48 protein-coding genes, 1 tRNA gene and 1 pseudogene are annotated in these 53,662 nt (G+C 61.6%); 27 read left to right on the top strand and 23 right to left on the bottom strand.

Going from position 1 to position 53,662, the window contains the following annotated elements:
• From CQ14_RS19555 to CQ14_RS19540, 4 genes are all read left to right on the top strand, one after another.
• Positions 1 to 277 (top strand): CHAT domain-containing protein (locus tag CQ14_RS19555; RefSeq protein WP_156435170.1); only part of this gene is annotated, 277 nt, incomplete at its 5' end.
• A 376-nt stretch (positions 278 to 653) separates the two neighbouring features.
• Positions 654 to 1,673, top strand: coding sequence for a TRAP transporter substrate-binding protein (locus CQ14_RS19550; protein ID WP_057859480.1), 1,020 nt, complete (start codon positions 654 to 656; stop codon positions 1,671 to 1,673).
• A gap of 16 nt (positions 1,674 to 1,689) precedes the next feature.
• Entirely contained in the window at positions 1,690 to 3,588 is a 1,899-nt protein-coding gene (locus CQ14_RS19545; protein WP_057859479.1) for a TRAP transporter large permease, read from the top strand.
• Between the two features lie 29 nt (positions 3,589 to 3,617).
• Positions 3,618 to 5,267: an acyl-CoA synthetase gene (locus CQ14_RS19540; protein WP_057859478.1), complete on the top strand. Its 1,650-nt coding sequence runs from the start codon at positions 3,618 to 3,620 to the stop codon at positions 5,265 to 5,267.
• A 96-nt stretch (positions 5,268 to 5,363) separates the two neighbouring features.
• Here CQ14_RS19540 and CQ14_RS19535 read toward each other — a convergent pair whose 3' ends face one another.
• The 7 genes from CQ14_RS19535 to CQ14_RS19505 are packed head-to-tail and all read right to left on the bottom strand — an operon-like array spanning position 5,364 to position 12,630.
• Complete coding sequence (locus CQ14_RS19535) at positions 5,364 to 5,996, bottom strand: antibiotic biosynthesis monooxygenase family protein (RefSeq protein ID WP_057859477.1); 633 nt, start codon at positions 5,994 to 5,996, stop codon at positions 5,364 to 5,366.
• Between the two features lie 39 nt (positions 5,997 to 6,035).
• A complete protein-coding gene (locus tag CQ14_RS19530; protein ID WP_057859476.1) occupies positions 6,036 to 6,842 on the bottom strand; it encodes an MBL fold metallo-hydrolase in 807 nt (268 codons plus the stop codon).
• A complete protein-coding gene (locus CQ14_RS19525) occupies positions 6,839 to 7,630 on the bottom strand; it encodes a TatD family hydrolase (RefSeq protein ID WP_057859475.1) in 792 nt (263 codons plus the stop codon). The genes CQ14_RS19530 and CQ14_RS19525 overlap by 4 nt, the downstream gene beginning before the upstream one ends.
• A 14-nt stretch (positions 7,631 to 7,644) precedes the next feature.
• Positions 7,645 to 9,588, bottom strand: a complete 1,944-nt coding sequence (metG, locus tag CQ14_RS19520; protein WP_082649947.1) for a methionine--tRNA ligase — start codon at positions 9,586 to 9,588, stop codon at positions 7,645 to 7,647.
• 53 nt (positions 9,589 to 9,641) lie between these two features.
• Positions 9,642 to 10,682, bottom strand: coding sequence for a DNA polymerase III subunit delta' (locus tag CQ14_RS19515; RefSeq protein ID WP_057859474.1), 1,041 nt, complete (start codon positions 10,680 to 10,682; stop codon positions 9,642 to 9,644).
• Entirely contained in the window at positions 10,679 to 11,365 is a 687-nt protein-coding gene (gene tmk, locus CQ14_RS19510; protein ID WP_057859473.1) for a dTMP kinase, read from the bottom strand. The genes CQ14_RS19515 and tmk overlap by 4 nt, the downstream gene beginning before the upstream one ends.
• 2 nt (positions 11,366 to 11,367) lie before the next feature.
• A complete protein-coding gene (locus tag CQ14_RS19505) occupies positions 11,368 to 12,630 on the bottom strand; it encodes a D-alanyl-D-alanine carboxypeptidase family protein (RefSeq protein WP_057859472.1) in 1,263 nt (420 codons plus the stop codon).
• A 164-nt stretch (positions 12,631 to 12,794) separates the two neighbouring features.
• Here CQ14_RS19505 and CQ14_RS19500 point away from each other — a divergent pair, with 164 nt between their 5' ends.
• Complete coding sequence (locus CQ14_RS19500; protein WP_057859471.1) at positions 12,795 to 13,739, top strand: alpha/beta fold hydrolase; 945 nt, start codon at positions 12,795 to 12,797, stop codon at positions 13,737 to 13,739.
• Between the two features lie 83 nt (positions 13,740 to 13,822).
• Here CQ14_RS19500 and CQ14_RS19495 read toward each other — a convergent pair whose 3' ends face one another.
• Positions 13,823 to 14,749 (bottom strand): septal ring lytic transglycosylase RlpA family protein, encoded by a 927-nt coding sequence (locus tag CQ14_RS19495; protein WP_057859470.1) that lies wholly within the window; start codon positions 14,747 to 14,749, stop codon positions 13,823 to 13,825.
• Between the two features lie 871 nt (positions 14,750 to 15,620).
• On the opposite strand from CQ14_RS19495, the pseudogene CQ14_RS46480 reads away from it, so the two are divergent.
• Positions 15,621 to 15,715: pseudogene (locus CQ14_RS46480) on the top strand (SOS response-associated peptidase); the annotation flags it as partial.
• Positions 15,716 to 15,742: 27 nt separating this feature from the next.
• Here the strand turns inward: CQ14_RS46480 and CQ14_RS42380 are convergent.
• From CQ14_RS42380 to CQ14_RS19450, 9 genes are all read right to left on the bottom strand, one after another.
• Positions 15,743 to 17,716, bottom strand: a complete 1,974-nt coding sequence (locus tag CQ14_RS42380; protein WP_199805567.1) for an ABC transporter ATP-binding protein/permease — start codon at positions 17,714 to 17,716, stop codon at positions 15,743 to 15,745.
• Positions 17,713 to 19,449: a peptidoglycan-binding protein gene (locus CQ14_RS19485; RefSeq protein WP_057859469.1), complete on the bottom strand. Its 1,737-nt coding sequence runs from the start codon at positions 19,447 to 19,449 to the stop codon at positions 17,713 to 17,715. The genes CQ14_RS42380 and CQ14_RS19485 overlap by 4 nt, the downstream gene beginning before the upstream one ends.
• 147 nt (positions 19,450 to 19,596) lie before the next feature.
• Positions 19,597 to 20,454, bottom strand: a complete 858-nt coding sequence (locus tag CQ14_RS19480) for a hypothetical protein (RefSeq protein ID WP_245320417.1) — start codon at positions 20,452 to 20,454, stop codon at positions 19,597 to 19,599.
• A 64-nt stretch (positions 20,455 to 20,518) separates the two neighbouring features.
• A complete protein-coding gene (locus tag CQ14_RS19475) occupies positions 20,519 to 20,818 on the bottom strand; it encodes a PepSY domain-containing protein (protein ID WP_057859468.1) in 300 nt (99 codons plus the stop codon).
• A 138-nt stretch (positions 20,819 to 20,956) separates the two neighbouring features.
• Positions 20,957 to 22,165: a PepSY domain-containing protein gene (locus CQ14_RS19470; RefSeq protein ID WP_245320416.1), complete on the bottom strand. Its 1,209-nt coding sequence runs from the start codon at positions 22,163 to 22,165 to the stop codon at positions 20,957 to 20,959.
• Entirely contained in the window at positions 22,162 to 22,857 is a 696-nt protein-coding gene (locus CQ14_RS19465) for a hypothetical protein (RefSeq protein ID WP_057859466.1), read from the bottom strand. Before CQ14_RS19465 ends, CQ14_RS19470 begins: the two co-directional genes overlap by 4 nt.
• A gap of 1 nt (position 22,858) precedes the next feature.
• The gene (locus CQ14_RS19460) at positions 22,859 to 26,011 is read right to left on the bottom strand and encodes an efflux RND transporter permease subunit (RefSeq protein WP_245320418.1); all 3,153 of its coding nucleotides are present in this window, start codon (positions 26,009 to 26,011) and stop codon (positions 22,859 to 22,861) included.
• A gap of 61 nt (positions 26,012 to 26,072) precedes the next feature.
• Entirely contained in the window at positions 26,073 to 26,558 is a 486-nt protein-coding gene (locus tag CQ14_RS19455) for a hypothetical protein (protein ID WP_156435168.1), read from the bottom strand.
• Complete coding sequence (locus CQ14_RS19450) at positions 26,555 to 29,791, bottom strand: efflux RND transporter permease subunit (RefSeq protein ID WP_082649946.1); 3,237 nt, start codon at positions 29,789 to 29,791, stop codon at positions 26,555 to 26,557. The genes CQ14_RS19455 and CQ14_RS19450 overlap by 4 nt, the downstream gene beginning before the upstream one ends.
• A gap of 524 nt (positions 29,792 to 30,315) precedes the next feature.
• On the opposite strand from CQ14_RS19450, the gene CQ14_RS19445 reads away from it, so the two are divergent.
• The gene (locus tag CQ14_RS19445) at positions 30,316 to 32,184 is read left to right on the top strand and encodes a hypothetical protein (RefSeq protein WP_156435166.1); all 1,869 of its coding nucleotides are present in this window, start codon (positions 30,316 to 30,318) and stop codon (positions 32,182 to 32,184) included.
• Between the two features lie 948 nt (positions 32,185 to 33,132).
• Here the strand turns inward: CQ14_RS19445 and CQ14_RS19435 are convergent.
• The gene (locus tag CQ14_RS19435) at positions 33,133 to 33,375 is read right to left on the bottom strand and encodes a DUF2934 domain-containing protein (RefSeq protein WP_057859461.1); all 243 of its coding nucleotides are present in this window, start codon (positions 33,373 to 33,375) and stop codon (positions 33,133 to 33,135) included.
• Positions 33,376 to 35,174: 1,799 nt separating this feature from the next.
• Here CQ14_RS19435 and CQ14_RS43710 point away from each other — a divergent pair.
• From CQ14_RS43710 to CQ14_RS19350, 17 genes are all read left to right on the top strand, one after another.
• Complete coding sequence (locus tag CQ14_RS43710; protein WP_156435164.1) at positions 35,175 to 35,438, top strand: hypothetical protein; 264 nt, start codon at positions 35,175 to 35,177, stop codon at positions 35,436 to 35,438.
• 601 nt (positions 35,439 to 36,039) lie between these two features.
• Positions 36,040 to 36,129 (top strand) — tRNA-Ser (locus CQ14_RS19425).
• Between the two features lie 166 nt (positions 36,130 to 36,295).
• Positions 36,296 to 37,552 carry a tyrosine-type recombinase/integrase gene (locus CQ14_RS19420; protein ID WP_057859459.1) on the top strand — a complete coding sequence of 419 codons (1,257 nt, stop codon included), beginning with the start codon at positions 36,296 to 36,298 and terminating at the stop codon, positions 37,550 to 37,552.
• Positions 37,539 to 38,009 (top strand): hypothetical protein, encoded by a 471-nt coding sequence (locus CQ14_RS19415; protein ID WP_057859458.1) that lies wholly within the window; start codon positions 37,539 to 37,541, stop codon positions 38,007 to 38,009. The genes CQ14_RS19420 and CQ14_RS19415 overlap by 14 nt, the downstream gene beginning before the upstream one ends.
• An 84-nt stretch (positions 38,010 to 38,093) precedes the next feature.
• On the top strand, positions 38,094 to 38,324 hold the full coding sequence (locus CQ14_RS19410; protein ID WP_057859457.1) for a helix-turn-helix domain-containing protein: 231 nt from the start codon (positions 38,094 to 38,096) through the stop codon (positions 38,322 to 38,324).
• 235 nt (positions 38,325 to 38,559) lie between these two features.
• Complete coding sequence (locus CQ14_RS19405; protein WP_057859456.1) at positions 38,560 to 38,841, top strand: PC4/YdbC family ssDNA-binding protein; 282 nt, start codon at positions 38,560 to 38,562, stop codon at positions 38,839 to 38,841.
• On the top strand, positions 38,838 to 39,314 hold the full coding sequence (locus tag CQ14_RS19400; RefSeq protein ID WP_057859455.1) for a hypothetical protein: 477 nt from the start codon (positions 38,838 to 38,840) through the stop codon (positions 39,312 to 39,314). The genes CQ14_RS19405 and CQ14_RS19400 overlap by 4 nt, the downstream gene beginning before the upstream one ends.
• Positions 39,308 to 40,630 (top strand): AAA family ATPase, encoded by a 1,323-nt coding sequence (locus tag CQ14_RS19395; protein WP_057859454.1) that lies wholly within the window; start codon positions 39,308 to 39,310, stop codon positions 40,628 to 40,630. The genes CQ14_RS19400 and CQ14_RS19395 overlap by 7 nt, the downstream gene beginning before the upstream one ends.
• Positions 40,631 to 41,528: 898 nt before the next feature.
• Positions 41,529 to 41,966 carry a hypothetical protein gene (locus CQ14_RS19390; protein WP_057859453.1) on the top strand — a complete coding sequence of 146 codons (438 nt, stop codon included), beginning with the start codon at positions 41,529 to 41,531 and terminating at the stop codon, positions 41,964 to 41,966.
• Between the two features lie 99 nt (positions 41,967 to 42,065).
• Positions 42,066 to 42,599: a hypothetical protein gene (locus CQ14_RS19385; RefSeq protein ID WP_057859452.1), complete on the top strand. Its 534-nt coding sequence runs from the start codon at positions 42,066 to 42,068 to the stop codon at positions 42,597 to 42,599.
• A complete protein-coding gene (locus tag CQ14_RS19380; RefSeq protein ID WP_057859451.1) occupies positions 42,596 to 43,096 on the top strand; it encodes a hypothetical protein in 501 nt (166 codons plus the stop codon). The genes CQ14_RS19385 and CQ14_RS19380 overlap by 4 nt, the downstream gene beginning before the upstream one ends.
• On the top strand, positions 43,093 to 43,311 hold the full coding sequence (locus CQ14_RS19375) for a hypothetical protein (RefSeq protein WP_156435158.1): 219 nt from the start codon (positions 43,093 to 43,095) through the stop codon (positions 43,309 to 43,311). The genes CQ14_RS19380 and CQ14_RS19375 overlap by 4 nt, the downstream gene beginning before the upstream one ends.
• An 85-nt stretch (positions 43,312 to 43,396) precedes the next feature.
• On the top strand, positions 43,397 to 43,876 hold the full coding sequence (locus CQ14_RS19370; protein WP_063800387.1) for a hypothetical protein: 480 nt from the start codon (positions 43,397 to 43,399) through the stop codon (positions 43,874 to 43,876).
• A complete protein-coding gene (locus CQ14_RS19365; protein WP_156435156.1) occupies positions 43,873 to 44,313 on the top strand; it encodes a hypothetical protein in 441 nt (146 codons plus the stop codon). The genes CQ14_RS19370 and CQ14_RS19365 overlap by 4 nt, the downstream gene beginning before the upstream one ends.
• 57 nt (positions 44,314 to 44,370) lie before the next feature.
• On the top strand, positions 44,371 to 46,194 hold the full coding sequence (locus CQ14_RS19360) for a hypothetical protein (RefSeq protein ID WP_156435154.1): 1,824 nt from the start codon (positions 44,371 to 44,373) through the stop codon (positions 46,192 to 46,194).
• Positions 46,195 to 46,209: 15 nt separating this feature from the next.
• Positions 46,210 to 46,497 carry a hypothetical protein gene (locus CQ14_RS19355; protein WP_057859446.1) on the top strand — a complete coding sequence of 96 codons (288 nt, stop codon included), beginning with the start codon at positions 46,210 to 46,212 and terminating at the stop codon, positions 46,495 to 46,497.
• A gap of 3 nt (positions 46,498 to 46,500) precedes the next feature.
• Positions 46,501 to 47,946, top strand: coding sequence for an SGNH/GDSL hydrolase family protein (locus CQ14_RS19350; RefSeq protein WP_156435152.1), 1,446 nt, complete (start codon positions 46,501 to 46,503; stop codon positions 47,944 to 47,946).
• On the opposite strand, the gene CQ14_RS42370 is transcribed toward CQ14_RS19350, so the two are convergent.
• The 4 genes from CQ14_RS42370 to CQ14_RS19335 all read right to left on the bottom strand — a co-directional run bounded on the left by CQ14_RS42370 (position 47,922) and on the right by CQ14_RS19335 (position 50,446).
• Entirely contained in the window at positions 47,922 to 48,506 is a 585-nt protein-coding gene (locus tag CQ14_RS42370) for a PEP-CTERM sorting domain-containing protein (protein WP_082649945.1), read from the bottom strand. The two genes, CQ14_RS19350 and CQ14_RS42370, sit on opposite strands and share 25 nt — an antisense overlap.
• Before the next feature lie 69 nt (positions 48,507 to 48,575).
• Positions 48,576 to 49,358, bottom strand: coding sequence for a hypothetical protein (locus CQ14_RS19345; protein WP_057859444.1), 783 nt, complete (start codon positions 49,356 to 49,358; stop codon positions 48,576 to 48,578).
• A 132-nt stretch (positions 49,359 to 49,490) separates the two neighbouring features.
• The gene (locus tag CQ14_RS19340; protein WP_057859443.1) at positions 49,491 to 50,198 is read right to left on the bottom strand and encodes a hypothetical protein; all 708 of its coding nucleotides are present in this window, start codon (positions 50,196 to 50,198) and stop codon (positions 49,491 to 49,493) included.
• Complete coding sequence (locus tag CQ14_RS19335; protein WP_057859442.1) at positions 50,195 to 50,446, bottom strand: hypothetical protein; 252 nt, start codon at positions 50,444 to 50,446, stop codon at positions 50,195 to 50,197. The genes CQ14_RS19340 and CQ14_RS19335 overlap by 4 nt, the downstream gene beginning before the upstream one ends.
• Positions 50,447 to 51,223: 777 nt before the next feature.
• Between CQ14_RS19335 and CQ14_RS19330 the strand changes: the two genes are divergently transcribed.
• Positions 51,224 to 51,628, top strand: a complete 405-nt coding sequence (locus CQ14_RS19330) for a hypothetical protein (RefSeq protein ID WP_057859441.1) — start codon at positions 51,224 to 51,226, stop codon at positions 51,626 to 51,628.
• A 5-nt stretch (positions 51,629 to 51,633) separates the two neighbouring features.
• Complete coding sequence (locus CQ14_RS19325) at positions 51,634 to 51,924, top strand: hypothetical protein (protein ID WP_156435150.1); 291 nt, start codon at positions 51,634 to 51,636, stop codon at positions 51,922 to 51,924.
• 57 nt (positions 51,925 to 51,981) lie between these two features.
• Here the strand turns inward: CQ14_RS19325 and CQ14_RS19320 are convergent, their stop codons facing one another.
• Positions 51,982 to 52,236: a hypothetical protein gene (locus CQ14_RS19320; RefSeq protein ID WP_156435148.1), complete on the bottom strand. Its 255-nt coding sequence runs from the start codon at positions 52,234 to 52,236 to the stop codon at positions 51,982 to 51,984.
• A 1,194-nt stretch (positions 52,237 to 53,430) separates the two neighbouring features.
• Here CQ14_RS19320 and CQ14_RS44685 point away from each other — a divergent pair.
• Positions 53,431 to 53,577, top strand: coding sequence for a hypothetical protein (locus CQ14_RS44685; protein WP_199805565.1), 147 nt, complete (start codon positions 53,431 to 53,433; stop codon positions 53,575 to 53,577).
• Positions 53,578 to 53,662 lie beyond the last annotated feature (85 nt).

Raw genomic sequence — 53,662 nt, 5'->3', positions numbered from 1 at the left:
CAGGCGGCCGGTGGCGGCGGGCGGCGTGCGGCTGCTGGGCGATGACGTGGTGGGGCTACCGGCCGGCTTTCTCGAAGCGGGGGCGGCCGCAGCGCTGGTCAGCGTGACGGAGGCGGGCGACCGCGAGACGGCAACCTTCTTCAACGCCTACCATGCGGCACGCCTCGATGGCTGCACGCCGCTGAAGGCCTTCGCAGCGACGCAGCGGAGAATGCTTGCGGACGAGCGCTGGCCAATCCGGCGCTGGGCGGGCTTCACCCTCTACGGATGCACCTGAAGAAGCGATCGGGCCTGAGCACAGGCGGGGGTGTGCTGCGATGCCGCCTCGCCAAGCTGTGCGGGCATCCGCGGCGCGTTGCGGGAATCGCCCGAACCGAATGCAGACCCCACGACCAAATACCCATAATTCGCATAAGGTATATTATGGAATATTTATATCTACAATTAGATCAGATATTTAGCCGGATATGCTGGCAAACCAAGCCAGCCTGACGGCCATACGAGCTTTCGTTTGGCGCAAGCAATCCTGCTCCGCCAAAGCCTGTGTTGCCGTGGCTTGCGGACGCTGCAATAAGCGCCTCGAGCGCGAGATCGCCGATGACTTCCGAGCATTTGGTCGTCTCAAGAACAACAATCCCAAGGGAGAAACTAGGATGAGTTTTTCACGACGCACGCTTCTCAAGGCATCCGCTGCGTCAGCGGTTTTGGGTGGCATTGGCGCGCCGCTGGTGGCGCGGGCCCAGACTGCCGAATTTACCTACAAGTACGCCAATAATCTTCCTGACGGCCATCCCATGAACGCCCGGGCCAAGGAAATGGCGGCCGCGATCAAGGCTGAGACCAATGGGCGGTTCGACCTGCAGATCTTCCCGAACAACCAGCTCGGTTCCGATACCGATATGCTGAGCCAGATCCGCTCGGGCGGCGTCGAGTTTTTCACGCTGTCTGGCCTGATTCTGGCGACGCTGGTGCCGGCGGCGTCCATCAGCGGCATCGGCTTTGCGTTTCCGGACTACGACACGGTCTGGAAGGCCATGGACGGGGGCCTGGGCGCCCATATCCGCGGCGAGATCGCCAAGGCGAACCTCGTGGTGATGGAGAAGATCTGGGATAACGGCTTCCGCCAGACCACGTCGTCGACCAAGCCGATCAACGGTCCGGAAGACTTCAAGGGCTTCAAGATCCGCGTGCCGGTGTCGCCGCTCTGGACCTCGATGTTCAAGGCGTTCGATGCGGCGCCCGCTTCGATCAATTTTAGTGAAGTTTACTCTGCATTGCAGACCAAGATCGTCGAGGGTCAGGAAAACCCGTTGGCGATCATCTCGACCGCAAAACTGTACGAAGTGCAGAAGTTCTGCTCGCTGACGAACCATATGTGGGACGGCTTCTGGTTCTTGGCGAACCGCCGCGCCTGGGAAAAGTTGCCCGAGGATGTCAGGACGATCGTTGCCAAGAACATCAATGCGGCGGCCGTCAAGGAGCGCGAGGACGTTGCCAAGCTGAATGCCGGGCTGCAGCAGGAACTGGCCGGCAAGGGCCTGACCTTCAACCAGCCCAACGTCGCGCCGTTCCGCGACAAGCTGCGCTCCGCCGGCTTCTACGCGGAATGGAAAGGTAAATATGGCGACCAGGCCTGGGAGCTGCTCGAAAAGTCCGTCGGCAAGCTCTCGTAGCGCCTGAGAGGCCGTCATGGCTCATGCCGGAATGAGCGAAGCCGTTGGCGGCGAGGCGGGGCAGTCCCCTCCTCGCCGCCATGTGCTGGCGTCGATCGAACATGCCCTGGGAATGCTGGTCGAGCTTCCGGCCGCGCTTCTGGTCATCGCCGAGATCGTGATCCTGTTTGCGGGGGTGGTGGCGCGCTATGCGTTGCACCAGCCGTTGATCTGGTCGGACGAACTGGCCTCGATCCTGTTCCTGTGGCTCGCCATGCTCGGCGCCGCGGTCGCATTCCGCCGTGCCGAGCACATGCGAATGACGGCCATTGTCGCCAATGCGAAGCCTGCGATGCGGGCTTATCTCGATCTGGTGGCGACGTCGGCGGCGCTGGCGTTCCTGATCCTGATCGCCTGGCCGGCCTACGAATACGCCTACGAGGAAAGCTACATCACCACGCCGGCGCTGCAGATCAGCAATATCTGGCGCGCCGCGGCGCTGCCGGTCGGCATCGCGCTGATGGCGATGTTTGCGCTGCTGCGGCTGGCCCGCGCCAGCAACGTTCGCACGGTGCTGGGCGCGATCCTGTCGGTCGCGCTGGTCATCGGGGTCTTCTGGCTGCTCAGGGGCTCGCTCAAGCCGCTCGGCAACCTCAATCTGATCATTTTCTTCGTCGGCGTGGCCGGCTTCTGCGTGTTCGCCGGGGTGCCGATTGCATTCGGTTTTGGCCTGGCGACCTATGGCTATCTGGCGCTGACCACCGGCACGCCGCTGATGGTGCTGGTAGGCCGCATGGACGAGGGCATGAGCCACCTCATCCTGTTGTCGGTGCCCCTCTTTGTCTTCCTCGGCCTCCTGATCGAGATGACCGGCATGGCGCGCGCCATGGTGGCGTTCCTGGCAAGTCTCTTGGGCCATGTCCGCGGCGGCCTGCATTACGTGCTGGTCGGCGCGATGTATCTGGTGTCCGGCATCTCAGGCGCGAAGGCCGCCGATATGGCAGCCGTGGCGCCGGTGCTGTTTCCGGAGATGAAGGCGCGGGGCGCCAAGCCGGGCGATCTGGTCGCCCTGCTCTCCGCCACTGGCGCGCAGACAGAGACCATTCCGCCGAGCCTCGTGTTGATCACGATCGGCTCAGTGACCGGCGTGTCGATCGCGGCGCTGTTCACCGGTGGCCTGCTGCCGAGCCTGGTGCTGGCGATCACGCTGTCGGCGCTGGTGTGGTGGCGCTATCGGAACGAGGACCTGCGGCACGTCACGCGGGCGAACGCTACCGAGATCGCCCGGGCCTTCGCCATCGCCCTGCCCGCCATCGCCCTGCCATTCGTGATCCGCTATGCCGTGGTCGAGGGCATCGCAACCGCGACCGAGGTTTCCACTATCGGCATCGTATATGCCTTCATCGTCGGCTTCTTTGTCTACGGCCTTCTGATCTACCGCAATTTCGACTGGCGGCGGATCGTGCCGATGCTGGTCGAGACCGCGTCGCTGTCGGGTGCGATCCTGCTGATCATCGGCTGTGCCACCGGCATGGCCTGGGGCCTCACGCAATCCGGCTTCTCGCGGACGCTGGCGGCTGCCATGACCGGCCTGCCCGGCGGCTCGGCGACGTTCATCGCAGTCTCGATCGTGGCCTTCGTGATCCTGGGCAGCGTGCTGGAGGGCATTCCGGCGATCGTGCTGTTCGGGCCGTTGCTGTTTCCGATCGCCCGCACGGTCGGCGTGCACGAGGTGCACTATGCGATGATCGTGATCCTCGCGATGGGTATCGGGCTATTCGCGCCGCCCTTCGGAGTAGGCTATTATGCGGCCTGCGCCATCGGACGCGTCGATCCGGCCGAGGGTATCCGGCCGATCTGGGGTTACCTGTTGGCGCTGATGGTCGGCCTGATTATCGTGGCCATCTTCCCGTGGATTTCCATCGGGTTCTTGTAAGGTCTAATTTTGTAAATGGGACAAAGCCGATGAGCGCAGCCCAGAACCAGTATTCCACCGGATTGGACAAGACACCGGCGAATTATGTGCCGCTGACGCCGTTGAGTTTCCTGGCTCGCAGCGCCGCCGTTTTTCCCGATCACGTCAGCACGGTCTATGAGGGCCGCAGCTTCACGTGGGCCGAGACCTACGCGCGCTGCCGGCGCTTTGCGTCCTGGCTCGCCGGCCGCGGCATCGGCAATGGCGATACGGTCGCGGCGATGCTGCCGAACGTCCCGGCCATGAACGAGGTGCATTTCGCGGTCCCGATGGCAGGTGCGGTGCTGAACGCGCTGAACATCCGGCTCGACGCGCCGTCGATCGCCTTCCAGCTCGATCATGGCGGCGCGAAAATCATTCTGGTCGATCCGGAATTCTCCGACGTGATCGCGGAAGCGCTGACGCTGATGAAGGGGCAGAAGCCTTTCGTGGTCGATGTCGACGACGCGGCGTTTGCAGGCGGCAAGCGGATCGGTGAGATCGAGTACGAGGCGGCGGTTGCGGCGGGCGATCCCGGCTTCGTCGCGCGGCTGCCCGCCGATGAATGGGATGCGATTGCGCTGAGCTACACCTCGGGCACCACGGGCAATCCGAAGGGCGTCGTCACCCATCACCGCGGCGCCTATCTCAATGCCGTCAGCAATATCCTGGCCGGCAATCTCGGCCAGCATCCGGTCTATCTCTGGACGCTGCCGATGTTCCACTGCAACGGTTGGTGCTTCCCGTGGACGGTCGCGGCCTCGGCCGGCATCAATGTCTGCCTGCGCAAGGTCGATCCGGCAAAAATCTTCGAGTTGATTCCCAAACACGGCGTCACCCACATGTGCGGTGCGCCGATCGTCTACAACACGCTGATCAACACGCCCGGCGCGCCCAAGGGCGACAAGGCGCGCCGCGTCGTCGGATTGATCGCGGGCGCAGCACCGCCGGTCGCCGTGCTCGAAGGCGCCGAAAGCATCGGCATCAAGCTGACCCACGTCTACGGCCTGACCGAGGTCTATGGCCCGGCCTCCGTCTGCGCCGAGCAGCCGGGCTGGGATGAACTCCCTGCCGACCAGCGCGCCCAGATGAAGCGCCGGCAGGGCGTGCCCTACCCGCTGGAAGAAGCCGTCACCGTGCTCGACCCCGAGACCATGCAGGAGGTGCCGCGCGACGGCGAAACCATCGGCGAGGTGATGTTCCGCGGCAATATCGTGATGAAGGGCTATCTGAAGAACGAGAAGGCGACGCAAGAGGCCTTCGCCGGTGGCTGGTTCCACACCGGCGATCTCGGCGTGCTCGACGAGCACGGCTACGTCATCATCAAGGACCGCTCCAAGGACATCATCATATCAGGCGGCGAGAACATCTCCTCCGTCGAGGTCGAGGACATCCTCTACAAGCACCCGGCCGTGCTGTTCGCGGCCGTGGTCGCAAAACCCGACTCCAAATGGGGCGAGGTGCCTTGCGCCTTCGTCGAGTTGAAGGACGGCGCCAAGGCGACGGAAGCCGAGATCATCGCCTTCTGCCGCAGCCACATGTCCGGCTTCAAGACGCCGAAGGCCGTCGTGTTCGGCGTCATCCCGAAGACGTCAACCGGCAAGATCCAAAAATTTATGCTGCGCAACCAGGTGGACTCGGCGAAAGCGATATCGGCTTAGATTCGTAGGGTGGGCAAAGCGTGGCGTGCCCACCATCTTGGGCGCGTAGACAATGGTGGGCACGGCGCTTGCGCGCCTTTGCGCCCACCCTACGGTCTAGGCCCGCTCTCGCTTGACCGGCGGATAGTATTGCGGCGCCTCTGTCCGTTCGAACATGCCGTAGTCGCGCATGACTTCGAACACGCGAAAATACTGGATTGCCGGATCGGCAAATAGCCGTGAGCCGAATTCGACGCCAGCTTGTTCATCCGGCAGATCGATCAGGTGCGCGAAGTGTCCGTCACGGTAGACGCTCGCGAAAGCGTCACGGCGCCAGTCGGTTGCGACCGGCAGCCTGCCGCTCGTCGATTCCGCCGCCAGCACATATGTCGGTTTGCGCCTCGCAGGATCGTTGTAGGGCGTGCGACGCGCGGGCTGCCAGACCGGCTGTCCCGGCCTCGCCTCGTGAGTGACCTGGGCGACGCGGATGCGATAGTCCGAGAAGACTTTGGCGCGGCCGATGGTCTGGACATCGTGATGGTGCGCATGGGCGCGCCATGCTGTCAGGGCTCCCTCGTCCTGCCATATCTGATAGGACAGCAGCAGGTCTTCCCGCGTCAGGCTCCTGAACCGATCGATGAAGAGGCAGCCACCCATCGCCTCAAGTTCGGGCTTCAGCGAAGCAGCGAGATCGAGATATTGATCCCGGTGTCCAGGCTTCGTCTGGACTTCAAAGAACAGACCAATCATCGACATTCCTCCGCGTCCGGCGGCCGGAGTTGCGACGGCTCAGCCTTTGCCGTCGAGCGTCAGCCGCATCCCATCATAGGCCGGAATGACGCCATCCGGCAGGCTCTGGCGCAGCACCTCATAATCGAGGTCCGAATGCATATTCGTAATCACAGCCTGCTTCGGTTTGAAGCGCTCGATCCAAGAAAGTGCGTCGTTGACGCTGAAATGACTGGAATGACCGGCATAGCGCAACCCATCGACGATCCAGAGATCGAGGTTTTGCAGCGCCGGCCAGCTCTCTTCGGGAATGTCGTGGAGATCGGGCGTGTAGGCGGCGGCGCCGACGCGGAATCCCAGCGCGGGAATCCTGCCGTGATGAACCAGGAAGGCCGACAGTTTGACCGGGCCGCCCTTCCCTTCGGTCAAGTGGCTCTCGCCGGCTTCGATCGAGTGGCGCGTCAGGATCGGCGGATAATCGCTGCCCTCGGGCGAGATGAAGCAATAGGAGAACCGCGCCATGATGTCTTTGGCGGTCGATTGGTTGAAATAGACCGGAATACGCCGGCGCTGGTGCAGCACGACCGAACGCAGATCGTCGATGCCGTGGGTCTGGTCGGCATGTTCATGCGTCAGGTACACAGCGTCGATGTGATCGACATTGGCGTCGATCAATTGCTCGCGGAGGTCGGGCGAGGTGTCGATCACGATCCGCGTGGTGCCGTGCGCGCCGGTACGCTCGACCAGCAGCGAGCAGCGGCGGCGGCGGTTTTTCGGATTGTTGGGATCGCAGGCGCCCCAACCGAGCGCCGGGCGCGGCACGCCGGCGGAGGATCCGCAGCCAAGAATCGTCAGCGTCACCGTCATGCAGTCGCCTTTGGCGCTGGCACCTTGGAAAACAGACGGAAGAAGTTTTCGGTCGTTTGCCGCGAGATTTCCTCCAGCGAGACGCCGCGTGTCTCCGCCAGCACCTTTGCGACCTCAACCACGTAAGACGGCTCGTTGCGTTTGCCGCGAAACTTGCCGGGCGCCAGATACGGCGCGTCGGTTTCGACCATGATGCGGTCAGCCGGCAGTTCGGCCGCGAGCTCGCGCAACGCTTCGGACTTCTTAAAGGTCAGGATGCCCGTGAAAGAGATCGAAAGGCCCAGACCAATCGCCTTCATCGCCAACTCGCGCCCGCCGGTGTAGCAATGCAGCACCGCGCGGAACGGTCCCTTGGCAATCTCGTCTTCGAGAATGCGGCCGCAATCCTCGTCGGCTTCGCGGGTATGGATCACCAGCGGCAATCCCGTCGCCCGTGCCGCCGCGATATGGGCGCGAAAGCCACGCTCCTGTGCTTCGCGGGAGCCGTGCTCATAGAAGTAGTCGAGCCCCGCCTCCCCCAGCGCCACGACCTTCGGATGCTTCGTCAGTTCAATCAGCTCGCTCGCAGGGATGCCGTCTTCCTCATCGGCATTGTGCGGATGGGTGCCGACCGAGCAATAGACGCTCGGAAACCGCTCGGCGATGGCAAGCAGCCCGCCGAGCCGCTTCACCCGCGTCGAGATGGTGACCATGCGGCCGATCCCCGCCGTCTCGGCACGCGCGACGATGCCGTCGAGATCTTCGGCAAAATCCGGGAAGTCGAGATGGCAATGGCTATCGACGAGCATGGCTTGCAAACGGCTCAATCCGCCTTTGGTTCGACATAGCGCGGAAACACGCCGACCGGCGGCGGCAAATTCGTGCCGGCCGCGATCCGCGTCCCGATCGCCGCAAAGTCCCGCGCGTCGTGTTGAATGCCAAGGCTGTCGAGCAGCTTGCCCGAGGCCTCCGGCATCACCGGCTGCGTCAGGATCGCGATCTGCCGCACCACTTCCGTGGTCACATAGAGCACGGTTTTCTGCCGCGCCGGATCGGTCTTGGCCAGCGCCCATGGCGCCTCGCCCGCGAAATAGCGGTCGGCCTCCGCGACCACGGACCACACCACGTTCAGCCATTGATGGATCTGCTGGCTCGCCATCGCCGTCCGCGACGCCTCCAGCATGGCGTCCGCTTCCGCCAGCATCTCCTTGTCGTTGTCGGTGAACTCACCCGGCTCCGGCAGCACGCCGCCCAGTTGCTTGGCGATCATCGACAGCGAGCGCTGCGCCAGATTGCCGAGACCGTTGGCAAGATCTGCGTTGATGCGCGCGACAATGGCTTCATGGTTGTAGTTGCCGTCCTGTCCGAACGGCACCTCGCGCAGGAAGAAATAGCGCATCTGATCGACGCCGTACTGGTCGGCCAGGTTGAAGGGGTCGACGACGTTGCCGACCGACTTCGACATCTTCTCACCCCTGTTGAACAGGAAGCCGTGCGCATAGACCCGCTTCTGCACGGGGATGCCGGCCGACATCAGGAACGCCGGCCAGTACACCGCATGGAAGCGGATGATGTCCTTGCCGATGATGTGCACGTCCGCCGGCCAGTAGCGCCAGTTCGCATCGCTTTCATCGGGGAAACCGACGCCGGTGATGTAGTTGGTGAGCGCATCGACCCAGACATACATCACGTGCTCGGGATCATCAGGCACCTTGACGCCCCAGTCGAACGTCGTGCGCGAAATCGACAGATCTTTCAGGCCGCCCTTCACGAAGCTGACGACCTCGTTACGGCGCGAATCCGGGCCGATGAAATCCGGCTGACTCTCGTAGAGCTGCAGCAGGCGGTCCTGATAGGCGGACAATTTGAAGAAGTAGCTCTTCTCCTCGACCCATTCGACCGGCGAGCCCTGGGGGCCACGGCGCACATTGTCCTCGCCGAGGACGGTTTCCTCTTCGGCGTAATAGGCTTCGTCGCGCACCGAGTACCAGCCGGCATAGGTGTCGAGATAGATGTCGCCGTTCTGCTGCATCCGGTTCCAGACCACCTGGACCGAACGATGATGGTCAGGCTCCGTGGTGCGGATGAAGCGATCGAACGACACGTTCAGGCGTTCGTCCATCTCCTTGAACCGGCCGGCATTGCGCGCGGCGAGATCGGCGACGCTCATGCCCTCGCTCTCGGCGGTCTGCACCATCTTCAGGCCGTGCTCGTCGGTGCCGGTGAGGAAAAATACATCCTTGCCGTTGAGCCGCTGAAAGCGCGCCAGCGCGTCGGTCGCGATCGCCTCGTAGGCGTGGCCGATATGGGGAATGCCGTTCGGATAGGCGATCGCGGTCGTGATGAAGTACGTGTCGCGTTCGGCAGCCGCAGCCGGCTTGGCAGCGGGCGCCGGCTTCGCGCGTGGCGCAACGGGCTTCGGCTTCTCTGCCGCGGGCGCCGCCTGAATGGCAGGGCCTGCTTCTTGCGGCGTTACCGCGCGCTTCTTCGGCGAGGTTTTCGCTGCGGACTTCCTGGGTGATTTGTTGACGGCTCTCTTCGCGATCTTCTTGGCCGACTTCTTCGCGGCCTTCGGAGCCTTCTTTGCAGCCTTCTTCGAAGCCTTGCCGACCTTCTTCACGCCGCGCGTGCTCTTGGCCGTCTTCTTGGCTGCAGTTTTCTTGGCCGCACGCTTTTTCGCCGCTGCCTTCTTGCTGGCGTTGGCGGACGGCGATTTGCGAGCCTTCTTCGCCTTCTTTTTCGAAGCTTTCTTTCCAGCCGTCGCCACTACGAATTCCTTTATGACTCAAAGATTGTCTTGGATTGAGATCAGGCGGAGCGTTACCGCGTCGCGTCCGCGAGCATCCCGAACACCGAGAAAACCAGCGGTTTTCGCTCCAAATTATAGGATTCGGTGTCGCGCGCGGCGCGGACGATCTTTTCCCATACCTCCGCCAGCCGTGCAAGGCGGGGCAGATTGGCATTGGCGTCGCCAACGCGCAGCTTTTCGCCGATCCAGCGATCGATGCCGTCGATGAAGGCTGCCAGCGCCACCCGGTCGCTGGTGCCGAGCGCCTCGCCAAGGGCGTGCAATTCGCGCGGATCGACCTGCGGCAGCGTCGCCAGCAGCGCCGCGGTCCGCTGCTGCAGCTTCAGCGCGTCGCCGCCGAGCAGCGTCAGCGCGCGGGACACGCTCCCCTCCGCGGCATCGGCAGCCTCGAAAAGCGCCGGATCATCGGGCGCGATGTCGGCGGCCCGCGACGCTGCGCGCACGACGTCGTCAGCCGTAAGCGGCCGCAGCGGCAGCTTGCGGCAGCGGGACAGAATTGTCGGCAAGGCCCGTGCCGGCGAATGGCTGACGAGCAGAAACAGCGATCGGTGCGGCGGCTCCTCAAGAATCTTGAGCAGCGCATTGGCGGCGTTCGGATTGAGTTCGTCTACGGTGTCGACGATGCAGACGCGCCAGCCGTCGACGGCGGCGGTCGAGCCGAAGAACGAAATCGTTTCCCGCGTCTCGTCGACGGTGATCACCGTCCTCATCACGCCGCGATCGTTGAGGCCGCGCTCCAGCACCAATAGCCCGCCATGGGCGCCTGCCGTGACCTGACGCGCGACGGGATCGTCCGGGTCGAGCGCCAGCGTCTCGGCTCGCTGCACCGAAGGCAGGGCCGGGTTTGGATTGGCCAGCACGAAGCGCGCCATGCGATAGGCCAGTGTCGCCTTGCCGATGCCTTGCGGTCCACCGATCAGCCATGCATGGGGAATGCGCCCGCTGCGGTAGGCCGTCAGCAAGGCCGTCTCCGCCTCGCGGTGGCCGAACAGATCGGCCATTTCGCGGGGATGCCTGACCGCCGTCTCCTGCTCGGCCTTGCGCGCGCTCATGGCGTGTCCGCCGGGCTCGGGACCGCGAACAGGTGGTCGCGCAGCGCAGACCAGACGCGGCCGGCAACCGTGTCGGCGTCGGCATTCGCATCGATCAGCACGCAGCGCTGCGGCTCTTCCGCAGCGATCTGCTTGTAGGCATCGCGCAGCCCCTGATGGAATTGCAGATCTTCCGCCTCGAACCGATCGGGCACGCCGCTGCCGCGGCGAGCCGCGGCGCGCTGGTGGCCGACTTCCACGGGAATATCCAGAATGATGGTCAGGTCCGGCTTGAGATCGCCTATCGTGACCCGCTGCATGGCGTTGAGAACGCCGGGCGAGACCTGCCCCAGTCGGCCCTGATAGGCTCGGGTCGAGTCCGAGAAGCGGTCGCACAGCACCCACGTTCCCTGGCTGAGCGCGGGCTGGATCACGGTACGGACATGGTCGTCGCGCGCGGCCGCGAACAGCAACGTCTCCGCTTCCGGTCCCAGCAGCTTGCCCATTCCCGACAGCACGAGATGCCGCATGATTTCGGCGCCTGGCGATCCCCCGGGCTCGCGGGTGACGATCGCGCGCAGCTTGGCTGCCGTCAGACGCTCGGCGAGCTTCTTGATCTGCGTGGACTTGCCGGAGCCCTCGCCGCCTTCAAAGGTGATGAACTTCCCGCGTCCGGATGGCCGCTGCAGCGTTGCCTGGTTCATGCTCAGAGCTTCTCTGCACTCGCGCGGAACATACCAATGACGAGCTCGCTGGCCCCGTCGAGCGCGCGGCGCATGGTCGAGCCGGTGCCGACCGCTTCCGCGGCATAGACCGGCGCCTCCACGGCGATATTGGGGCCGCGCCACACCTTGACGACGCCGACCGGTTGGCCGGCCTCCACCGGAGCCCGCACCGGACCATTGTAGACGATGCGCGCGATCAGTTTCTCGCTCCCGTTCTTCGGCACCATCACCTTGATCGGCTGGGGGCTGGCAAGCTTCACCGAACGGCTTGCGCCGCCGAATACCTTGGCGTAGCCGACCTGCTGGTTGGCCGCGAACAGCGTGCGGGTCTCGAAGTTGCGAAAGCCCCATTCCAGCATCTTCTTGGCCTCGGAGGCGCGATCATCGGGATCCTCAAGCCCGTTGATGACGACGATCAGCCGCGTGTCGTTCTGCACCGCGGAACCGACCATGCCATAGCCGCCCTCCTTGGTGTAACCGGTCTTCAGACCGTCGGCGCCATTGAGCGTGTTCAGAAGCGGATTGCGGTTCTGCTGGCGGATCTTGTTCCAGGTGAATTCCCGCTCGCCGAACAATTTGTACATGTCGGGATAGGTCAGGATCAGGTGGCGGGCGAGCTTTGCCAGTTCCCGCACCGTCATCTTGTTGGCAGGATCCGGCAGCCCATTGGAATTGCCGAAGGTCGACTTCGTCAGGCCGAGTTCGCGGGCCCGCTTGGTCAGGAAGTCGGCGGCGAAGATCCGCTCGTTGCCGGCCATGCCTTCGGCCAGCGCAATGCAGGAATCATTGCCGCTCTGGATGATCGCGCCCTTCAACAGGTCGTCTACCGAGACCTTGCTGTTGAGAATGGCGAACATGGTCGAGCCGCCGGCCGGTGCACCGCCCTTGCGCCAGGCGTTCTCGCTGATCCGGTATTCGTCCGTCAGCTTGACCTTGCCTTCCTTGATGGCGTTGAACACCACCTCGACCGTCATCAGCTTCATCATGCTGGATGGCGCCCGCAATTCATCGGCGTTCTTCTCGAACAACACGCTGCCGCTGGAGGCCTCGACCAGGATCGCGGTCGGCGCGTCGCCATCAAAGCCGCCGTCTTCCTTCTTCGGCGCGCCCTGCACGCTGTTGTTGGCGGCGTAGACCATCCCGCCCCAGACGACCGAAAGCGCGACGGCAACCGCCATCAGGCTCCGCCACGGGAGCCCGGCCGCGGCGTCGGATTTGCGGGGAACGGAAGTCTCTGCTGCCATCGGCGATGTCCTGAATCCGCGCGTTCTAACAGTTGGAAGTATCGCAAACAACACAGGTTTTGGACGTGCAGCCGTGTCGATCCGATTGCGGCAGCGGACGAAGGAACATATCGTGGCGAAGCTGCAATCTCCCGACAGAATACGAAAAACGGGGCGGAAACGCGATGCCATCTTCACGCACTATTTCCGCCAACGGGCTGGATTTCTTTGTCGTCGAGGAGGGACAGGGTCCGCTGGTGCTGCTCTGCCATGGCTGGCCCGAATTGTCCTACTCCTGGCGGCACCAGGTCCCCGCTATCGCGGAAGCCGGTTTCCACGTCGTCGCCCCCGACATGCGCGGCTTCGGCCGGACCAGCGCGCCGGCCGATGTCGGCGCCTACACCATCTTCCACAATGTCGGCGACATGGTCGCGCTGGTGGCGGCGCTCGGCGAAAAGCAGGCGGTCATTGTCGGCCATGACTGGGGCGCGCCGGTCGCCTGGCACGCGGCGATGTTCCGGCCCGATATTTTCACCGGGGTCGCTGGCTTAAGCGTTCCGCCGCCCTCCCGCGGCCGCGGCCTGCCGCTCGAGACGCTCAAGCAGAACGGCATCACCAATTTCTACTGGCAGTATTTTCAGCCTCCCGGCGTGGCCGAAGCCGAGTTCGAACGTGACGTCGCGGCGACCATGCGAATCGTGCTCGCCGGGCGCGGGCTCTCCGACCCGGCGGCCCATCAGTTCGTTCAGGAGGGCAAGGGCTTCCTCGGCGATACCGATCCGAATCGGCCGTTGCCGAATTGGCTGACCGAGGCCGACCTCGCCTATTTCGCGGCCGTTTATCAGGCCTCCGGCTTTCGTGGCGGGCTCAACTGGTATCGCAACATCGACCGCAACTGGGAACTGACGGCCCCCTGGCAGGGCGCACAAATCCGCCAGCCCTCGCTGTTCATCGCGGGATCGAAGGACGGCGTCATCACCGGGCTGATCGGCGCCAAGCAGGTCAAGGAGATGGAGCGTGTGCTGCCGAATTTGCGGCAGAAGCTCATTCTCGATGGGGCCGGCCACTGGATCCAGCAGGAGCGGCCTGACGAGGTCAACGCCGCCCTGATCGCCTTCCTGAAGGGGTAAAGTTTTTTGTTTGACGCGTTTTCTTGACGCGAACCGGGGCCACCCCGGATCAAGTCCGGGGCAGGCTTTCGCTTGAAAACGCTCTAGTAAAGTCCGCGGCCGCTGAGGACTTCGCTCGGCCCCCGCGAATCGACCGGCAGGTAGGCCTGGCTCGGGGCCGCATAGTTGGCCTCGTTCTCGTAGGACACGGCACGCGGATTTTCCGCGGCACGGCCACGCGACCGGCTGGAGGCCGACATTTCCGAGGTCGCATTGACTGAGGCGTAATCGGCCGAGGTGTTGCCGAGGTTGTAGGGCCTCCCCTCCGGCATCGGCACCTCGCCCCGGATCCGGCCCGCGGTGGACGACAGAATCTCGGGAACAAACGGACGGGCCGAAGCAACCCGGACCGTCGACGGAGACGGCGCGGGCTCACCAGTCCGCAGCGTCGCCAGCAGCTGGCGGTCGTCGGAACCCTCGAGCGGGGCCCGGCCGACATATTCAACGCGGACCCTGGCGACACCATTGGCTTTGAATTCAAGCAGTTCCGCGGCCTTGTTCGAGACGTCGATGAGCCGGTTGCCGTGATAGGGGCCGCGGTCATTGACGCGGACGATCAGCGACTTGCCGTTCCGGACATTGGTGACGCGGGCGTAGCTCGGGATCGGGAGCGTCGGGTGGGCCGCCGTCAGCGAGGTCATATCGAAGACCTCGCCATTGGCGGTCAGCCGGCCGTGGAAGTCGTCGCCATACCAGGACGCCATTCCCTCGGCGCGATAGTTCGGATCCTCCTCCGGCACGTAGACGCGGCCCGCGACCGTATAGGGCTTGCCGACGCGGTAGGTTCCCCCGCCCTTCGGCACGGGGTCGCCGAACGCCACGACGCGGGGGCTCGAGGAGACGCCGTATTTGGGATCGATGCGGCTGGCGAATTTGTCCGACGAGGCGCAATTGGCGAGGACAAGGCATGTTGCCACGGCAACAGTAGCGCGAACCACCCGAACGATCGTTGTTGGCCGTCGAATCCCCATCACCCCAATTACCATTTTCAGCGGCCGGCTGCCTACGTTGAAGCGCTACGGCCTGATCCCCACGATGCGGCCCACCTCCGCATCACGTGGTGAAGATATCGCAACCCGAACACGGCGGAAATGGGGTGCGGTCGCGCGTGATGAATGATCTGGTCGCGCGTGGTGAATGAATGGTTGCCTGCTTTATCCGTTGATTTACGGGCACAGCGCCACGATTCACGGTGTATGCATCCTTCGTTGTAGCCCTTCCTGTACCGCTTTCAGACAATCTGTTGCAGCAAATCATCACTCACGACCGATCTACGATTCCGCCCAGTGAATCTTTTTGACTGTGCAACGGTGGAGTCGTTCTGTGGATCTCAGGGGCGCAAAGGATTTGTGCGATGATCGAGACGGTTACAGCGGTGATGGGCCTGGTGAGCGCAGGCATTTTTCTAGCCCATGCATTTGAAGGCTATCGTTACAGAGCTTGAGTTTTGACGGCCGGGGTTCGGGTATTCCGCCCGGACTTCAGACAGAGAAATGGCGATAGGCTCCGGTTAGGAATTCGGAAAGTTTTAATAGATTCGGACGAGAATCTGGTGTGGTAGGTGTCTCATGCGCAACCACGACATTGTCTCCAACGGATTCCTTGCTCTGACGACGGCCAGCCTCGTGCTCCTCTGCTCGAGCCTGCTGGCAGCAGCGTTCGGCTAGCGACGGCCGAACCAATCGGGGCAGCAATGCCGGGAACGATCCGACCCCGGCGAGAACTGGCAAGTGCCGCCAGGCGTCAGCGAGGCGACCAATGGTCGATAGCCATCGCTCCCCCTTCCCGGTGCGTGCAAAGCGGCTTCTCCAGCCCAACCTGCGAAACTGATTCTTGGTGCCCTCGTCGTCGCCGCGCTGGCGCGGCTGGCTGAAGCCGGAGAGCCGACGTCTGGTGCCGTTAACAGCTTCGCCGAGTACGCACTAGAGCCCAACCCGGGGGATCCGCAATTTGAGGACTTGCCTCTAATGTCGGAACGCTTCGGCCGGTTCGAGCGCGGCAGCACGCGAGGCAGGATAAACCCCCGACAGCAGACCGATCACCCCGCCGACGGCCGGCGCGAGCAAGGGAGCGAGCGGGTCGAGCACCGGGGTCCAGACCTGATACGCCGAAACGCCAACCACGATCAGGACGCCGACGCTGGATCCGAGCAGTCCCCCCACGACGCCCATGGACGCACTCTCAATAAGAAATTGTGTTGCGATGTGGCGGCGAGTGGCGCCGATGGCACGGCGCAGTCCGATCTCCGCCGTACGCTCCATCACGCCCACCAGGGTGATATTTGCGATCCCGAGCGCGCCGACAACGAGCGACAGGCCACCCAGCAGCAGGAACATCATATTGAGATCGGTTTGCACGTCGTCGCGCACGCGCCGCGGCTCCTGCGGCAGTTGCACGCGCAGGGTGCGCGGGTCGTCCGGCCGCAGCGCCGCCCGCGCCTGCAGCGCGATCAGGGAAGCGGCGCCGATCTTCGTCTCCACGACCACCATGCCAGGCCCGAACAGGCTGAAATGCCGTCGCGCCGTGCCCTCGGGAATGATAACCGAGCCAAGCAGTTCAGGCTTTCGCACCACATCGCGAAGGATACCGATCACGAGGTAGAGGTGATCGCCGACATAGATCGCGGGTAGCCGCTCGACTCCCGCGATGCCCAGGCGGCGCGCCGCATCGGGGCCGAGGACGGCGACGCGCTCGGCGCGCGCAGAATGCCCGCCGTCGATAAATCGTCCTGAGGCAAGGTCGGCGCGCACCGCGCGGAACAAATCCGGCGAGGCGGCGCGCACCGCCAGTTTGAATGCGGTCTGATTGGACGGATCCACCACCGGCGAGGCGCTGACGAGCATATCGTGGACATTGACGTCGCTTAGCAGGCCCGCGGCCACGACACCGTTCAGCCGCGTGAGCCGTTCCGTCGCGTCCCATGGAATGGCACGCGGATCAATCGTGCCAGTCGCCATCCCCGGCCGCGCCGTGATGAACAGCTCCGTGGCCGCGAGTTGATCGAACTGACTGATGATGCGGTTACCAGCGGTTCGGGTGAGACCGATGGTGGCTACCAGCGCCGACATGCCGATCACGATGCCGAGCACCGTTAGCGCCATACGGGCCGGCCGCGCGATCACCCCGGCGATTGCCTCGGCGAAAAGGTCGCGCGCTGTAATCCCTGAAGCTGCAATGCGGGCTTTGGAAGCAGCTGGCAATGCGGCCTCGCTTCCACCAAACAGCCGGCCATCCTTCATGTTGACCCGGCGCGAGCCCCGGCGCGCCACGTTTTCGTCGTGCGTAACGACGGCAAGCGTCATGCCCTCCTTGTTGAGTTCGGTGAAGAAATCCAGGATCGACTCGGTGTTTTTGGAATCGAGATTGCCGGTCGGTTCGTCGCACAAGAGCAGGCTCGGTGAACCCATCAGGGCGCGGGCAATCGCCACCCGCTGACATTCGCCACCGGACAATTTGGAAGGCAAAAAATTCGCGCGATGCGCTAGACCGACGCGGCGAATTTCCTCCATCGCCCGTTCGCGCCGTCCGCGGCCGGTTTGCCGACGATATACTTCCGCCAGCATGACGTTCTCGAGGACAGTACGATACGGTAGCAGGTGGAATGACTGAAAGATGAATCCAACACGGCGGCTGCGCAACCCGGCCCGCTCATTCTCGCTCAGCTTTGTCGTTTCGATACCATCAAAAACGTACTGTCCGCCGGTCGGCCGGTCGAGGCAACCGAGGATATTCAACAGCGTGGATTTCCCCGAGCCGGACGGACCGGTTATCGACAGCCATTCGCCGCGTCGCAACACGAGGTCGACATCGATCAATGCGTCGACAGCGGGATCGGTCCCGAATTGCTTGCACACTTTACGCAGGTCGAGGACATGGTCGGCATCGACAGAGGCCGTCTTGATCGGCACCTCTGACCGCATGTCCTCCATGAGCTTCATTTGATCGCCGCTGGCTCGGCTGTTTTATAGCCCACTACCACGAGCTGACCGGGTGCCAGCCGCCCATCGGAAGTGCCGACCTCGACATAGCCGCCCGTCGAAAGCCCAGGCTGCACGGTGACGTACTCCTGCTTGCCGCCGCGTTCGACCAGCACACGCGATGTTCCGTCGGCGGCAAGCGACACCGCACTGGTCGGGACCGCAGTGACTGCGCCCTTCGACGTTTCGATCGGGATTGTCAGTCGGACGGAAAACCCCGCCAGGAGCACCGGCGTGGTCTCCACCTTGACCTCGAGATAGAAGTGGTAGCCGTCCACGCCGCGCGTGCCAGGTGTGGTCGCCACCGTCTCAACGACGCCGGTCGCCTTGATCCCAAGCGCCTGCTCGTCGATCGCAACTTTCATCCCGGACTTCACCAACGGCGCGGCTTCAAGTGGCAGTTGCGAGTCGATACTGAGCTGGTTGTCCGTTACACTCATCACCGGCCCGGAAGCATTGGCGGCGACCGAGGCGGTCACCTCGTGGACGCGGATTGGGAGCGACGGGATGAACACAACTTCGTCCGCCGGAACCTGCACGCCAAGCTTGGCGCGCGCGGCCGTGAGTTCGGCGTTCAGCCGCTGTGCTCGTTCGCTTGCGACCTTGACGTCAAATTCAGCGAGCTCTTGCTGTTCCAGCGCCGCACGAACGCTGCGCTCCCCCTCCAGGCGGGCCGCCTTCACGGCTCCCTCGGCGACGCGGATCCGTTCCTCGGCCAGCGCGGCTTCGCGCGCCGCGGTCTGAATCGCCAGATCGGCTTCCATCTTCGCCTTGCGCTGCGCGGCCCGCGCCACTTTGAGCTTGGCCTCGGCTGCAGCACGCGCCGTTTCGGTCTGGCGCGGATCAAGAACGATCAGGGCACGATCGGCGACTTGCGTAGCGACATCGGCACTGGCCGCGGTCGCGGAATGTGCGGCCCGCGCACGTTCGGTTTCAAGCGCCAGCGACTTGCCGGATCTCGCGTCCGCCAGCTGGCGGCTGTTGCCAACGCGTGCCGCGCTGTCGAGGGCAGCCTGGCGCGTGTTCTGCTCCGCGATGGCCCGGGCTGCGGCGACCGCTTTCACCGCTGTTTCGCGCGTGGCCTCGGCCGCAAGCTGGGCGCGCGCGGCATCTGACCACTCCCGCTCGAGAGCGGCGACGGCTGCGCGCTGTTCGCGCGTCGGCGCGTAGGGATCCCATCCGGCCTTCTTATACATGCGCTCGACCGCGGCGGATGTCTTCTGATCGTAATTGCCATCGACGGTGCCCGGATCGAAGCCAAGACGAGCGAGGGCTTCTTCGAGCTGGCGGACGTCGCCGCCGCTGGTCCCGGGCGCCATGTCGCGAAAAGCCGGCGCGGCGCCGCTGAGAACAAATACCGGACGGCCGGATGCGGATAGAATCACCTCGCCTTCCCCAAAGTTCGTATTGGGTCGGGGCAGCGACGAGATCAGCCCGGGGCCGCCCTTGACAGTCGAAGGCGCGATCGAAACCGGCTGCGGCAGTCCGAAGCGGACCGTGCCGCGGGTGACCACATCGGAACTCAGTACACGCGACTCCACAGGCACAAGGATCGCGGATGGCTCGGGCGCTGCGGTGCGGGCCGCCATTTCCGCCGGCGACTGGATCCTGGAGCCCATGTACCAGGCGCCAAGCGCCATCCCCCCAACCGCGCCCAAGATAGCCCAGAGAACGTTTACGCGCTTTGCGGCCATGCGGTAGTCCCTCCCGCCATCGACAGCGTGCGGGCCATCTTCACAGGAAGCGTAGCGTCCGCCTTCGTCATGCGACGCGCTGCCAGGGAAGGAGATTACTCATAGCCGCCGATCCGGGGAAGTATGGGGGTGTACATCCTAATTGGTCTATTGCACTTTCCGGGAGAACAGCTCCTCCTGGATCTTTTCCTCGACTGGCGTCAGCACCTCCTCCTGCATTTTGTGGCTCTTGGCCGCAACCAGACGCTCATAATCCTGCAGTTTCCGCAGAGCGGCTTTCTGGTCCTGCGACATCTTGGAAACGAATAGCTTGCCGCCCTCGGTCAGCGTGCTGAGCCGGTTTCGCAAATCGGGTTCGATTTCGTCCGGGTGGCCGTATTCGAAGCCGGCCTTCTTCATTTCCCGCTGCCAATACCCAAGCGCGGCCTTCATGCGAGGGTCTTTGTTGATCAGCGCATCCTGGGGATTGTAGTGGCTGGCCTTGAGCTGATCCGGTTTGAATGTTTCAGTGAGGGCCTTGCGCGTGCAACCGCCGGTCCGCGACAAATCCTCGATCTCCAAGGCGACCGCGAAGGTGCTACTCAGGTCGTCCCCCAGCAACGCGCGATTGTAAGCGACCTGGTCCGCGGGGGAAAGCTTGCGGAAAATTTGTACGTTGCGTTCGCCGAGACCGACACGGGCGGGACTGTAGCCGGTCGATAGCTGAGGCGGCAGACCCGTGTAGAAGGTAGATACGCCAAAGCCATAACGGCTGACGAACTCCTCCTCACTGAGGCCTGGAAGGTGCTTGTCCGCCGACATGCCCGCCCGCACCGTATTGTGGTCGGCCGCGATGTACTGGAAGCCTTGTTCGCGCATGCATTGCGCGATCAACCCCTCGGTCTTCTCGATCGCCTGAACCAGCTCGCGTGGCGACATGCCGAATTCCTCGGTGCCAAGGCCCTTCGGTGCCTGTGCTTGCGCCACGGCTGTCGCCGGCGCGAGCAGGACGGCGAACAGGCCCATGTAAATTGCCCTCTTCATGGCGCGATCCTTTCCAATCACGAACCTCGTATGCAGCCGGCACATGTCAATCCGTCCCGATAATCTTTCCGGTCTCGATGTCGACGAAGACGTCCTTCTCTCCCTGTTCCGGTGATTGGATCTCGATCACGTAGACATTCTTGCCGCCCTTTTTCTCGATCGCCACGTCGGTGACTTTGCCGGGGATGCGCTCAAGCGCAATCTTCTTCGCCTGTTCTTCCGTGATCTTTGCCGCAGGCGGCGCTCGCTCTTTCGAAGGGCCCGGCTGCTGCGCCTGCACGACGACCACGGCTGGCGCAACAAGAAGAAGACTGGCGAGCAGGCCCCAGTGGATCATCCTCTTCATGGCGGTATCCTTCCCGTTCAATCGTCACGCCGGAACGGAGTGCGGAGGGATCCGCCCGTGATCCACGATTTCGCCACCCGTGGGAGGAGAAACCCGTGCGATGAAAATCGTGGATCAGGGCGCTCGCACCGTTCGACATCAGTCCGTTCCGACGATCTTTCCGGACTCGATGTCGACAAAGACGTCTTTCTCGCCATCCTTCGGCGTCTGGATCTCGACCACATAGACATTCTTGCCTTTCTTCCGCTCGATCTTCACGGACGTGACTTTGCCCGGAATCTCCGCGAGCGCGATCTTCGTCGCCTGGTCTCCCGAGACCTTCGCCACGGGCGGGGTATACTTCAGCGGTTTGTCGCGCAGCTTCCCGACGCTTGAGACGTCCGCGGCCGGGTTATCCTTCGGCAGTGCATTGGAAACGATGAGCTTGCCGTCCGAGGTGTCGGCCACGACGCCAACCACCGGACACCAGATCTTGTCGGTGATGTCGTGCAGTTCGCGCAGACCCTGCTCGCGAACTCGGACGCAGTTCTTGAAGGTCCCGGCTGGAACCGTCATTTCGATGCCTGTCTCCATGTTTTCGGAGCCGCCTAAATTCACGGAACCGCCGTCGAATAGATAACGGCCGCCGACCGTGAAAGTACCGGGCATCAACAGGCCCGGTTCGGCGACGACGTCGCCATCGAGTTCACCCGCTCGCCAGGTACCAGCGAAAACCGGCTTGCCTTCGTCGATCTCCCAACTCACTTCGCCGAAGGCATAGACGCTGTTGGTCGTCTTATCGAGGGCGAACCAGTTGAGCGCGCGCTGTGTCAGGACGCCGTCAATATATTCTTCTTCCTGCACAACTGCGGTCTTAAATTTGCCAATGCCAGCAATATCGAAATCTTCCGTGCTATCCAGGACCACGGTCTCCTTGCGATATTTGCCGTCCGGGTGATCGGGCCGCTCATGCACGTGCTTGTGGCCTGGCACGATCGGGTAATAAAGCGGGTTAGCCCCGTGTGGGATGATATTCTCGGCTTTCAGATTCCAATCCCTCAACGATGAAAAATCTTGACGATGCTTAAAGCGCGGTTCGTCTTTGATCTCGCCTGCCACCGCGCCCCCAGCCAGCGTAAAGCCAACAGCGGTCAGAACACCGCCCGCCATGAGCGCGGCACGCCACCTGGCCAGCCGGCCAGATGGCCCGCTCGCCGTCTTCACCTGTCGCTCCAAACCCTGCTTGTCGAACATCTCAATGCCCTCCAGTTGCGGACGGCGATCCGGCCAACCGTCGCCCAAGGTTGCGGAATTTTTGGCCCGATATGGCCGTTGGGCCGATCTGATATTTCGCGCGGGCTGGTTCATCGCGCCCTCGCCGTGGTGAAGCCGGCTTCGATGAAGGACCGGTTGCCATCCTTTGCGACGGTCCCGATCGCGAATTTGTAGGCCTTGCCGGCGCGCAGGAACCCTTCAGGTACCGTGAAGGATCTTGCTGAGCCCGGCAGAAGCGCCCGGATTTCGTAGGCCGAGCCGGTTTGCTCGATCACGACGGCGCAGCCCTCGATTCCCTCCGGCACAGACCAGCGCAGGGTCAGCGTGGTGGCGGGTACGTCTTTCTGATCAGGCCGCGGATATTCGAACGCGGCGGGTTTCGGGAACACGTGACTCAACCGCGCCTCACCGCGCAGGCTCGCCCCCTTGGTCGTCGTTCCCTCAAAACGATAAGCGCCCGCCGGGAAATCTGCCCGCACGATCTTGTCATCATCGGGCTCGGGCGATTCGAGAGTGAGACTGCGAATTCCCAACTTCGAGTCTGGCGATCTGAGGTCGATCACCGTGCGCTCGCCCGGCGCCATCACCTTCAGCGCGGCCAGCCCATCCTCCGCCCCAGTGGCCTCGAACCGGATCTCGGCATCATGATCCTGTACATTGCGTTCGAGATAAACGAGGAGCTTCTGAAAGCGGCCGTCCTCGGCCGTGGCTTCCGCGTACGCAAGAGCGGACAGAGCCGCAGCGGCGGCGACAATCCAACTGTTGTGGCGCCACATGGTTTTCATGTCATGCGCTCCCAGATATTTGTGCCGCTGCCGGCGCGGCCGGTCGATCCGTCGACAGGCTCATGCCGCGGCCGAAACGCAGATAAAATGCAGGCAAGATAAACAGGTTGAGCAGCGTCGACGTCACGAGGCCGCCCAGAATGACGACCGCCATCGGATATTCGATCTCGTGCCCCGGCAGGTCGCCGAAAATGATCAGTGGCAGGATCGCGAGCCCGGCGGCGCCGGTCGTCATAAGGATCGGCCGTAACCGCTCGCTCGCGCCGCGAAGCACGAGCTTCATGCCGAATATCTCTCCCTCATGGCGTTCCAGATGCTGGAAGTGGTTGATCATGATGATCCCGTTGCGGGCGGCGATGCCAAGCACCGTCAGGAAACCGACGAGTGAGCCAAGGGAAATCACCCCTCCTGCCAGCCACGCCGCCAGCACGCCGCCGACCAGCGCTGAAGGAAGGGTCACAAAACTGAGCGTTGCCAGCCGCCAGCTTTCAAACGACTGTTGCAGAAGGACGAAGATGACGGCGAGCGCCAGCACGGAGAGCAGTTCGAGTCGCCTCCGCGCGGTGCTTAGTTCCTGATACTCGCCTTGCAGCACGGCGTAGTAGCCGAGCGGAAACTCAAGCTTGTCCAAACGCGACTGCACGTCCTTGGCGACCGCGCCGAGATCGCGTCCTTTGACATTTGCCTGCACGTCGATCCGACGGGAGCTCGCCTCACGCTTGATAACATTCGGCGTCGGACGAATGCCGACGTCCGCTACTTCCGCCAGTTGCACGCGCTGACCGGTCGGCGTGTTGATCAACATCTGCCGCACCGAGTCGACGCTTCGGCGGAATTCCGGAGGGGTCCACACCTGCACATCGTAGGTACGTCCGCCGATGAAGATGTCGCCGACTTCCTCTCCGGCCATGAGGGTCGCAGAGGCACGCCGGACATCACCCGGCTTCAGACCGTAACCTAGCGCCTCGTCCAACTTCACCGTCACCTGAATGTGCGGTATTTCGACCATCAACTCCTTGTGCAGGTTGACTAGGTCAGGAACGTCCGCGAGTGCTGCGCGGACCTCGTCCGCCTTGTCCCTGAGAACGTCGAGATCCGGGCCGAAGATGCGCACGACGATCGCCTCACCTGCGCCGGTCAGGACTTCGCGAATGCGTTCCTTCAGGTAGGTCTGCACATCGCGGTAGAGCCCGGGATAGCCTTCCACCATTTCCTCGATCTTGGCATGCGTCTTGTCGTAGTCGGCCTCCTTGCTGATGCTGATCCAGTTCTCCCCGAAATTAACGCCGACGACCTCGTCGGCAGCAAAGGCCTGACCGATATGGGCGCCGAAATTTCGTACGCCCGGAATGGCTCGCAGCTCCTTGCTCGCACGGGTCGTGATGCGCAGCATCTCGGGAAGCGACGCGTCGGGGGTAGTAACCCAGTGCATCAGGAAGTCGCGCTCCTTGAACGAGGGCAGCAGCGAGTGGCCGAGCAGTGGCCAAACACCGATCCCCGAGAGCGTCACGACTGCGATAGCGATATAGGCCATGCCTGGTGTCCGGGTGACACGTTCCAGCAAGGGCGCGTATTGGCGCAGCAGCCAGACGATGACCGGTGATTCACGCCCTTCGAGTTGTGCGTTACGCAGCAGCAACAGGCAGAGCGCCGGCGTCACCGTCATCGCCAAGACGAGCGAGGCCGCAATCGCGAGTACATAGGCGGCAATCAGCGGCTTGAAGAAGGATCCGGTCAAGCCCTGCATGAACAGGACGGGCACAACTGCGGTGACCACGATAAGGGTCGCGTAGACGATCGGCGCCCGCATCTCGAGCGAAGCGTCCAGGATGATGCGCGCTGTGCTACGTGTATCGCCCCCTCGCCGCGCCAGACGCAGGCGCCGCATGATGTTCTCGACGTCGAGGATCGCGTCGTCGACGACGATCCCCAGCGCGATCACGAAACCCGCCAAGGTCATCGTGTTGACCGAGGCACCGGACATGAACAAAACCAGTCCAGCTGCAAGCAGCGACAGTGGAATGGCGACTATACAGACGATCGCGGTACGCCATTCGTAGAGGAAGATGAGTATGATTCCCGCGACAAGCAGGCAACTCAATAACAGTGCCCAGGATAGATTGCTGATCGAGTCCTCGACGAAAGTCGCCGGCCGGAAGATGGTCGTATCGATCTCGACCCCCGGAAGGCCTGGCTTCATCTTCTCCAGCGCCTCCTCCACCCCGCGGGTGACGGCCAGCGTGTTGCCCCAGGGAAACTTTTCGACGATAAGCATGAGGCCTGGACCGTCATTGATGACGGCATCGCCAATCATTCCCTGCGGCGCATAGACAAGATCGGCCACATCGCTGAGCAGCAGCGGCGGCTTCCCGGCAACGTGCGTTACCGGTACCTTGGCCAGCGTCTCCGGCGTAACGCCGGAGCCGACGAAACGAAGCTGGAAGCGTTGATTGGGTGTTTCGACGAAGCCACCGGTGCCGATATGCGCGCCACGAGCATAGCGCAACAGGCCAACGTCGAGGGCATCGGAAACCGCCTCCTGTACCTGGTCGAGCGTGACATCCGCAGCGGCCATCCGCTTCGGATCAACCATGACCTGAAGCATCTTGAGCTGCTCTCCCCAGATCGCGATGTTCGCAACGCCGGGAACTCCGAGCAGCCGCTGGCGGATAGTCCAATAGGCAAGCATCGACAGGTCCATCACGGACTTGTCCTGCGAGGTAATGCCGATCTTCATGATCCGGCTGGTCGAGGACAACGGCGGCATCATGAACGGCGGTGCGGCCCATGTCGGCAAGCTCTTGGTCGCGAGCGCCATCCGCTCGCTGACCAGTTGCCGCGCGCGGATCTCGTCGACGCCGGATTTGAAGATCAACACGATTGAGGACAATTGGCCTACCGACTTCGAACGCATCACCTCGATGTCCGGGACGCCGTTCAGCGCGTTTTCCAGCGGCACCGTGACAAGTTGCTCGACTTCGGCAGATGAAAGCCCAAGACAGATGGTCTGGATCTCGACCCGCGGTGGCGCGAATTCCGGGAAGACGTCCACGGGCACATCCCGCAGGCGTGCGACGCCAAACCAGGTCAGCACCACGCCAAGGGCAAGCACGAGGTAACGAAAGCGCAGACTCGAACCAATAATTAGCCTCATCATCGGAAAAATCCCTCCACTCAGGCCGAAGCCGCTGTGGAAAAACAATTTCGACGTGCAGCTAGTGACCTACCTTCACCTCGGTACCGAAGACCTGCGGCACTCCCGCCGCAAGCACCTTCGTGCCGGCAGGTGGGCCGTCACTCAGGTACACGTTGTCACCCTTGATAGTGTCGATCTCCACGGCGCCGCGAACGAAAGTCAGTGGATCGGCGCTGATATAGACCCACGTCTTTCCAGTCAGGTCGTACAGAACAGATGCGTATGGCACGATCCGGCGGCCCGACGGATCGGTGCGCACCTCGTCAATGAGGATGCCGAGCCGTTCCGCCGCTTTTGGCGTGAGCGTAATCTTCTTGATCTTTGCGTCGGTCGTGGCCTCGACCCGCGCGGGCGCGCTCTTTTTGACGGTCGACTCCGCGGCCAGTGCTGAGAGACAGGACGCTGCGAGGCACGCGGCCGATGCCGCGACCATCAACGCGTTGAAGCGGGCCATGCGACGTTCCCCCTTTTGATAGCCTTTGAAAGCGGCACAAGCGGCGGTCATGACGCGGTCTCCATTTCAAGATCGAGCCGGTCGGCGGTCCAGCCGGCGCCGAACCGCAGGTAAAGCGCCGGCAGCACGAACAACGTTCCGAGCGTCATGGTAACGACGCCGCCCAAGACCGAGAGCGCGAGCGGGTGCGCGATTTCAAGTCCGGCGACATCGCCCATGATCGCGAACGGAAGCACCAGAGCGAGCGTCGTTACCGATGATGCGATGATGCTCGGGAACCGTTCCGCCACGCCACGCCGCACCAGCTTTTCGCCGAACGGCTCACCCTCATTCAATTGCAGATGCTGGAAACGGGCGACCAGATCTATACCCTGCCGCACCATCAGTGCGAGCACCGCTGCCAGACCCAGCAAAGAACCAAGCGAGAAGTGACCGTCATTGATTGCAGCCGCGGCGAGGCTGCCGAGTGCAGCGACCGGTACACCGAGCAGCGACAGGGCGCTGAGTGTCCAGCTGCGGAGCACCGCCTGCGTCAGCAGGAACATCAACACCGCCGCCGCTGCCATGTAGCTGTATATCGATCGCAGAGAAGCTCGCTGCTCCTTGTATTCGCCGAGTACCTCGGCACGGTGCTCGAACGGGAATGCGATCTGTCTGACATTCCTGGCGACATCATCCGCCACATCACCGAGTGCCCGCTCGTCCACTTTCGCGGAAACATCGATACGACGCGACGACCCCTGTCGCTGGATGATGCTGTAGGCCGGCGCGATGCGGACATCCGCAACCTGAGCCAGGCGAACCTGGGACCCGCTCTCGCTGTTGATCATCAGATTCCGCACGTCATCGATGTTGTCGCGCAACTCCGGGCGCCCCCAGACGACTACATCGAAAACCTTCTGGTCCTCGAACAGCGCACCGACGGTGATGCCGCCGACCATCGCGGAGGTCGCCCTGCGGATGTCGCCCGGCTTCAGGCCGTAACTGGCCGCGCGATCGACGTCCACCTTGACTTCGATCGAGGGTTCTTCGACCTGTAATTCGACCCGAGGATCCTCAATGCCGGGGATCTTCGCCATCGATGCGCGGATCTCCTCTGCCTTGGCGCGAATGACATCGAGGCTGTTGCCATAGACACGCACGGTAATGGAATCCGGGTCACCGGTGAGCGCCTCGCGCAGCTTCGTGGACAGGTATGTCCCAAGCTTGCCGCGCATCCCCGGATAGGCGGTGATGGCAGCTTCGACGGCATCGACCGTTGTTTCGCGATCGGCCTTCGGATCGATGTTGACCCACACCTGCCCCGCATTCACGTCCGTCGCGCGTTCGCAGTTGCAAAGAACGGCCCGTCCGAGATTGGCAAAGGCGTTCTGCACTCCCGGGATCTGCCGCAGATCGCGGATCAGGTTCTCGGTCGATCGGGTCATTGCCTGCAAAGAGGTGCCGGGCGGCCCCTGCCATTCGATCACCAGATCCGTCTCTCTGAAGCTGGGCACCATATTGCGTTCGAGCGGGCTCCAGAGCGCGAAGCACGCGATCGCCGCCGCAACGCAGGCGCCGATGCAGGCGAGCGGCGCGTGGACGACGCGGCCGAGGACCCGATCGAAAGGTCCGGCCAGCCTATCGCTGATCGGACCGCCCGTCGGCGTCAGTGGCGCATTGGCGAGCAGCACTGCGGCCAGCGCGGGGGTCACGGTCAACGCCACCAGCATCGAGATGGACACGGCGGCGATATAGGCCCAGGCCATCGGCGCGAAGAACGCGGCGGACCGGCTGTACATGAACAAAACGGGCAGAACTGCGAGTATGACGATCAGCGACGCGTACAGCATCGGCCGACGCGTTTCCAGCATTGCACGGACGACGACCATGAAGCCGGGCCGACCGTCGCGTTGCGGCGCGCGCAAGCGGTGCAGCACATTTTCGACGTCGATAATTCCGTCATGCACGATCACGCCGGACGCCATCAGCAGGCCACCGACGACTATCATGCTAAGCGGGATTCCGGCTGCCTTTAACAGCAGTTCAGCGCAGACGAACGATAGAGAGATCGCGGCCAGGGCGATAACCGCGGTCCTCCAGCTGCCCATCAGAAGACCGAGCATAACGGCGGCCAGGATGATCGAAATGAGCACGGCCTTGCCCAGATTGCTGGTCGCACGCTCGATGAAGCTCGCGGGATAATAGATGGTCGTATTGATCTCGATACCGGGCAGCCCGGGTTTCAGTTCGTTGAGCGCGCGCTCAACGCCGCGCGTTACGTCCAATGTGTTGAAGCCGGGGAATTTCTCGATCGCCACCATCAGGCCGGGGTTTTCGCCGACGATGGCGTCTCCGATCAGCGCCTGATGCCCCTCGACGAGATAGGCGACGTCGCCGACGCTCGTGGTCGTGCCGCTGAGCGGGACCTTGGCGAAGGTCCCCACGGTGGAGATCGGCAGCTGGTGACGGATGCTGAGCCGCTGGTTCGGCGTTTCGATGAAGCCGCCGGTACCGGGCGTGGATGAGTTCAGGTAGGTAAGCGGCGAGGACCATACCGCCTCACCTGTCGTCTTGATCACCTGATCGAGCTTGACGCCTTTCTTGTTCAGGTTCCGGCCATCGACAAGCACCTGCACCTGCCGCTCCCGCTGACCCCATATCGAGACATTCGCCACACCCGGAACTCCGGCAAGGCGCGGCGCGATGTTCCAGCGCGCCTGAACAGACATGTCGATCAATGAGACCGATTTCGAACTCAGGCCGATGTTCATCACTCGGCTGGCCGAGGAAACCGGCTGAAGCATGGTCGGCGGGCTGGAGACGTTCGGCAGCGCACGTGCCTGCGTCAGCCGTTCCTGCACCATCTGGCGCGCCTTCATCAGATCGGTGCCGGGTGCAAAGATCATCTCGATCGTCGAAAGTCCCGCCATCGATTCCGACTGGATGGCTTGAAGCCACGGCACGCCGTTCAGCAGGTCTGCCTCCAGCGGCACGGTAATCAACGATTCGACCTCGGCGCTGGAGAGGCCAAGCGATTCCGTCTTCACGGTGAGCGAGGGAAGCGCCAATTCGGGGATGACGTCGAGCGGTTTATTCCTGACGTCAACGGCACCGAGGATAAGCAGGCCCGCGGCGACAACTACAATGAGGGTGCGCAAACGCACGCTAGAGGATATGAGCCACGCCAACATTTTGACGCCCCCCTCTTTCGTCCTCTGGTTGTCTTCGATCTGTGTCTGTAATCGAACTCCGCTTGCTAGGGCCCGTTGAATGCGGGATTTTCTGACCGCTGTGTCGCTCATGGTGGCAACACAATCGTTCCTCAACTATTCCCCACGAGTCCGAAATTTTTTGTCGGCCTTGCGCCGGCTCTGTTTCGGTCGTGCTAACGCCTAGTGAGGTAACGTTGCCTTTCCTGGACCAGGCTGAGGACCAGAGGCGATGGTAAATGTTAAGTTGATGTTCTTTTCGGCACAATCCACCAATTTGGATTACATGCTGGGTCCAATTGGGTCACGTGTGTTTACGCACTTTGAAGGCTTAGGTGGCAAAAACCCTGCAGCCACTTGAGGTTGCCGGACAGAGGATGAGGCTGTTCGCGGCTCCTCCTGTACTCTGGCTACATCACTTTGGATATATAACTTCGTGGCGCTTGCGTAATTCGCCATCCGCGTCACTCTTATCCCAACATTGCTGGGGGGCTCCGGCAATTATTTGCTCCGCGTTGTTGAGCGGGCTCTTGTCTGTAATCGGCCTGACGGATGAAACGCTGGCTGAGACAGTCTGATTACCAGAGCGGAATTGTTGTGAACGAGTTCGTTCGACCATGTGGCGTCGAACTGCGGTGGTGATGGGGCCGCGCATGATCTGGGGAAATCGGGACGAGCGCGTCGCCGAATCTGGGCGACGTCGGCATGCTGCAGAAGCTGGCACATTGAAGACAACTCCGCACGGTTGGCACCGCGACTACTCCCGGTGCCCGCTGATCTTTGGCGCTGTACCGGCATTGTTCAGCCTCATCCTGCTCGTCCCTTCTCATGCTGCTGCCGGGGAGAACGAGGACATCGCAGATCTCAAGCGCATGCTCCAGGAGTTGAAGGCAGAGAACCGCAAACTTTCCCAGCGCCTCAGTACTCTGGAGCGCGCGCCGGCGGCACGACGGATCAACCCTGCAACGACGCATGAGCGTGCGACAGCCGTCGCCACTGCGGCGGCACCCGCACCGGCGGTTGCGGCGCCGCCCGCCGCGCCGCCCACTCTGCCCGCCCCGGATTTGTCCGAAGCCGCAGCGAAGAGGCCGCTCGGCGTTCGCGTAAAAGACCTGGAGGTCATCTGGGCTGCGCAAGAGAACGCGACGCGCCAGATCATCCGCGACTCGCTTTCAAAGACGGGGCCGAAGATCAATAGCTTCCTCTCTCTGAGCGGCGTGGTTGAAGGCGTGGCCTCGCGGACCGGCTCATTCACCGGCCCAACCCAGGAAAACCTCGCGCTGGGTACAGCGGAGCTCGACTTCGATATCAAGCTGAGCGACTGGTTGACCGGCGCCCTGGTGCTGCACTTCGACAACGGCACTGGCGCGATATTCCCGACCGGGAATCAACCTGTGGTGCCGACCAACATCCCCGGCGTAGGCGTGGATCGCTTCACGCTTGATCGGACTCACATTTCAGTCGGCGATCTGATGCAATTCCCGATCGCGGCCCGCTTCGGCGTGGAGGTCTTGCATTTCGGCACCTCCACGGGTGTGGCACGCCTGGATACGCTATCAATCGGCACTCCGCTCACGACCGAAGTATTTGAAAACCGTCAGACGGCGGGAGGTCTGGAATTCGCCTGGCCAACCCCACCACGGCAGCCGCCGCCGGCGCCTGTCGTTGTTCCACGCGTTAGTCCGTTGGTCGTCGCACCGGCCGTAAGCCAGTTGATGCGTTGGCTCGGCTACACCCCGCTGCCTGAGCGACCGTTCCGGCCTACGCCAGTCACGTTCCCCTTCGACCCGGCGCCCTTCTACGGCTCGGTCATGGCCTACAGAGGCAGCGACAGCATCATCCCCGGCCGGACGAAAATCGACGATTACAATGCCAGTCTCGGTTTCCGGACGAGGGGCCATTGCGGCGTGCCCTATGACCAGTTGAAGGACTCGCTGATTTGCCCATGGACCCTTGACTTCCATGTCGACTACGACACCTCCGTTTTCGAAAGCCGATTTTTGCGTACGTCCTACCTGCCGTTCCTAAGTCAGATCGGCCGGATTCCTGGAGTGGCCGCGAGCCTCAAAACCAGTTTCGGCCCGTTCGCGTTCGTGGGTGAGGTAAATGCCGCAATTCAGGACGCCAGGTTTATCGATGGACTCGGCATTACGCGGAACATGATGCCGATGACCTGGCAGGCCTCGATTGCCTACCAGTTCGACTGGAATCCGTGGATACAGGAGATCGGCGCGCAGGGCGATTACATCTCGGTGGGATATTCCGGCAGCAAAGACATGTCCGGCGTATCGATCCTGCAGAACGGGATACCAACCCGGATCGGATTCGTCCCGCAACACCGGCTTTTCCTCACCGGAGGCGAGTGGGTGATGGACGGGCTGAAGGTGGCCGTGGAATATTCAGCCAACTGGGACTATCCGGTGAGCGCCGGCGGCACGGGTAGAGTCGCGCATGGTTGGTTCGGATTGATCCAGCTCAATTTTTAAGGACGTAGCCACCCGCGGCCGGTCGCGGTTGGCGGGCCTGCGCGCCGGCGACACCGATCTCATCGCCCGGATATGAGACTGAGAGCGTTTCGGTACACCAGAACCCGGTCGTGAGCGATGGCGTTCCAACGCCAATTGATGCTTTCCCCCGGACGCACGCTGCTGCAAGGCCAACCGAAGGGAGAACTCCATGAAGGCCATCGCACTGGGCGTATTCGGTGCCGCGCTGCTCGCGTCCGCCGCTTCCGCCGCGCCCATCAACGCGACGACGATCAGCTCGGCCGAAGTCTCCAACGTCGATCGGGTCGGTCTGGTCTGCAACGAGTATTATGGACGCTGCTGGCGGACCCGAGGACCGCGCTATGTCCTGCGCTATTACTACGACCCCAGCTACTTCCCCGGCCGGGGCTACAACTATTACGCTGGCCCCGGCNTACTATGATCGCTCCGGCTACAGCAGACCAAGGTTCATCATTCGCGGCTGGTNAGCAAGGACGCTAAGGGCCGCTCTCTGGCGCGGCCCCTTCCTACGGGCAGTCGCTGGGTGGGGCCAATTTTGAAAGCCCTTTGTCCCCAAATTGGCCCCGAAGCTCACTCTGTTCTCATTGCGTCCCGCAACAACGTGCGCTAAGCGACTGAAATTATTGGTTTGGAAGGGTGGCCGAGTGGTTTAAGGCACCGGTCTTGAAATTCAGGAATGGCCATCATCGCTGTTATCGGGATGGTCTGTTTGGTCCCGGATTGTTGGGGTTTTCCCGCATCCGAGCCCCTTTCCGTCCCCGCTAATTCCGCGTCGTCCCAACCAGTTGGGTAGCAAATCGGTAGCAACGATGCCGATTTGAAAATCTGCGTCGATTCATTTTCGACGAACCAACGGGGGAGCGGGCCTGCCCCCTCCGCTGATGACAGAGTCGTCGTTACGGTCCGGGTGACGATGCTCGCAAAGAACTATGCGGCGCGGGTTTTGCTTTTTCCCGATCGGGCGATCTTTGGCTTAGCGGATTTCGTCGCAACTAATCCCGTGTCGGTGGGCGCTGCGGCGGGAGCGTTGCTGCCTGAGCTTTCAAGCGATGTCGCGAGAATTTCACGTTGCGCATTGAGCCAATAGATATCTGCCTGGCCCTCGGGTTGACCGTCGGCCATCCACAGGTGGTAGGCACGTTCGCGGATGGCCTCTTCCAGATTTGGCATGGGGTTTTCCTTTCATGATGCGCCCAGCCCCCGGCAGGCAGAGTCTTGCTCTCGTAAGGTTAACGAAATCTTATCAGCTCCGGTGCTTGGGTCGTTGTAAGGCCTGCCGGGATAAGGCCGCCGTCGACGGCGGGGTAGCCAGCGCCGTAAGGCTTGTTGAGAAAGTAATCGCGGTTGCCTAGCGCCTTCTCCGCGTACTGATCGATCGCCACGGTGATCGCCTGGACGTGTTGATAGCAGTAACCCCCTCGCGCTGCCCGCTGTGTGCAAAGTTCCCTACTTGGGAACCCCAGAGCCTGTGACGCGTTATCTAGGCATCACGGCAGGGGGATTCAGATGGAATTCCCTGAGAGTTTTCGGCGCATTATCGACACAGCGCGTTTCTACCGGGACGTCTGTATCGACGCCGCAGGACTGCCCAATAATCAAAACGCGGCCGAGGACCTTAAACGCTGGGCAGCGACGTGGGAAAAGTTCGCCGCTAACGTCGAGGCCGACGCCGAGCGCATTGCCGAGAGTCGCGAACTTCTGTTCCCAAGTAAACAAGCAGCTAGGGCTGTAAGGCTTCCTCTGGTGGTGGCCCAACGCACGACGGGTTGCGGGCCGCCAGCGCGAAAGCAGGTCCGCCCGGAACGTTTTGCCCTAGTAGCGAGTCATAGAGGCGATCGATCCCGGTTTTGCTGTTGGATCGAACATGGAAAAAGCGGCCGCATATGCGATCTCGGTCCTCATCGTCGGCTTTGGTCTTTGGATCCTTGTTGCCGGCCTAAGCTCCAGTGTACCCGCCTTATGGATTTGCGCTGCTCTCATCCCCATAGCAATCGGGCTCATCAGCGCTTTCGGCCCCTCTTAAAATAGGAACATTGCGTTCGACCCGGCGTCGAATCTCCGCTTCCGGCCGATGCCCCCAAAAGCCCCCTGGCCGGAGGAAAACCTGCCTACAGGTTGGCGGCCCCAGCCTGAAAACCTGGGGCCGCTTTGGCTCGCTGGATCGTGGAAGGCCCCCGTGCACTTCAGCCGCATTGCTCCCGCGACACAGGAGCTAGAGATATGGAGCGCGAGCGAGTGCGGCTTCTCATTCGTGATCAGTAACGAGAGTAGCAGTGGTCCTGGACTCCACGGGAAGCCCGGCTTTGTAGCCTCTTGGCGCCCCATCAATTTAAACAGGACTGCCATCAGGGTAAGCGGATCACCCTTTAAGACGTTCGCCGAAGCCGAGAACGCCTGCGAGGCCATGCTTGCGCACCTGACCAAATAGCTTCGGATCCGGTGGGGATTGGCGTCGAGCGGGATCGCGGGTAGTCACTGGTCCGGGTTCTTACGCCCTCGGACACTTTACACTGATTGCTAACGAAATCACCCCTTCCTCGGGGCAGCCGTCCACGCACACCGGAACGTTTTGCCCCGGTAGCGAGTCATAGAAGCGATCGATCCCGGTTTTGCTGCTGGATCGAACATGCAAAAAGCGGCAGCTTATACGATATCGGTCCTCATCGTCGGCTTCGGTCTTTGGATCCTCATTGCCGGCCTAAGCTCCAGTACGCCTGCCTTATGGATTTGCTGGATTTGCGTTGCTCTCATCCCCATAGCGATCGGGCTCATCAGCGCTTTCGGCGCCACTTAAATCCATCTCCGCTGGGAAATCCGCTGAACATGCTGGGCGGCCGCTGATCGCAGTGGAACTGAACATCTCCTAAATTCTCCGTTCAGCAGCCATTGCGCCTGGGAACGCTACCATTCGGAGAAACCAAGCGCGGCTTTGCCGCATTTAGTTCCTACAAGCCTAATGGGAGCTGAAAATGCCATTGATCAGCGGAGCAGCTGCGGTCCTCGCTCTCCAGCTCGGGATGCCCGCAGTCCAGAACGAAATGCCTGAAGTGGTTCAGGTTGGTGGGTATTGCAGCCACGGCTACGACATCGACATCCATGGCCGTTGCTATCCCAACGGTGTCATCCCGCCGCAATACCAAGCCGCGCGACAAGGCTACGCCTACTATCAGCCGCGTCGATACTACAGGGAAGCGTACCGGCCACGTTGGCGACACCACTACAATCGCTATTGAATTCAAGCAGTACACCTAGGCGATGATTTCCCCTTCGATCGCCGCGTAGGCGCCTCGGCGCGCGCAGGAGGGCGCGGCCTTCGAGTACGACGTTCGGCAATGAAGAAAAGCCGCCGACTGGGCGCCGAGCTTTAGGAACCAATCCCTGCGAGCAAGCCTTGCAGGCTATGAGCACCTTTGAAATATGGGCACTATGCCTGTCGCTGCTACCAGCCGTTCTGGTGTGGGCTTGGCTCGCGGCCGGTGCCGTAGAGCAGTTTGTTCCTCTCTCAACGAAAGCACGATACGTTGTGATTATTGCGTGGGCCGGCGCGGCCGCGTTGATATTGTTTGTTTCCTTCAATCCGACAGCCTTCCGAGATCCTGGAAATCCACCTGTGCCTTGCGTCGGCGATGGTGTGGACTTTGATACCCGAGACGGACTTTGTTACAGGCATGTTCCGCTGCAATTTCAGCGACGATAGCTTTACCGCGCGCTCAGTCACCTTTGCCGTCTGTACTAGTGGATTTCTCGGCTCTTAGGGCCTTTGGGTCCAGCTTGGGTCCACGTTCGTATTGCGTTCGCGAGAAGCCTACGCTAAGCGACTGAAATTATTGGTCTGGAAGGGTGGCCGAGTGGTTTAAGGCACCGGTCTTGAAAACCGGCGTGCCTGCAAGGGTACCGTGGGTTCGAATCCCACCCCTTCCGCCAGTAGACTGTTTCCCATCGTATCCAGTCGTATCGAATCCCCAACAAAAACAAGGGCTAAGGTCGAGGACTCTGTTTGCGTGCGTTCCTCGGTGTTACCCCTAGTCACGGCACAAACCGTAGTTTTTGAGCGTGGGTTCGGAGGACGGATTTTCACTGAGGGAAACACATGTCAGGCAAACTCAAGTCACTAGACGTCGAGCGCGAAACCAAGCGCGGCAAGTACGCTGACGGTGGCGGGCTCTACCTGGTCGTCGCCAGCGCGACGGCAAAGAATTGGGCCTATCGCTACTGGAAGGATGGCAAGGAGCGCTGGCACGGCCTCGGCTCGTTCAAGGACGTGTCGCTCAAGGATGCGCGATTGGCGCGCGACGCCGCCCGCCTCCGCGTCAAGGGTGACCGCAGCACGGCTGGCGTCGACATCGTCCAGGAACGCCGTAATGCACGAGAGGAGACCAAGGCTGCTGTGGCGAAGGCTGAGGCTCCGACGTTCGAGGAGGCCGCCGAGGTCTATATTCGCGCTCAGTGGTCGACCTGGAGTGAGAAGCATCGCGAACAGTGGCCCTCCTCCCTCAAGCGATACGCCTATCCAACAATCGGAAAGCTCACGATCCCAGACATCAAGCCGAGCCACATTCACGACCTGCTTAAGCCAATTTGGGTGGAGAAACGGGAAACGGCAAACCGCGTACGCGGCCGGATCGAAACCATCATCGCGAAGAATGTCGATATCGATGATCCGGACTTTCGCAATCCGGCTGAGCTCACCAAGCAGCTACGCGAGAAGTTGCCGAAGCGACCAAAACGCGTTGTCCGCCATCACCCTGCCCTGCCCTATGCCGATGCTCCGGCCTTCATGAAGGTGCTCGCCGGTGCCGCCGGCACGGCCGCGGCGATGCTGCGCTTTGTCATCTTCACCGCATGCCGCACAAACGAGGCCATCGAAGGATGCTGGCCTGAGATCGATCGGCCGGATTCGATTTGGAAGATCCCGGGCGAGCGGATGAAGATGGACCAGGATCATCACGTCCCGCTAACCGATCCCGTACTGGCGATTCTCGACCAGATGCGCGACGGCCGACAAGACGAATTGATTTTCACCAACCCCGACGGCGAGGCGTTCTCGGAAAATGCCATGCTCGCCGTGCTCGATCGCCTGGGCTACGGCCACGTTACGGTGCACGGCTTCCGGTCGACCTTTGCAACCTGGGCCGAGGAGTGCACCGATTATCCCGACGGCGTGCGCGAAGCAGCGCTGGCGCACAAATACAAATCCGAGACCACTGCAGCCTACCAGCGGGGCCAGAAGCTCGAGAAGCGGCGCGCGCTGATGAGAGATTGGGCCGCATTCCTGCTGAGTGGTGCAGACGTCCGCGCACCACGTGAAAGTCAGCCAGCCCGGGAGGTCGCTGATGCCACGGTCTGACCAAGAGAAGATGGCCGATGAAATCGCGAGCATTCGACTACTTTCCGGCTACGACGTCGATCTTGAGACGAACGCGCCATTTGCAACACACTTCAGCGCAGAAGAACGAGAGCTCCGCGCGGCATTGGCGCGAACAATTCGCGACCAGATGAATGGTTTTTCAGCAGAGCTGTTGGCGCTGGCGATCGACCCATTCACCCCGTCGGCTTGGCCCGATATGCGCCCAGCTCGCAAAGTGAAATTCTTAGCGCAAGGCCTCCAGTCCACCCTTTTCATCGAGAAGCAGGTTATCGGCTTTATCCGGCGGATGCGCGCGAGTGAGAAAAAGCCAAATGTGCCGATCGACGCTTACGTGAAGGCAGCCGAAAAGAAGTTCAAGTTGAAGCGCAGTCGGATCTTCGCAATCTGGAAGGCCTACGAGAACATGATAGAGGCCGCCGGCTCGTCCAATAAATAGCCGGGATATTCTGGACGCGCTTTTGCTGCATTCGTGGCCCGCGGCCAATATGCATGGAGACACCATCAAACAACAGGGTGTCTCATGTCCAATCCCGTCGCGGCCATCTCGTTGGAAGCACCGCTTGTCGCATCGCCGAACCAGGCGATGAGGATTCTCCAGGTATCACGCCGCAAGCTGTACGAACTCATCAACGCCGACGAATTGCGATCCTACACGGAGGGCAAGGCGCGCCGCATCACCGTCGAATCCATTGACGCTTACATCAAGCGCCGCCTCGCTGCTGAAGCACAGCGCCGCGGTCGAGCCGCCTAGAAAACGAAAGCGCCGGCCCCCGCCAGGGCCGGCTTTCGTTTTTCCAGATCACGCCAATCGTCCGAGGATTAGCGACTGTGCAGATAGAACCCGCCGAGACCACCAGCAAGGTACGCAATCGACTGCCGAACCGCCGGGCAAATGAAACCTGGTCTGCCGAGCATTGCGGCACCGAGCGCAACAGCCATGGTGAACCGTCTTCGCCGATCGGCGCCGCGCTGGATCGGATCGCGCCATGACGGAAAAATCGGCCATCGAGTATCCCGTCGACATCTTCAAGATGTGGAAGTCACCGCGCGATCGCAAGCGGACCATCGTGGGAGCCTTCAAGCAGTACGAGGGCCATGTGTTTCTCGACTGCCGCTTGTTCGACACCAACGCGAGCGGCCAGACCGTTCCCACAAACAAGGGAGTGACTGTCGGCATCGCCCAGCTTCAGCAGTTCGCTGACGGGGTTAACCGGGCGCTCGAAACGGCCCGCTCGCTTGGCTTGCTCAAAGTGGAGCCGGCCGAATGAACGCGCCATGGACTGTGAAACCGTCGCGCAGCATCGACGATCTGCGGACTTTCTTCACCGGCGTTTGTGAGAACCGGGCGGACCTCTATGCCGACGGAGTTTTGACCCTCCACGAGGTCGTCGACGAGCTTCAGGCTATTGCCACGCTGACCGGTCTTGTCGACGCCATTGGCCAAGACGAGGTGCAGGAGATCATGGTCGGCGCGCCGTCGCTGGTGCCCGAAGTGGCCGAGGCCTGCGAAGCGGAAATCATGCTGCGCGCGGCAGCGCTGGTGCGGGAATGGGAGCGCACCGATCCCCCGCCGACAGCGCCCGTGATCAAGCGGCGCGAGCCCAAGCCGGCGCAATCGACCATTGACGCCTTTTGGCACGTCCAGAGGCTCGAAAGCCCCGACTATCTCGCCCGCTGGCTTGAAAATCATCCGGCCGACGCGCCCGCACTCTACGAAATCTGGAAGGCCTCCCGATGCTAGCGCGCGACCACTCCGACCGCTTCACGGAAGAGGCCTTCCTGAAGGCTGGCGTTCCCATCGCGGGTGACAACCAGGCGCACGCGCATGACGACGCGTCGATGCCGACCGAATATCCTGAAAGCGCCGATGGGGAGCCCGACTACGAGCCGGTGGGGCTGGCGACCGCGCAGCCGGCTGCCCGATTGAACGTGTGGGACGCGGGCGAGACGTGGCAAAAGCCGCCGCCGCGTCAATGGCTGCTTGGCAATCAGTTTTGCCGGAAATTCCTTTCGGGCCTGCTCGCCCCCGGCGCCACCGGCAAAACCGCCTTGCGGCAGGCGCAGTACCTCGCGCTCGCGACCGGGCGGCCTCTGACCGACCAGCACGTTTTCAAGCGGTGCCGTGTTCTGCAACTCAGCCTGGAGGACGACGACGACGAAATGCGCCGGCGGCTGGCTGCGGCTTGCATCCATCACGATATCGACCCGGACGAGTTGAAGGGCTGGCTTTTCTGCGCAACCCCGAAGGGGATCAAGCTGGCCGAACTCAAGGACGGTGCGCGTCACGCAGGCCCCCTGGAAGCCATGCTGCGCGAAACCATCCAGCGGCTGCAAATCGACCTGATCGGGCTAGATCCCTTCGTAAAGCTTCACGCGCTGGAAGAGAACGACAATGGGGCGATGGACTTCGTTTGCGATTTGCTCGTCAAACTGGCGATCGAATTTAACGTTGCCGTCGACGCGCCCCACCACACCAAGAAGGGGTTGCAGACCGCAGGGGACGCCGATGCAGGCCGCGGCGCGAGCTCAGCGCGGGATGCCGGCCGCCTCATGTACACGCTTACCCGCATGACGGACGCCGAGGGCGAGACGTTCGGAATCCCGGCCGAGGAACGCCGGCTATACGTCCGCCTCGATTCCAGCAAGGTCAACATTGCCCCGCCGTCGGGCGAAGCGACATGGTTCAAGCTGGTTGGCGTCGGGCTCGAGAACGGAACCCCGGACTATCCGAACGGCGACGAGGTGCAAACGGTTGTCCCGTGGCACCCGCCCAAGACATGGGAAGGCATCACCAGCGCCCAGGTCAACGCCGCGCTCGACCAGATCGAGGCCGGGCTTCCGAACGGCCAGCGCTATTCCGACGCACCCAAGGCTGGTGAGCGCGCCGCATGGCGAGCCGTCCAGGCGCATTGCCCCGACCGCACCGAGCCGCAGTGCCGCGAAATCGTCCGAACGTGGATCAGAAACGGCGTGCTGATCGCCGAGGACTATCACGACCCGATCGACCGCAAATCGAAGAAAAGCCTCCGGGTAAACCACGGGAAACGCCCGTCATGAGCCCCGCGCTATTGCCCCAAAATCAATGGCGCACCAATGGCGCACGCCGATCACTTAGCCGGCTTTGCGCCATTGAAAAATGCCTAAGGGAAAAACCAACAATAGCGCAGGGAAATTGTGAAAATCGGGTAATGGCGCAGCAATGGCGCAAATCGCCATGTTGCTGCTGCCCTCGCGCGCGTAGTGCCGCACGCTCCGCTTTGCGCCGTGCCAGCGCTTCGCCGGGGGCTACGCTTGTCAAGGCGCACGCTCCCACCGTCGACCAGAACGCCGTCATGCGTAGCAACATGGAAGGGCGCCAGAAGGGAGGCGGAATTGACCTCTTTTTGGCGCCCGATCAGACCCGCGTTGATATTCAATGCCGATCATTTGCGCGATCACCCGCAAACCCATGCCAGGACTCGCAGCCAGCCTCTCCCATGCGTCAATCGCGATCCGACGCTCTCGCACGAAGGCCGGCGGCAACGCTCACCAGCGGACTCGCTACGCGTTCGCGTCGAGACGGAACGTCCATCCTCCCTACCCTCGCCTTGAGCGCGTTGGGAATGCTCGCCTTTCCACGCATGCGGCCTGTCACGCCAGGCCAAAGCCACGGTTCAAACCCACGGCAACGGACTATGCGCGCGCGTACTGCTGCAACACCTTTCACTCTGGTAGTTGGAGCGCCCGCCTGCCCGCGATGGGATGATCGCGGCGCAGATGGTGGCAATAGCCTGATTGAGAATCCAGAACCGATGGGGGGTGGAAGAAATCTAGCGATCTATTCCCAATCGCATGTCCTCCTCCAACATACCGCCTTGATTTTCCGGACCTTTTTCGGATTTCCCGAATTTGGCGGCGGCCGGTCCCGAAAATCCAAAAGCGGCGCGGCTCGGGTCCGAAAAATCCGGGGCTGCCGATGACGCCGCGGGTGGTCCGGTCCCGGGACGAATTCGTCCAACTGATCCGCGATCGGCGAGACGAGCTCCAGCTCACGATGGAGACGCTGGACGCGGTGACCGGGCTGGCCGACGGCCTGTGCTCGAAATTGCTTGCCCCTAATCCGACGAAGGGAATGGGCGCTATCAGCCTGAAGGCTTTGCTGGGAGCGCTTGCGCTGGGGATTGCCGAGGTGAGGATCATCGAAGATCCGGCCCAGGCGAAGCGGATGGCGCCGCGATGGACGAAGCGGAAGCGGCCGGACTTCACCAAACGCGGGCAGTTGTCCTTCGGTACGTTGCTGGAGGGTACAAGCGCGTCACAGAGTGGCGACAGCAACGGAGACGACCATGAGCAAGGACCAGATACAGGTGAGGATCGGCGGCGAGTTGCGTCAGAAGCTGCAGGCGAAAGCTGACGGCGATCGCCGGCCGCTATCGAACCTTGTTCGCTGCATTCTGGAAGACGCGCTGGCGAAGCCCGAGCAATCCAGCAACCCCGAACCCCAGGTGAATGCATGAGCCCAGTCCTTTCCCGCACCGCAGCCCCGCCGCCGGTGCCCGCGCCCGTCACGTCGATTGTTCCGCCGGAGCCGATGGCGCCGAAATTACTCGAGCAGGTGAACACGGCTGCAGCGACGATCGCGGAGTGCGAGGCGCAAATTGGCGGCCTTGCGCTTGCCGAGGCCAAGGGCACGAAGGGCGCAACGGAGGCGCTTGCCGAGCTGGAAGCCAAGATTGCGGCGGCGCGCGTCGAGCACGCCAAGAAGTCGGCGGCTCACAAGGCGGCGCTGGTTGCCGACCGAGCCGCGCTCGAAGCGCATCAGACATGGATTCGGGCCCTGCCCACGGAAGCGCTGATAGCCGGGATCACGGCCAAGAAATGCGCGGACCTTTGCCACGCTGGCGGCTGCGCGATCGCTTGCGGCATCGGCGTCTGCATGCATCCCCGCCGTTCCGGCATCCCGCCGCAGCACCAGGCGGACCGCACCATCCGCGACAACCACCACGCCGCAAACCTTGAGATCATCCGCCAGGAGAAAGACCGATGACGATTCCCGGACCGACCGCGCCCCCGCCGGCCCCGCCGCAGATGCCGACCAATGCTGCTGATGCCGCGACGCGGCTCAACGAATTGAAATCCGATGCCGGCTGGCGGGACCGCTACCTTGGCGGTGGCATTACCGAACAGCGAGAGATAACGGCGCTGCAGGAGATCATCAACAAGGGTGACAATCCCGACGTCGACAAGGCGATGGCAGGCCTCCTTGACGATGCGCCGGTGCAGCGCAGCGGCCATATGCAAATGATTGGCGTCGCGCAAATGCTGCGCGAGGCTGGCGTTCGTGACGAAGTAATCCGCGAAACATTGACCGGCAAGGCAGTGACCCAGGCAGAATACGACGCGGTCGCGCGATTGAAAGCTGAGCGGTTACGCGATCACGCGTGGACCAAAGAGTTCTTGGCTGGAAATGGCGAGCACAAGCGCGCCATGACGCTCATGAACATTGTGTTGAGCAGTCCTATCAAAAAGGAGGTCGCCGCGTGAAACTAGATGGCATCACAGACGCAATGTGTCCGAACGAATGCAACGCCGACGGCTGCGTGATCAGCGGCAAGCCCTACTGCGCCCACCCGCGCAAGGGTGGCTTGCATGCGATCCAGATGCAGGACAATGACGCGCTGCGTCGAGCGGAGCAGGCCCGCGAGCATATCGCGCTCGCTGCGACGGCGGCAAAGCTTGAGGCGAGAAAGACCGCGTAACGTGAAGTCGGCAGACAAACCAAAGCGGGCGAAGCGTCGCGAACTCGAGCCGCTCGAACCGATCGACGCAAAAGACGGGCCCAAGATGCAGGCGCTGCCAAGTGATAGGCACCGCGCCTTTGTGCGTGCGCTTTACACAGTGCGGCCAGGCCACGGTGCCGCGGTGAAGGCGGCCAAGATCGCCGCTTTTGGCACGCCGCAATCCTCGCCGCAGTCAATGGCAACTATCGCAAGCCGGCTGATGCACGACGACCGCGTCCTCGATGCCATCCGCGAGGAGGATGAGAAGCACATCCGCGCCAGCGCGCCGCGCGCCATCACAGCGCTGTCCCGGCTGATCGAAGATCCCCGCCACAAGGACCACGCGCGCGGTATCGGCATGGTGCTTGATCGTGTGCACCCGGCCGAGACCCAGCACAGGCTTACGGTCGAGCACGACGCCACACCAGCCTACAAGGCGACGGCTGACGTCCTGGAACGGATTGCTCAACTCGCGGCGAAGGCCGGTATCGACGTCAGCAAAATGCCGCCCTTGATCGAAGCCAAGCCGGTGGGCGGGTCATGAACGAGGAAGTCTACGCGAACGGCCGAACGTACGCGGAGCATTGCGCCTGGTTGGGCTCCTTGACTGGGAACGAATACCGGATCGTGCACATGCCTATTGGGCATTTGATGTCAATGGCGTACGTCTCGTATTTCAAATATGCGCTTCTCAACTGCGAGATGACAGCGGCGGAGCGGCTGCGGCTGCTCGATGGCATCGCGAAGTGCGTCCATGGCCCTATCACGTCCGAAGCGATCGAGGTGATCGATCCCGCTTGCGCGACCGCCTTGCAGATACTCAAGGAAATTAACAGCGTCGGACGTGAGCGCGCCTGTCAGGCATTTCACAACGGTGATTGCTTCCGAATTCTTGCGCGACTCAATCCGTCGCTGCTCCGCGCGCTGGAGCTTTGCCGGCTTGGACCGGTCCCCGAGAGACCGCAAACCGCCGCATCATAGCGCTGGTTTAGTACGTTGCTGGACTAGGAGAGAGCTTCATTTTGTCTGACCATGAAAATGGTCCGACAAGTTCTCCTCGTCATTGCTGCGCTCGCTGGCATTGCGCCAGCCTTCGCCCAGACATTCCCGACTGTCCCTAGCGGAACTGTGATCGGCCGCAGTGCCGTCGGCCCCGGCCCGGCGCAGGCCATCCCGTTCAGCCAGCTCCTCGCGTCGATGCTGACGAGCCCACTGACGGTCTCGCAGGTCAACGTCAATTCCATCGTCTATGCAGGCTCGACCAGCGGCACGGCCACCGTCAGCGCGCAGGCGGTCGCCGGCACGCCGACCATCAAGTGGCCGACCACTTCGGGCACGGTCGCCACCAACGCAACATCGCCTGTCGTCCTTAACGCGACCACCGGCAACATCAGCTGCCCCACATGCGTCACTAACGACGCTGTGGTCGGTGCTACCGCCTCGCGCGCGCTGGCGGCCACGCTCAATCTTTCAGCGCAAAGCGTCGTTCAGACGCTCGGCTATGCCACGGCTGGAGATGGCGGTGGCGCGACCTACAAGAACGTCGGCAGCACGGTCTTCCAGGATGCGAGGATCGCATCCGCAGTCATCGCGACTCCCGGCTCCGGTTATGTGAACGGCACGTACCGCGGCGTGAATCTTTCGGGCGGGACTGGCACCAACGCGATTGCTACCGTTGTTGTCTCAGGTGGCTTCGTGAGCTCCGTTACCCTGACTGGTGCGACGGCGGTCGGCTACACGCCGGGAGATGTGCTCACCGCCAGCAACTCTTTGCTTGGCGGCTCCGGCTCCGGCTTTACCTATACCGTGTCTACCGTCGCGTCGCCGACGTGCAGCTTCACTGATTCAGTCGGCACTCATTTCCAAATCGTCTTTCCCGCGGCCGGGCTCGATGCTCGTTCCTGTGGCGTCAAATTCGATTGGGACGGATCCGATGGTAGCGCATCGGACAACTTCACGGCACTGCAGAATGCACTCAGCTTCGCAGGCAGCACGACATCGACGATCGTCGACCTGGGCGGCTCGATCGGCGGTCAGGTGCTGCTCCCAAAAAAGACCGCGATGTTTTGCGGCGGCGGCGCTACTCCTCTCATCGTGCCATACGGTGTCAAGATCAAGGGACAGGGCAATTACACGTCTGTCCTGAAGCCGTGCGATACCTGGAACGTCGCGACCAACGTCATTGAAATTTGCGACAAGGAAACGCATCTAGCGTGCTTTGGAGCGCTGCTTGAGGACCTTCAGATCTTCATGCAGCGCGACGTTACCTCGAACGCTGGGGTCTCGCTCGTTTATAGCAACAACGCTCAACATGAATCGGGCCTGCGGCGTGTCGTGTTGTATCCCGGAGCCTGCCGCCGCGCGGTGACGTTGGAAAGCGGCTTCGGTGGAGCAACCTATGTTGTTCTGGAAAGCGTCGAGGCCAAAGGTGGCAAGAAGGCTGCGTCGTGTGGTGGAAACCAGAACGGCATGATTGTCATCGCCTACGGCACCACTCAGGTTCGTATCAAAGACCTCGTCATCGGCGGCTTGTCTGCGTCCTTCAACGGGCCTCGCGATCTCGGCCTGGTGGTCACCGGCGGCTTTATCAACATGGACGGCTTCCATCCCGAGCAGATCGTGACGCCCGCAACGATCAATATTCCCGGCGGATTGGCGAACGGTCAGATCAGAGTTTTCAATGCGATCGGCGGCGTGGATTGCGTGGGGCTGTTCACGCTCGTTTCTGGGAACACGGCCGGCAACTTCATGCTCAGCCCGCCGAACGCATTGAATGGCTGCACTCGACTTGTGACTAATGGCCAGGCGGGAGGAGCCAACCTGACCGGCCCCGTCATGACCGATACGATCTTCAATCCGTGAGGGAGCGAAAGAGCTATGTACAATAAAGCTGAAATCTTCTCGTTCTCGAACATCTCGGCGACCCCGACCTCGTTCATCCTCCGGGGCGGAAATTACGGCGTCACTGCAAAGGCGACCTGGGGCGGCGGCTCGCTCACGCTGCAGCGCTTGGCACCGGATGGCACGACCTATGTCACCGTCATGACGGCCTTCACCGCGGACGGTTACCAAAGCGCCAATCTTCCGGGCGGCACCTATCGGCTTCTTGTTGCGACGGCCACGGCGATCTACGTCGACGTGGTCTCCACCGTCACGACGCAGTGACCGATGCTTGCCGCTCAGCAAATCATTGTCTTCGGTGGAGCGCCGGCGCCGCCACCGGTGACGACGAATTTTACGGCAGCCCAAGCGTCGGCTGGCTTTTTCGGTTTCTTCGATTTGTTGACGACGGTTCCCCGGCGTTTGTTCGCGGGCAGAAACTCGGCCGGCACGGCGGCGGCCAATAGCGATTGGACGGGCTACATTACAGGATCCGCCGCAACATTGCGTTGCGGGGGTTCTGTTGACGGCGCGTTCGATGTGTCAGTCGACGATGGCGCTTTCGCCAACAAGCTCAAAATATCCGGCACGAATGCCGATGCGGTGATCCAGCTATTCACGGGCCTGAGCGATGCGCCGCATCTCGTTCGCATCCGGCCGAATACCGCCTTCTCGAACTTCAACACCTGGACATTCGAGACGGGGAACATGTTCTCCGTGACAGGTGTAGCTCCCGCCGTGACGTTCCCGCTGATGGGCACGAAATGGATGATCACCGACGCAAGCTTTCCCGGCTTGCATACGCATTCAGTCTTTGCCCGCCCGGCGGGAGCGAACGTCACGCCGGCCAACAACGACATTTCCAACCAGGCGGCGCAAGGTACTGGCGGGGCGATCAAGATACGCGCTCAGTGTTCCGACATCTGGGTGTTCACCGCGGACACCGAGGCCTATATTTCGGTCGACGGCGCGGCGATGACGCAAGTCACGCTGACCAGCCTCTCGACCTTCCGAGCGTGGAAGAAGATCACGACGGGCTTGGACAGTACAGCGGCACACGACTACCTGATTTCGTGCGGCAGCTCCACGTCATCTGTCACTCCGCCACTCGGCATCATGATCGGAGGCGCCGGCTCGTCCTACAGTGCTATCCCTGCCACCAAGAAGGTCATTCAGTACGGTGACAGCATTACCGCGACATTCGGCAATTATGCGGGCCAGACCGCTGCAATCGGGGCGATCTACAAGGTTGGCGCGAGCCGTGGCTTTATCGGCGCAAATTGCGGTATCAGCGGACAGAACGCCGCCGGCCTGGATTCATCGCTGGCGACAATTCGCGCCTATCGCGGCATCGTCGAGGATGTTGCTATCATCGCGATCGGACGCAACGATGGCGGCACCGCATCGGCGGCCTTCAAGACGAGCGTGACGAACGTCATCAACGCCTTGCTTACGGCAGGCGTGCCCAAGATTATTGTGCGGGGCCAGAATTTCGGCGGTGCGCCGGGTACGCCGGTCGGCGGCGTCGTCAATCGAGATCAGGATTTGATCGACGCTGTTGCAGCACTCGCGAACGCAAATGTCGTCTATGTGTCACCAACGACGTGGACGACGATTCTAGGCGTCACGCCAAATACAGGTGCAGGGGACGGCACGCATCCCTATACCAACGTGGGGACTGCTGCGTTGGCCGCTTATGAAATCACATCCTATGCCGCGACGGGCTTTGTTTGAAGCAATTGGCTTCGGCGATAGGCAGCAACGCCCAGACCCGCAAATCCGATCAGCAGCATCGCCCACGTTGAAGGCTCCGGAACCGCACTCACAGCTTGCGGAAAACGAAGTGAGTAGGTGTCAGGTAAATCAACAAAAATGGAGAAGCTGTTCACTGAGACGTCTGGACCCCGAGTTTCCACACCGCCACCATAGACAAAGATGGGGGGAATCCCGGTATTGAATCCATACACATCGGCCGATGGTCCGTACATGAGACCTCTGCCGCAATGCGCATCACTAGCATTACTGCCGCATCCGTCCATGCGCCCATTTCCGACAAAAGCGAAAATGTTGTAGCCGCTACTCAGCGGGTTCTCATAGGGATATGGAGAATGCTCGGATGTTAGCGTGATATCTGCCGAGTAGAACGCACTGAATGTGAAAGATGTGGTTGTGTCGGCGACACCCAAAATTTCGAACTGATTGTACTGCGAAGGCAACGCATAAATGTGTGCCTTCGCTTGAGATGTCCAGGTTAGGGCAAGGGCAATGAAGAAGATCAAAGATTGCGGACGCATAACTCAACTCCCCACTGAAAGCCCCATTCCACCTTCCCGCGGCGGTTGAGTCAATGCGGAATAGGCCGCTTACGCGCCGTCTCGCTTGCCGGCATACATTTCGGCGAGTTTTTCCGGCCCCGGGTAATCCCCTTTCCAAAGCTGCGGGAACGGATGACGGTTAAGTATCAAAGGCTCGAGCGCGGCAATTTCGCTCGACAAAATATCGCTTTCCAACTTGATCCTGCCATATAGGGCGACGCCGCCTTGAGCAGCGACCTTTTTGGCGACCATCCATTCATCATTTGAGAAGGGTCTGGCAGAACCGGCAAGAGCACATCTTGCTACAGTTGTTGCACGCAAAGAGTTGTCGACAAAATAGGTCGTCAGACTCTGCGCGTTCTCGTCGCCCCAGACCGAACGTTTGCTCATGTTAAGAACTGAGACACTTCCATCAAGGCGTTCGAACGCAACACTTCTTGCGTCGTATGAACCGAGCCCGGACAATGAGAGCGACAGATCCATCGCCTCCAAATGGGCAATGACGTTCTCAATCAAAATTTTCATATCGGTGAGATCGGCAAATCGCTGCCGCAGCCGCTCGTAATGCGCAAAATTGTTCTGCCGCACTAGTTCGGAAAGCTGCCTCTGCATCGGCAAGATGGTTCGGTAAGCGGCGAATCCAGCAACTATTGCCGCGAGCAGCGCAACCGCCGCCCCAAGTGCGTTTCCTGCGAATCCTATCCAAGCGTCGGCGCCGGCATGGTTGCTCGCGTGCCAAATAGGGCCTGCGATTCCCAACCAAGCCACCGTTGCCAAAATCCATAACACCGCAACCGCGGTTGCGACGCCGGGCCAACTTGTATCACGCATAGCAGCATCCAATCGCAACCGGAGGGCGAGGGCAAGGGGGGCCACGTTGCAACGGGCGGTGGATCGTCACCATTCAATCATTGACCCGCCGCGACTCAGGTCCTGCAGTTGTCGGCGCAAGGCCTTACTTAGCTAGTCGCGTTTGAGCATTGCTAGCTTCGCATTCGCGTCCGTTAGGGCTTGCTGGCGTCCCTCAATCAGAGGCGCGAGCAATTCAAGGTTCGTGTTGAATTCTGCGACAAGATCAGATGCAGCAGCCTCTCTGGACCTGAGCAGAACCGGATGATGAGCAGGATCGTTCCGGCCAAGATCTTCGTTAATCGCCTCCGCTAACGACCTGAGGCGATTAACGAGATTCAAGAGTTCATCACCAACGATTTTCGGTGACCAGGTCCTGGAGGTGGTAGGAAAGTGTTGGGCGTTCCACATCTGGACGAATTTGGTCGCATACGGGAAAGGATCCCTAAGATTCTCGCGCAGCCGCCGCAACAGTTGTTTCCCCGCCAACTGCGCGGACATCAAATCGGAGAGGTCGCGCGAAATCTCGTCGGCGATCCTACTTTGCTCGGCGGTCTCTGCAGCTTTGACCTTTCTTTTCTCGATCTCGATTTGCTGATGAACGGCGGACCAAGCCAGCCAACCCGCAAACAGCGCTCCGCCGGCAGCAATTAGCCCGCCTGTGAGGTTTTCATACTGAGCGAGCGCGCAGCCGATAATGCGAGGAAAAACAATTGGGAAGCACTCGTCCTTCGGGCCCCAGCCGATCGCGGCTATGAGGATAGCCGTGCTGACAAGCACAATACCGGCTACGACTGCTATACATTGCTGGGTTCGATTCATTGGCCAATATCTTTGTAGCGAGGACAATAATAATTGTCCGGGTAACCGGTCTGCTTGATGGACTGTTCGGCCCCGGTACTGTTGAAGTATCGGCAAGTGACTAGAAACGATTTTGAATCGTAGATTTCCCTGATTTCTTTGGTCTCACGCCAATAAAGTATCGACTTGCCGGAAAAGTGGAGAGGTACCCAGCCCACAGCGGCGATGGCCAAAACCGCTCCTATGCAGCCCGTGGCGTCGTCAGCCATAATGTCCCCCTTGTCGCAACCAAGTTAGCTCAACCTCAGCGCGTGCGAAAGCGTCCCGAAAGGGGATGGATTTAAGAGGGGCCGAAAGCGCTGATGAGCCCGATCGCTATGGCGATGAGAGCAGCGCAGATCCAGAAGGCGGGTGCACTGGAGCTTAGGCCGGAAACAAGGATCCAAAGACCGAAGCCGACAATGAGGGCCGAGATTGCATATGCGGCCACTTTTTCCATGTTCGATCCACCAGCAAACTGGGACCGATCACCTCTATGACTCGCTTCGGGGGGCAAATGTTCCCGCGGGCGCGGGCAGCCTCCCCAGACGGGGAGTTCTTAATTGAAAATTCGGCAAATCAGGTTCAGAATCGTCCGTGGGTGTAGCAACCCGGACCGAAATAGGCCGGCCGTCGATTGGCGTCGATGGCTGCCGAAAGCGCAGTAAGCCTTGGCGGGCTTGCTAGGCGCTATGGAGCGCCTTGGCGGGCGCGCCGATCTGGCTCTTATGCCGGGGGCGGTGCGCCATGTCCAGAGCCGCAAGGCTTAAAAGCGCTGCCGACCTGTCTTTCGGCAGGTTGCTACCCCCCGGCGGCCCAGACCGTCTCTGGGTCTCGGCTGTAGCAAGCCAAACCGAAAGCTAACCACCATGACAACCGAAAAACCCATGTTTCCGCCCCGTGCGGAGTCCGTGGATTCGTTTTCCCATCAATGCCCTCCCGGTGACCGGCCGAACGAAGCGGCCCTCGCTGATTCTCCTAGGCCCGCAGAAGGCCTGTCCCGTCGGATGGCTCTTGCCGGCCTTGCCACCGTGTCGGTCGTCTTCCCGACCGCGGCAGCCGAGCTCGACCCAATCTTTGCGGCCATCGAGCGCCATCGCGATCTATCGGCGGACTATACAGCAGCGGTCGATATTTCTTCCAGGCTCGAGGTTGGCCCCGAATTTGAGGCGGCCGACGCGATCGCCGGAGACAGATGTCGAGCTCTCCTCGACCATGCGGACGCGCTGATCCGCTTAGAGCCGACCACGATCGCGGGCGCCATAGCGTTGATGCGCTATTTTGCCAGCCTGGAAGAATGGCAGACGCCAGCTGATCGTTGCGAGGAACGCGACCACCCGACCGCGGACTGGCATCAGACGTTCCTAAGCACGCTGGCGAGCGCGCTGGAAAAGAAGACGGTGCAGGGGTGATCGCCATGGAAAGCAACGTGGTCAAATTCCCATACAGCGTCTCGCGCCGTGTCCATTCGCGAAAGCCCCGCAGATCGAAGAACGGGACGCCTGAAGAACGGGCAGCCAAAGCTGCGGCGGAGGTCCATGCCACGGCCGCGGCCGTCATTGAAATATCGCCCCGCGTGAAGACGGGCGTGGGACACCGCCATGCTCCCGCGTCATTCCGGGACTTTGTCGAAAAACTCAGTCAGATCACGCCGGAAGAGTTTCCGGACTTCATCGCTGGCCTGCGCAAGCTCGCGGGTCTGCCGTAGACAGATCAATCGGGCGCGGGGCTTCGGTCCCGCTCCCAAGGGCATGAGCACCCTAAACTAGCGATTTGTCGCAAAGCCGATCGCAATGAGCGCGACGAACAAGAGCCACGACGCAATGTGCCGTTTGATAGGGCCTCGCAGGTAGGTGGAGAAAATCGTTCCCGGCAGCCAATACAGCACCATAAAGAGCCGCGCCGAGATGCCATTGCTTACGTATGCTGGTTGATTCCACAGCGGCTCACGCAGGTCGCGCCAGACATAATGGGCGCCTGTAATTACGTAGGCGATGAGAACTATGAGCATTATCCTCATTTCAATCTCCCCGATGCCAAGCTGGCCTCAGGCGGCTCTTAGCCACTTTCCACAATCATACATGGCGAAGGGGCGTTGCCGGATTGGCAACGTTGGTGCAAGCTCCTGAGGTGGACCCGGGCGCAAACCCGAGCCCACCTCGCGGGGAGCCATCTCAGTGAGCCTGGAAGGCCGGCGGTAACGACGCCGGCCTTCTGCTTTTTTCACCGAGCACGCGAACCCTGACATGCGATTCGGAACAGTGGCAGCAAAACAGCGCCGCTATGCACCGTTCTTCAAAAATGTGGACAAGTGGCCGTACATTGGCGCGAGCTGGTTGATCGGTTGCCGACGAGCACAGACTCGCCCATGCGCCGGCGCCGATCGACTGGCAGATGAGAGCCCGTAGCGGACAGGCGTGCGAGGCGGCGTTCCTAGAGTCATCTAGGGCCCGTTTTTCCGGGACGTGTCTGCGTCAGTCTGGATGATCCAGATCACGATTCTCCGCCCAGAGTTTCGTTGCAGCAACGAAGGCGACCGCCGAAACTGCTGCAATCGCGAGGATCGCCACGCCGATGATGATGCTATCCATGATCGCCCCCTCCCCTGCAAAGGAGGCGGATAAGAATCACGCATTTGCGGGTTTGTCGAAGCTACGGTTTGCGATACTCACCGTGGCCAGGACCGTGGCTTTTGAATTCACGAAGCAATATTTGTTAGCGATTTCAAAGGGGTTGACAGGACACCCCTTCCGCCAATTCTTATTGAAATTGCTATGCAATCCGATTTTTGGAAATCGTACGCACAATCGAACGTACAATTGATCAGCGGTCTTCGCCCCTACCCCGCAACGGCGGCGCACGCCATGGACAGGGTTACGATAATCATTTGGGCAGCGATCCCAGCGGCAATCTTCGCGCCCCATTTTTTACTTCGGCTGGCAAGTCATCGGAGTGCAGCTGTAGTAGCGGCCCGGCGCACGACGCTTCCGGACGACACGCGCCCACTGCCGGTCACCCCCCGGAATGGCAAGTTCAGGCTTACGAACGGGAACGTGATTCCGTTTGATCCAGATCAACGCACGGCCTCGAACGAGGTCAACGATCAACCTATGGCGCGGATCGACTGGACGTATGCACTGTCCCTTGCCGCTACACTGGCCATAGCAGCCGGCGCGATGAGCATCCTATTGTTCGGGATGTAGGTAGCCGACCAATGACCGTTTTTATCTACGTCAACGCAAGCAAGCAGGTTGGCGACCCCGAGCACATCAAGGTGTTCGGCAAGGTCGATGCGGCGGAAAAGTGGTTTGAGGAAAACGATCCTGAGGGCGTCGCCTTCGAATACGAAGTGCTCGAATGAGAGAGGCCACCAACTGAGGCGGCCTTACTTTCTTAGCCCATCCAGCGCGCGCAATCGCGCGCTGGAGCAGCTTGACCCTCTACTT

Origin of the sequence: Bradyrhizobium lablabi, from assembly GCF_001440475.1 — a bacterium.
Classification (GTDB): domain Bacteria; phylum Pseudomonadota; class Alphaproteobacteria; order Rhizobiales; family Xanthobacteraceae; genus Bradyrhizobium; species Bradyrhizobium lablabi.
This window is presented reverse-complemented; position numbering and strand designations above follow the sequence as displayed.

Coding starts and splice junctions, on each gene's coding strand:
- CQ14_RS19500 (WP_057859471.1), top strand. CDS start 12,795: ATGCCATCTTCACGCACTATTTCCGCCAACGGGCTGGATTTCTTTGTC.
- CQ14_RS19535 (WP_057859477.1), bottom strand. CDS start 5,996: ATGATTGGTCTGTTCTTTGAAGTCCAGACGAAGCCTGGACACCGGGAT.
- CQ14_RS19515 (WP_057859474.1), bottom strand. CDS start 10,682: ATGAGCGCGCGCAAGGCCGAGCAGGAGACGGCGGTCAGGCATCCCCGC.
- CQ14_RS19545 (WP_057859479.1), top strand. CDS start 1,690: ATGGCTCATGCCGGAATGAGCGAAGCCGTTGGCGGCGAGGCGGGGCAG.
- CQ14_RS19460 (WP_245320418.1), bottom strand. CDS start 26,011: ATGAGGCTAATTATTGGTTCGAGTCTGCGCTTTCGTTACCTCGTGCTT.
- CQ14_RS44685 (WP_199805565.1), top strand. CDS start 53,431: ATGACCGTTTTTATCTACGTCAACGCAAGCAAGCAGGTTGGCGACCCC.
- CQ14_RS19410 (WP_057859457.1), top strand. CDS start 38,094: ATGTCCAATCCCGTCGCGGCCATCTCGTTGGAAGCACCGCTTGTCGCA.
- CQ14_RS19550 (WP_057859480.1), top strand. CDS start 654: ATGAGTTTTTCACGACGCACGCTTCTCAAGGCATCCGCTGCGTCAGCG.
- CQ14_RS42380 (WP_199805567.1), bottom strand. CDS start 17,716: ATGAAGCTCATGGAGGACATGCGGTCAGAGGTGCCGATCAAGACGGCC.
- CQ14_RS19420 (WP_057859459.1), top strand. CDS start 36,296: ATGTCAGGCAAACTCAAGTCACTAGACGTCGAGCGCGAAACCAAGCGC.
- CQ14_RS19525 (WP_057859475.1), bottom strand. CDS start 7,630: ATGCTCGTCGATAGCCATTGCCATCTCGACTTCCCGGATTTTGCCGAA.
- CQ14_RS19435 (WP_057859461.1), bottom strand. CDS start 33,375: ATGCCAAATCTGGAAGAGGCCATCCGCGAACGTGCCTACCACCTGTGG.
- CQ14_RS19450 (WP_082649946.1), bottom strand. CDS start 29,791: ATGAGCGACACAGCGGTCAGAAAATCCCGCATTCAACGGGCCCTAGCA.
- CQ14_RS19505 (WP_057859472.1), bottom strand. CDS start 12,630: ATGGCAGCAGAGACTTCCGTTCCCCGCAAATCCGACGCCGCGGCCGGG.
- CQ14_RS19330 (WP_057859441.1), top strand. CDS start 51,224: ATGGCTCTTGCCGGCCTTGCCACCGTGTCGGTCGTCTTCCCGACCGCG.
- CQ14_RS43710 (WP_156435164.1), top strand. CDS start 35,175: ATGCCATTGATCAGCGGAGCAGCTGCGGTCCTCGCTCTCCAGCTCGGG.
- CQ14_RS19470 (WP_245320416.1), bottom strand. CDS start 22,165: ATGAACCAGCCCGCGCGAAATATCAGATCGGCCCAACGGCCATATCGG.
- CQ14_RS19485 (WP_057859469.1), bottom strand. CDS start 19,449: ATGGCCGCAAAGCGCGTAAACGTTCTCTGGGCTATCTTGGGCGCGGTT.
- CQ14_RS19380 (WP_057859451.1), top strand. CDS start 42,596: ATGACGATTCCCGGACCGACCGCGCCCCCGCCGGCCCCGCCGCAGATG.
- CQ14_RS19530 (WP_057859476.1), bottom strand. CDS start 6,842: ATGACGGTGACGCTGACGATTCTTGGCTGCGGATCCTCCGCCGGCGTG.
- CQ14_RS19365 (WP_156435156.1), top strand. CDS start 43,873: ATGAACGAGGAAGTCTACGCGAACGGCCGAACGTACGCGGAGCATTGC.
- CQ14_RS19415 (WP_057859458.1), top strand. CDS start 37,539: ATGCCACGGTCTGACCAAGAGAAGATGGCCGATGAAATCGCGAGCATT.
- CQ14_RS42370 (WP_082649945.1), bottom strand. CDS start 48,506: ATGCGTCCGCAATCTTTGATCTTCTTCATTGCCCTTGCCCTAACCTGG.
- CQ14_RS19360 (WP_156435154.1), top strand. CDS start 44,371: ATGGTCCGACAAGTTCTCCTCGTCATTGCTGCGCTCGCTGGCATTGCG.
- CQ14_RS19495 (WP_057859470.1), bottom strand. CDS start 14,749: ATGGGGATTCGACGGCCAACAACGATCGTTCGGGTGGTTCGCGCTACT.
- CQ14_RS19335 (WP_057859442.1), bottom strand. CDS start 50,446: ATGGCTGACGACGCCACGGGCTGCATAGGAGCGGTTTTGGCCATCGCC.
- CQ14_RS19340 (WP_057859443.1), bottom strand. CDS start 50,198: ATGAATCGAACCCAGCAATGTATAGCAGTCGTAGCCGGTATTGTGCTT.
- CQ14_RS19540 (WP_057859478.1), top strand. CDS start 3,618: ATGAGCGCAGCCCAGAACCAGTATTCCACCGGATTGGACAAGACACCG.
- CQ14_RS19355 (WP_057859446.1), top strand. CDS start 46,210: ATGTACAATAAAGCTGAAATCTTCTCGTTCTCGAACATCTCGGCGACC.
- CQ14_RS19320 (WP_156435148.1), bottom strand. CDS start 52,236: ATGAGGATAATGCTCATAGTTCTCATCGCCTACGTAATTACAGGCGCC.
- CQ14_RS19445 (WP_156435166.1), top strand. CDS start 30,316: ATGTGGCGTCGAACTGCGGTGGTGATGGGGCCGCGCATGATCTGGGGA.
- CQ14_RS19405 (WP_057859456.1), top strand. CDS start 38,560: ATGACGGAAAAATCGGCCATCGAGTATCCCGTCGACATCTTCAAGATG.
- CQ14_RS19350 (WP_156435152.1), top strand. CDS start 46,501: ATGCTTGCCGCTCAGCAAATCATTGTCTTCGGTGGAGCGCCGGCGCCG.
- tmk (WP_057859473.1), bottom strand. CDS start 11,365: ATGAACCAGGCAACGCTGCAGCGGCCATCCGGACGCGGGAAGTTCATC.
- CQ14_RS19385 (WP_057859452.1), top strand. CDS start 42,066: ATGAGCCCAGTCCTTTCCCGCACCGCAGCCCCGCCGCCGGTGCCCGCG.
- CQ14_RS19390 (WP_057859453.1), top strand. CDS start 41,529: ATGACGCCGCGGGTGGTCCGGTCCCGGGACGAATTCGTCCAACTGATC.
- CQ14_RS19400 (WP_057859455.1), top strand. CDS start 38,838: ATGAACGCGCCATGGACTGTGAAACCGTCGCGCAGCATCGACGATCTG.
- CQ14_RS19325 (WP_156435150.1), top strand. CDS start 51,634: ATGGAAAGCAACGTGGTCAAATTCCCATACAGCGTCTCGCGCCGTGTC.
- CQ14_RS19455 (WP_156435168.1), bottom strand. CDS start 26,558: ATGACCGCCGCTTGTGCCGCTTTCAAAGGCTATCAAAAGGGGGAACGT.
- CQ14_RS19395 (WP_057859454.1), top strand. CDS start 39,308: ATGCTAGCGCGCGACCACTCCGACCGCTTCACGGAAGAGGCCTTCCTG.
- CQ14_RS19345 (WP_057859444.1), bottom strand. CDS start 49,358: ATGCGTGATACAAGTTGGCCCGGCGTCGCAACCGCGGTTGCGGTGTTA.
- CQ14_RS19480 (WP_245320417.1), bottom strand. CDS start 20,454: ATGGGCCTGTTCGCCGTCCTGCTCGCGCCGGCGACAGCCGTGGCGCAA.
- CQ14_RS19465 (WP_057859466.1), bottom strand. CDS start 22,857: ATGAAAACCATGTGGCGCCACAACAGTTGGATTGTCGCCGCCGCTGCG.
- CQ14_RS19475 (WP_057859468.1), bottom strand. CDS start 20,818: ATGAAGAGGATGATCCACTGGGGCCTGCTCGCCAGTCTTCTTCTTGTT.
- CQ14_RS19370 (WP_063800387.1), top strand. CDS start 43,397: ATGCAGGCGCTGCCAAGTGATAGGCACCGCGCCTTTGTGCGTGCGCTT.